General features: G+C 44.3%; 52 protein-coding genes and 1 tRNA gene (2 of these 53 only partly in view). 41 read left to right on the top strand and 12 right to left on the bottom strand.

Going from position 1 to position 57671, the window contains the following annotated elements; genetic code table 11:
* From VFA52_02360 to VFA52_02335, 6 genes are all read left to right on the top strand, one after another.
* A protein-coding gene (locus VFA52_02360) for a tail fiber domain-containing protein (GenBank protein HZS43041.1) crosses the window boundary here: on the top strand, nt 1–3952 show its 3' portion. Its footprint begins 1856 nt before the window's first position; 3952 of the gene's 5808 nt are visible here — the last part of the coding sequence; the start codon falls outside the window, past its left edge; the stop codon is at nt 3950–3952.
* 79 nt (nt 3953–4031) lie between these two features.
* Nucleotides 4032–5057, top strand: coding sequence for a glyceraldehyde 3-phosphate dehydrogenase NAD-binding domain-containing protein (locus VFA52_02355; protein ID HZS43040.1), 1026 nt, complete (start codon nt 4032–4034; stop codon nt 5055–5057).
* A gap of 6 nt (nt 5058–5063) precedes the next feature.
* Complete coding sequence (locus VFA52_02350) at nt 5064–5582, top strand: RpiB/LacA/LacB family sugar-phosphate isomerase (GenBank protein ID HZS43039.1); 519 nt, start codon at nt 5064–5066, stop codon at nt 5580–5582.
* The gene (locus VFA52_02345; GenBank protein HZS43038.1) at nt 5582–6256 is read left to right on the top strand and encodes a hypothetical protein; all 675 of its coding nucleotides are present in this window, start codon (nt 5582–5584) and stop codon (nt 6254–6256) included. Before VFA52_02350 ends, VFA52_02345 begins: the two co-directional genes overlap by 1 nt.
* Before the next feature lie 20 nt (nt 6257–6276).
* A complete protein-coding gene (locus tag VFA52_02340) occupies nt 6277–7140 on the top strand; it encodes a transketolase (protein ID HZS43037.1) in 864 nt (287 codons plus the stop codon).
* Entirely contained in the window at nt 7112–8107 is a 996-nt protein-coding gene (locus tag VFA52_02335) for a transketolase C-terminal domain-containing protein (protein HZS43036.1), read from the top strand. Before VFA52_02340 ends, VFA52_02335 begins: the two co-directional genes overlap by 29 nt.
* Here the strand turns inward: VFA52_02335 and VFA52_02330 are convergent.
* Nucleotides 8104–8475 (bottom strand): hypothetical protein, encoded by a 372-nt coding sequence (locus tag VFA52_02330; protein HZS43035.1) that lies wholly within the window; start codon nt 8473–8475, stop codon nt 8104–8106. The two genes, VFA52_02335 and VFA52_02330, sit on opposite strands and share 4 nt — an antisense overlap.
* Entirely contained in the window at nt 8472–9470 is a 999-nt protein-coding gene (locus VFA52_02325) for a carbohydrate kinase family protein (protein HZS43034.1), read from the bottom strand. Before VFA52_02325 ends, VFA52_02330 begins: the two co-directional genes overlap by 4 nt.
* A gap of 222 nt (nt 9471–9692) precedes the next feature.
* Here VFA52_02325 and VFA52_02320 point away from each other — a divergent pair, with 222 nt between their 5' ends.
* The 10 genes from VFA52_02320 to VFA52_02275 all read left to right on the top strand — a co-directional run bounded on the left by VFA52_02320 (nt 9693) and on the right by VFA52_02275 (nt 17324).
* Nucleotides 9693–10556, top strand: a complete 864-nt coding sequence (locus tag VFA52_02320; protein ID HZS43033.1) for a class II fructose-bisphosphate aldolase — start codon at nt 9693–9695, stop codon at nt 10554–10556.
* A gap of 6 nt (nt 10557–10562) precedes the next feature.
* Nucleotides 10563–12203: an FAD-binding oxidoreductase gene (locus tag VFA52_02315; GenBank protein ID HZS43032.1), complete on the top strand. Its 1641-nt coding sequence runs from the start codon at nt 10563–10565 to the stop codon at nt 12201–12203.
* A 47-nt stretch (nt 12204–12250) separates the two neighbouring features.
* A complete protein-coding gene (locus VFA52_02310; GenBank protein HZS43031.1) occupies nt 12251–12481 on the top strand; it encodes a hypothetical protein in 231 nt (76 codons plus the stop codon).
* Nucleotides 12465–12983: a type II secretion system protein gene (locus VFA52_02305; GenBank protein ID HZS43030.1), complete on the top strand. Its 519-nt coding sequence runs from the start codon at nt 12465–12467 to the stop codon at nt 12981–12983. The genes VFA52_02310 and VFA52_02305 overlap by 17 nt, the downstream gene beginning before the upstream one ends.
* Before the next feature lie 40 nt (nt 12984–13023).
* A complete protein-coding gene (locus tag VFA52_02300; protein HZS43029.1) occupies nt 13024–13305 on the top strand; it encodes a hypothetical protein in 282 nt (93 codons plus the stop codon).
* 7 nt (nt 13306–13312) lie between these two features.
* The gene (locus tag VFA52_02295) at nt 13313–13795 is read left to right on the top strand and encodes a type II secretion system protein (GenBank protein ID HZS43028.1); all 483 of its coding nucleotides are present in this window, start codon (nt 13313–13315) and stop codon (nt 13793–13795) included.
* A gap of 38 nt (nt 13796–13833) precedes the next feature.
* Nucleotides 13834–14505 (top strand): 50S ribosomal protein L25, encoded by a 672-nt coding sequence (locus tag VFA52_02290; GenBank protein HZS43027.1) that lies wholly within the window; start codon nt 13834–13836, stop codon nt 14503–14505.
* A gap of 34 nt (nt 14506–14539) precedes the next feature.
* Nucleotides 14540–15916, top strand: a complete 1377-nt coding sequence (locus VFA52_02285; GenBank protein HZS43026.1) for a lytic murein transglycosylase — start codon at nt 14540–14542, stop codon at nt 15914–15916.
* Between the two features lie 45 nt (nt 15917–15961).
* A complete protein-coding gene (rpmE, locus tag VFA52_02280) occupies nt 15962–16216 on the top strand; it encodes a 50S ribosomal protein L31 (protein HZS43025.1) in 255 nt (84 codons plus the stop codon).
* A 76-nt stretch (nt 16217–16292) separates the two neighbouring features.
* On the top strand, nt 16293–17324 hold the full coding sequence (locus VFA52_02275; GenBank protein HZS43024.1) for a PCRF domain-containing protein: 1032 nt from the start codon (nt 16293–16295) through the stop codon (nt 17322–17324).
* Here VFA52_02275 and VFA52_02270 read toward each other — a convergent pair.
* Nucleotides 17321–17518: a hypothetical protein gene (locus tag VFA52_02270; GenBank protein ID HZS43023.1), complete on the bottom strand. Its 198-nt coding sequence runs from the start codon at nt 17516–17518 to the stop codon at nt 17321–17323. The two genes, VFA52_02275 and VFA52_02270, sit on opposite strands and share 4 nt — an antisense overlap.
* A gap of 104 nt (nt 17519–17622) precedes the next feature.
* Here VFA52_02270 and rpsB point away from each other — a divergent pair, with 104 nt between their 5' ends.
* The 4 genes from rpsB (at nt 17623) to VFA52_02250 (ending at nt 19447) form a co-directional block, all read left to right on the top strand.
* Nucleotides 17623–18333, top strand: a complete 711-nt coding sequence (gene rpsB / locus VFA52_02265) for a 30S ribosomal protein S2 (protein HZS43022.1) — start codon at nt 17623–17625, stop codon at nt 18331–18333.
* 61 nt (nt 18334–18394) lie between these two features.
* Nucleotides 18395–18985 (top strand): elongation factor Ts, encoded by a 591-nt coding sequence (gene tsf / locus VFA52_02260; protein HZS43021.1) that lies wholly within the window; start codon nt 18395–18397, stop codon nt 18983–18985.
* Nucleotides 18986–18988: 3 nt separating this feature from the next.
* A complete protein-coding gene (locus VFA52_02255) occupies nt 18989–19384 on the top strand; it encodes a hypothetical protein (protein HZS43020.1) in 396 nt (131 codons plus the stop codon).
* Nucleotides 19375–19447, top strand: a tRNA-Thr gene (locus VFA52_02250). The genes VFA52_02255 and VFA52_02250 overlap by 10 nt, the downstream gene beginning before the upstream one ends.
* Nucleotides 19448–19598: 151 nt before the next feature.
* Here VFA52_02250 and VFA52_02245 read toward each other — a convergent pair.
* From VFA52_02245 to VFA52_02235, 3 genes are read right to left on the bottom strand one after another with little or no spacing between them, the layout of a single operon-like run.
* On the bottom strand, nt 19599–21029 hold the full coding sequence (locus tag VFA52_02245; GenBank protein ID HZS43019.1) for a glycosyltransferase family 39 protein: 1431 nt from the start codon (nt 21027–21029) through the stop codon (nt 19599–19601).
* Entirely contained in the window at nt 21029–21718 is a 690-nt protein-coding gene (locus tag VFA52_02240; protein HZS43018.1) for a hypothetical protein, read from the bottom strand. The genes VFA52_02245 and VFA52_02240 overlap by 1 nt, the downstream gene beginning before the upstream one ends.
* A gap of 50 nt (nt 21719–21768) precedes the next feature.
* Nucleotides 21769–23016, bottom strand: coding sequence for a glycosyltransferase (locus VFA52_02235; GenBank protein ID HZS43017.1), 1248 nt, complete (start codon nt 23014–23016; stop codon nt 21769–21771).
* A 52-nt stretch (nt 23017–23068) separates the two neighbouring features.
* Between VFA52_02235 and VFA52_02230 the strand changes: the two genes are divergently transcribed.
* The 3 genes from VFA52_02230 to VFA52_02220 all read left to right on the top strand — a co-directional run bounded on the left by VFA52_02230 (nt 23069) and on the right by VFA52_02220 (nt 26713).
* A complete protein-coding gene (locus tag VFA52_02230; protein HZS43016.1) occupies nt 23069–24217 on the top strand; it encodes a hypothetical protein in 1149 nt (382 codons plus the stop codon).
* Nucleotides 24218–24224: 7 nt separating this feature from the next.
* Nucleotides 24225–24545, top strand: coding sequence for a hypothetical protein (locus VFA52_02225; protein HZS43015.1), 321 nt, complete (start codon nt 24225–24227; stop codon nt 24543–24545).
* A 62-nt stretch (nt 24546–24607) separates the two neighbouring features.
* Nucleotides 24608–26713, top strand: coding sequence for a DNA topoisomerase subunit B (locus tag VFA52_02220; protein ID HZS43014.1), 2106 nt, complete (start codon nt 24608–24610; stop codon nt 26711–26713).
* A gap of 93 nt (nt 26714–26806) precedes the next feature.
* Here VFA52_02220 and VFA52_02215 read toward each other — a convergent pair whose 3' ends face one another.
* Complete coding sequence (locus tag VFA52_02215; protein ID HZS43013.1) at nt 26807–28063, bottom strand: hypothetical protein; 1257 nt, start codon at nt 28061–28063, stop codon at nt 26807–26809.
* 56 nt (nt 28064–28119) lie between these two features.
* On the opposite strand from VFA52_02215, the gene VFA52_02210 reads away from it, so the two are divergent.
* The 6 genes from VFA52_02210 to VFA52_02185 all read left to right on the top strand — a co-directional run bounded on the left by VFA52_02210 (nt 28120) and on the right by VFA52_02185 (nt 34406).
* Nucleotides 28120–28782 carry a class E sortase gene (locus tag VFA52_02210; protein HZS43012.1) on the top strand — a complete coding sequence of 221 codons (663 nt, stop codon included), beginning with the start codon at nt 28120–28122 and terminating at the stop codon, nt 28780–28782.
* 105 nt (nt 28783–28887) lie between these two features.
* A complete protein-coding gene (locus tag VFA52_02205) occupies nt 28888–29571 on the top strand; it encodes a hypothetical protein (GenBank protein ID HZS43011.1) in 684 nt (227 codons plus the stop codon).
* 156 nt (nt 29572–29727) lie between these two features.
* Nucleotides 29728–30138, top strand: a complete 411-nt coding sequence (locus tag VFA52_02200) for a polymer-forming cytoskeletal protein (GenBank protein ID HZS43010.1) — start codon at nt 29728–29730, stop codon at nt 30136–30138.
* A gap of 97 nt (nt 30139–30235) precedes the next feature.
* Nucleotides 30236–31897: a hypothetical protein gene (locus VFA52_02195; protein HZS43009.1), complete on the top strand. Its 1662-nt coding sequence runs from the start codon at nt 30236–30238 to the stop codon at nt 31895–31897.
* Nucleotides 31898–32019: 122 nt separating this feature from the next.
* The gene (locus tag VFA52_02190) at nt 32020–32913 is read left to right on the top strand and encodes a hypothetical protein (protein HZS43008.1); all 894 of its coding nucleotides are present in this window, start codon (nt 32020–32022) and stop codon (nt 32911–32913) included.
* Nucleotides 32914–33044: 131 nt separating this feature from the next.
* Nucleotides 33045–34406, top strand: coding sequence for a PKD domain-containing protein (locus VFA52_02185; GenBank protein HZS43007.1), 1362 nt, complete (start codon nt 33045–33047; stop codon nt 34404–34406).
* Nucleotides 34407–34463: 57 nt separating this feature from the next.
* On the opposite strand, the gene thrS is transcribed toward VFA52_02185, so the two are convergent.
* Nucleotides 34464–36212 carry a threonine--tRNA ligase gene (thrS, locus tag VFA52_02180; GenBank protein HZS43006.1) on the bottom strand — a complete coding sequence of 583 codons (1749 nt, stop codon included), beginning with the start codon at nt 36210–36212 and terminating at the stop codon, nt 34464–34466.
* A gap of 72 nt (nt 36213–36284) precedes the next feature.
* Here thrS and VFA52_02175 point away from each other — a divergent pair, with 72 nt between their 5' ends.
* On the top strand, nt 36285–36680 hold the full coding sequence (locus VFA52_02175) for a hypothetical protein (GenBank protein HZS43005.1): 396 nt from the start codon (nt 36285–36287) through the stop codon (nt 36678–36680).
* A 30-nt stretch (nt 36681–36710) separates the two neighbouring features.
* Here the strand turns inward: VFA52_02175 and dnaE are convergent, their stop codons facing one another.
* A complete protein-coding gene (gene dnaE, locus VFA52_02170; GenBank protein ID HZS43004.1) occupies nt 36711–39917 on the bottom strand; it encodes a DNA polymerase III subunit alpha in 3207 nt (1068 codons plus the stop codon).
* A gap of 290 nt (nt 39918–40207) precedes the next feature.
* Between dnaE and VFA52_02165 the strand changes: the two genes are divergently transcribed.
* The 5 genes from VFA52_02165 to VFA52_02145 all read left to right on the top strand — a co-directional run bounded on the left by VFA52_02165 (nt 40208) and on the right by VFA52_02145 (nt 45185).
* Nucleotides 40208–40822: a ribonuclease HII gene (locus VFA52_02165; protein ID HZS43003.1), complete on the top strand. Its 615-nt coding sequence runs from the start codon at nt 40208–40210 to the stop codon at nt 40820–40822.
* A 78-nt stretch (nt 40823–40900) separates the two neighbouring features.
* Nucleotides 40901–41113 (top strand): 50S ribosomal protein L32, encoded by a 213-nt coding sequence (rpmF, locus tag VFA52_02160; protein HZS43002.1) that lies wholly within the window; start codon nt 40901–40903, stop codon nt 41111–41113.
* A gap of 78 nt (nt 41114–41191) precedes the next feature.
* Nucleotides 41192–42121, top strand: coding sequence for a transcription antitermination factor NusB (nusB, locus tag VFA52_02155; protein HZS43001.1), 930 nt, complete (start codon nt 41192–41194; stop codon nt 42119–42121).
* Between the two features lie 92 nt (nt 42122–42213).
* Nucleotides 42214–42900 carry a ribonuclease III gene (rnc, locus tag VFA52_02150; GenBank protein ID HZS43000.1) on the top strand — a complete coding sequence of 229 codons (687 nt, stop codon included), beginning with the start codon at nt 42214–42216 and terminating at the stop codon, nt 42898–42900.
* 17 nt (nt 42901–42917) lie between these two features.
* Nucleotides 42918–45185 (top strand): AAA family ATPase, encoded by a 2268-nt coding sequence (locus tag VFA52_02145; protein ID HZS42999.1) that lies wholly within the window; start codon nt 42918–42920, stop codon nt 45183–45185.
* Between the two features lie 17 nt (nt 45186–45202).
* Here VFA52_02145 and VFA52_02140 read toward each other — a convergent pair whose 3' ends face one another.
* Nucleotides 45203–45565, bottom strand: coding sequence for a hypothetical protein (locus VFA52_02140; GenBank protein HZS42998.1), 363 nt, complete (start codon nt 45563–45565; stop codon nt 45203–45205).
* 62 nt (nt 45566–45627) lie between these two features.
* Nucleotides 45628–47649, bottom strand: coding sequence for a ribonuclease R (rnr, locus tag VFA52_02135; protein ID HZS42997.1), 2022 nt, complete (start codon nt 47647–47649; stop codon nt 45628–45630).
* A 7-nt stretch (nt 47650–47656) separates the two neighbouring features.
* On the opposite strand from rnr, the gene rpsP reads away from it, so the two are divergent.
* The 3 genes from rpsP (at nt 47657) to trmD (ending at nt 49292) form a co-directional block, all read left to right on the top strand.
* Nucleotides 47657–48139, top strand: a complete 483-nt coding sequence (rpsP, locus tag VFA52_02130; protein ID HZS42996.1) for a 30S ribosomal protein S16 — start codon at nt 47657–47659, stop codon at nt 48137–48139.
* A 104-nt stretch (nt 48140–48243) separates the two neighbouring features.
* Nucleotides 48244–48558, top strand: coding sequence for a KH domain-containing protein (locus VFA52_02125; protein HZS42995.1), 315 nt, complete (start codon nt 48244–48246; stop codon nt 48556–48558).
* Nucleotides 48559–48626: 68 nt separating this feature from the next.
* The gene (gene trmD, locus VFA52_02120) at nt 48627–49292 is read left to right on the top strand and encodes a tRNA (guanosine(37)-N1)-methyltransferase TrmD (protein ID HZS42994.1); all 666 of its coding nucleotides are present in this window, start codon (nt 48627–48629) and stop codon (nt 49290–49292) included.
* A gap of 35 nt (nt 49293–49327) precedes the next feature.
* Here the strand turns inward: trmD and VFA52_02115 are convergent, their stop codons facing one another.
* Entirely contained in the window at nt 49328–50008 is a 681-nt protein-coding gene (locus VFA52_02115; protein HZS42993.1) for a MaoC/PaaZ C-terminal domain-containing protein, read from the bottom strand.
* A gap of 360 nt (nt 50009–50368) precedes the next feature.
* Here VFA52_02115 and VFA52_02110 point away from each other — a divergent pair, with 360 nt between their 5' ends.
* The 3 genes in view from VFA52_02110 to dnaG are tightly spaced (at most 48 nt apart) and all read left to right on the top strand, a layout consistent with a single transcriptional unit that may run on beyond the window.
* Entirely contained in the window at nt 50369–53542 is a 3174-nt protein-coding gene (locus VFA52_02110) for a DNA-directed RNA polymerase subunit beta (GenBank protein HZS42992.1), read from the top strand.
* Nucleotides 53543–53590: 48 nt separating this feature from the next.
* Entirely contained in the window at nt 53591–57280 is a 3690-nt protein-coding gene (rpoC, locus tag VFA52_02105) for a DNA-directed RNA polymerase subunit beta' (GenBank protein ID HZS42991.1), read from the top strand.
* A 14-nt stretch (nt 57281–57294) separates the two neighbouring features.
* Nucleotides 57295–57671, top strand: the start of a protein-coding gene (gene dnaG / locus VFA52_02100) for a DNA primase (protein HZS42990.1). Its footprint extends 1411 nt past the window's final position; only the first 377 of its 1788 coding nucleotides appear in the window; the start codon lies at nt 57295–57297; the stop codon falls past the right edge of the window.

Raw genomic sequence — 57671 nt, 5'->3', positions numbered from 1 at the left:
CGAGACAGCCGGGAACTTTGTGGCGACGAATGCTTCCGCCACTTCCACTTTTGCCGGATCAATAGTGGCGAGCAATGGGCAGATTACAGGAGGAGCAGGCGGCTTGACCATGTATGCTGGAGGAACGAATCAGAATATCACTTTAGCTCCAAGCGGGAGTGGAGTGGTGACCCTCTTTCCAATAAATGGAGGACATTATTTCAAGAATCAGGGCACTCACGAATTAGATATCGGGATAGGAGGGAATGACGTCCTTCTCTTAAAGGATGCCGGTAACAACTCAACTCTAGTCTCCGCAGGTTTAGGTCTTGGTAGCAATAATTTTAACAACACCCCATCTCGCTGGACTACGGCGGGAATAGTTTTTGGTACTGGCTCAACACCTGATATCGGTTTAACCAGAAATGCTGCCGGGATTTTTGAAATCAACAACGGCTCTGCCGGCACTTTCCGCGACTTAATTGTCCGCAATCTCTCTCTTGGCACTACTTCTCAATCCTCAACACTGACTCTCCAAGCAGTGGCGGGGAAGGACGCAGTTGAGATTGCCTCCTCGACGGGTACGTCATTATTTCACATTACTCAAGCGGGAAATGTCGGGATTGGAACAACAAACACTTCAAAAAAACTTACAGTAACAGGCACAACCCGATTAAACTGGCCAGACGGGTTCGGCAACCCCGCCTTCGATAACGGAGGTGTACAAATTATGATTAATGGTTCTAATCAAGGCACAACTTACTATACGACCGACCCTACTTATACGGTCAACTTTGCTGATCTTCTAACATCAACTGGCCGATTAGCATCTATATCCTTCAATCAACAAGCTGGTAATTTCTTAGAGATTAATAATGCAACGTCTGGACCAATTAGGCTGCTTACAAACGGATCGGAAAGAATGAGAATTGATTCATCGGGCAATGTCGGCATTGGGACAAGCACGCCTTTAGCTAAACTCGCTGTTGCAGGAGGAGTTCATATTGGAGGGGTCAGTGATCCTGGAACAAATAATTTACTTGTTGATGGAACTATTGAAACATTAAATGGTGGAGCCATTCGGAGCGGCAATGGTGGACTGAGCGGTATGATTCAAATTAACGGTGCTACAAGAATAATTTCTTCAGATAGTGGAAACATTTTATTTAGTGCCAATATATTAACTCCGTCTGGAGGTCAAGACCTCGGCGCTGCAGGAAGTCAGGGATGGCGAGATCTTTACTTACTTCGCAATGCCACTATAGGAGGTACGATTGCAGTTACAGGCACGAGCACATTTACAGGCAACGTCGGGATTGGGACGAGTAGTCCAACTGCAAATCTCCATGTAGCAGGTGTTGGAGGAGGTGCCATTTCCAATGGCTCAAATCCACTTTTATATGTTCAATCAACAAGTTCGTACGGCGGAATGAGTTTTGGAGCTCCTACTGGCCAAAATGTTTTTCTTGAGCTTTTACAAGGTACAACCAAGTACGGCTTGCTGCACATGAATGCAGGCGCTGGGCGTATTGAATTGGGCTCAATGCAGAATTATCCTCTAACACTTGGCGCATCTTCTAATAATACATTCAATCAACAAGTCACTATTTTGCCGAGTGGCAACGTCGGGATTGGAACGACGAATCCTCAGTATAAACTTGATGTAAATGGGGGTGCCAATTTTAATACAATAGCTAACTTCAATAATGAAGGCGGCTCTTTCATTGGACGAGCTAACTCCATTATGGAATTAGGATCTATTAGTGATATTGGATTTATTCCAAATAATGGAGGACAGAATGGCACTCAAGCATTGATTATAAAATCTTCAGGGAATGTGGGAATTGGAACAACGACGCCTGGTTCCAAACTCGACGTCTGGGGGAACTTGAATGTAGCGACGGGAACCACACCGGCCCTATTTGTGAATACGGCGACGGGGAATGTGGGAATAGGTACAAATAGTCCTCAGAACTTCTTAAATATTGGTGGGTCAGTACCAAATGGTTACTGGTACGGAAGTAATATAGGGGCCCCGGTGACAGGAATATTTCAATCAGATAGCAACACTACTCTGGCCAACAACATACCAGCACTAACTCTATATAATTTTGATGAGACAGCAAACAATTTTAACCAAATAGTTTTTGCTTCTCGCGACCTCCCCGGAAACGCTGTAGGAATCGCTTCTATTGCGGCTCAAGCTGGAACAAGAAATGGCAATTGGGGAACTGGCCAACTCATTTTTTCAACTTCCCGAACGGGTGTAGGCAATACTGAAGCGATGAGAATTGATGGAAATGGCAATGTCGGGATTGGAACAACAACCCCCTCTACACCTCTAAGTGTTGCGTATTCAGATAATAATTTTGTAAACGGTCTTACTATTCGAAATGCTAATACTGGATCCAGTGCCTTTTCAGGAGTACAAGTTGTCCGCGCCGATGGGACGAACGGAGGTTTCGGTCTAGTTAATAGTAATTGGGCATTTTCTTTTCCAAATACCGCCCAATTTTATTCTAATGTCGGTTTAGCTTTTACTTCGGACAATACTAGTGGTAATTCCCCAACAAATAGTATAAGTTTTGCTACCGGAGCCTTAACACGAATGACCATTCTCGCTTCAGGCAACGTCGGGATTGGAACCTCCTCTCCTTCTCAAAAACTGGATGTCTGGGGCAACTTAAATGTAGCCACTGGAACGACGCCGGCCTTGTTTGTGAATACCGCGACAGGGAACGTAGGCATCGGTACTACAAACCCCGGATCACCGTTATCGGTTGAGCCAACTTCTAGACCAACAAATGGTTGGATTACCAAGATGCTTTATTCCGGACTGACTACAGCAGGAGGTTCAAATACGGTCGGTTATGTATTAGGAAGAGATGCCTCAAACTATAATCTTGCGTCAATTGATTTTAATTATGTAGGAACAAATTCAACATCAAACTATACATCGTTTGGTATGTATGGACTTGCTACTCCCGCTATTGTGTACAATGGTGCTGGTAACGTCGGCATTGGGACGAGCACTCCAACGTATCCTTTAACTGTTTCTGCTGCAGGAACAGATGTGGCGCGATTTTATGGTAGCGCCGGCACTGCTCAGTGTACGGTAGTGGCAGGAACAGGATGGTCATGTTCTTCAGATGAGCGATTGAAGCAGAATATTAATCCGCTATCAGATTCTCTGAATAAAGTTCTAGCTTTGCAGGGAGTGACCTATAACTGGAGACAAGGAGATACGACCACTACGCAAGTTGGCTTTATCGCTCAGGATGTGGAGAAGACCATTCCGGAGTTGGTACGAACCGATGCCAATGGCTATAAATCCCTTCTCTATGCCCAGGTAGGGCCATACTTAGTAGAAGCCATAAAAGGACTAAATCAGAAAGTGGATGATAAGAATGCGTCGACTACGGCGGCATTCGCTTCGCTCGACTTGCGAGTGAAGAGTTTGGAGAGTCTGAATATTGGGGGAGGGGCCGCCGCCGGAGGCGGCGGCCCAGGTCTCGGAGCCGATCTTCTTTCGGCGCTCCAATCCTTTGGTGCTGAAATGCTAAACGGTATTGCTTATGTCTCGCATCTGTTTACCAAGCAGCTTACAGTGGGTGCGCCTTCTCATCCAAACGGCATCACTCTTTACGATCAGGTAACCGGTGATCCATATTGCGTCGTTATTCGAAATGGTGCGATGGTAAACGTAGCGGGGGAATGTCAGGACGTTACGGCTACTTCAACCACTCAAGGAAGCGGCACCGTCATTACTGTTGATTCCAACAACAATACCGTAGTAGTGCCAGACAACACTTCTGGAAGCTCTAATGGGTCAACCATAAGCTCTACTTCTACTGATTCCATCGCCTCAACTTCTCCTAATTCAACTATCTCCGGAACAAGCACTGATCCCGCTCCAGAGCCGCTTCCATCAGAACCAGCGCCTCCAACGGATTCAGGGAGCTCCACTTCATAAGAATTGAGGAAGAGGGCGGCCGCGAAGCGGCCGCCCTCTTTCAATTGGGAGGGAAGCTCTGAAATGCTATAATTTTTGTATGAAAAAAATTCGTGTAGCTATTAATGGTGCCGGCCGTATTGGCCGAGCATTCTATAAAGTAGCCAGTAAAAGACCGGAGATTGAAATTGTCGCTCTCAATGATCTCGGTGATATTGAAAACATTGCCTATCTATTAAAATACGACACTGTTTATGGCCGGAGTGGCTTGCAGATTGAAATTGCTCCTGACAGACAGAGCCTGACTATTGATGGAAAAAATGTTAAATTTCTGAGCCAAAAAGACCCCGCTCAACTTCCTTGGAAAGATTTAGATATCGATGTAGTAGTGGAGTCAACGGGCTTCTTTACGAGTTTTGAAAAATCCAAACCTCATCTTGATGCCGGCGCTAAACGAGTAGTAATCAGCGCTCCAGTAAAAGAAGATGCTTCTGCCGGCGCTCCGACTGTGCTGATGGGAGTGAATGAAGCGGCCCTGAAAGGCGTTCAAATTAGTTCAAATGCTTCCTGCACCACTAATTCGGCTAGCCCGATTCTAGCCATTCTTGACGAAACCATTGGAATCGAAAAAGCCATTCTCACCACCGTTCACGGATACACTGCCAGCCAATCAATTGTGGACGGACCGAACAAGAAAGACTGGAAAGAGGGCCGCGCAGCGGCCCAAAATATCGTACCGACTTCTACCGGCTCCGCCATCGCCACCGCCAAAGCCCTGACTCAATTCGAAGGGAAGTTTGATGGCATTTCTATGCGAGTACCCGTGCCGGCCGGTTCAATTGCTGACATCACTTTTATTTCCAAACGACCTACTTCAGTTGAGGAAGTTAATTCTATTTTAACTAAAGCGGCTACTGACCCGCGCTGGCAGAAAGTATTTACGGTGGTGACTGATCAAATTGTTTCCAGCGACATCCTCGGCGAATCTCATGCCGCCATTGCCGATCTCGGACTGACCCGCGTTATTGATGGTAATTTAGTGAAGGTTCTCTCATGGTATGACAACGAAATGGGGTACACACACTCCCTTGTTGAACATGTTATCGAAGCTGGCAAGTTAATCTAAAATTAAATGAAGATTTTTATAGCTTCAGACCACGCTGGATTTAAATTAAAGGATGTTCTGATTCCGTTTTTGAAACAGGAAGGGCATGAGGTGGTAGATATGGGCGCTTTTGTTTATAAGATGGGCGACGATTATCCTGATTTTATTAAATTAGCGGCAGAAAAAGTCTCGGAAGATCCGGAAAATACTCGCGGAATTATTCTGGGTGCTTCGGGGCAAGGGGAGGCAATTGTGGCTAATAAATTCCCTGGCGTTCGAGCAGTTGTCTATTATGGGGGCAATCGGGAGATTATTAAGCTCTCTCGCAATCATAATGATGCCAATATCCTCTCCCTCGGTGCCAGATTTCTAAATGAAAAGGAAGCTAAGGAAATGGTAAGGCTTTGGCTTGGGGCGAAATTCTTGGTAGATGAAGAGCGGCACCCAAGGCGAATTGAGAAAATCAAAGAAATTGAATCAGTGACTATGAAAAGTCAGAAAACTATTTTCAGAAGATTGTTACATAAGGTAACCCGAAAAAAATAATGGCAGAAATCATTCCCGCCATAATGCCGGAAAGTTATGAAGACTTGCGAGAAAAACTGGCGCAAGTCTCGACGACCGTACCAGTAGTTCAAATTGACGTAATGGATGGACGGTTTGTGAGCTCCAAGAGCTGGCCGTACAATTTGCATGCTGATCCTGATTTTGAAAAAGTCCTGCATGAAGAAGAGGGGTTACCATTTTGGGATCGATTAGACTTTGAAATAGATTTGATGGTAGATAACCCAGAACACGAAGCCAGCAAGTGGATAACCGCCGGAGCCAGCAGAGTAGCGGTTCATTTGGAGAGCGTTAAAGGTGATTTGAGAGAGGTTTTAGAAGACCTTAAAAACGATGGAGTGGAAGTGGGACTTGGCTTGGATTTGGAAACGCCGATTGAAGAAGCTTTGTCATTTTTAGATTATGTAGACTTTGTTCAATTAATGGGGATTGCCCAGATTGGCTACCAAGGGCAGCCATTTGATGAGAGAGTGGTGGAGAGGGTGAGGGAATTGAAGGAGAGATCGCCGTCGACTGTTATTAGTGTCGACGGCGGAGTGAATTCTGAGTCGGCGCCGGCTTTAATCGCCGCCGGCGCCGACCGTCTAGTCATCGGTTCCGCTATCTTTGAAAGTGGAGATATTGAGGGAGCTATTACCGATTTTCAAAATCTTTAAATGTTATAATTTCACTCATGATGCTCTCTGACCAAACAATCTGGGGACTGGAAACGAAAGCGAATGAAATTCGCCAGTCAATTATTGAAATGCTTCTTGAGGCCGGTTCCGGCCATACTGCTGGCCCGCTCGGAATGGCCGACATTTTTACCGCTTTGTATTTTAAAATCCTCAAGCACGATCCCAAAAATCCCAAATGGGAGGAGAGAGATCGGCTAGTTCTCTCAAACGGACACATCTGTCCCGTGCTCTATGCCACCATGGCTCACGCCGGTTATTTCCCAATTGAGGAGTTGAAGACCTTACGGAAGTTCGGCTCACGTTTGCAAGGGCATCCTCATCGGGAGTTTTTGCCGTACTTGGAAAATAGCTCGGGTCCCTTGGGCTCCGGCCTCTCACAAGCGGTCGGCATGGCTCTCGGCGATCGGATTGATCGCGGCCCATCATCTGATCGATATATTTATTGCCTCATGAGCGATGGGGAACTGGACGCTGGAAATAGCTGGGAAGGAGCCATGCTGGCTGGCAAAGAAAAATTACGAAACCTGATTGCCATCATTGATCGCAACAATATTCAGATTGACGGTTTCACTGAAGACATTATGCCGCTCGAGAACCTGCGTGCTCGTTGGGAAGCTTGGAATTGGCATGTTCAGGAAATTGACGGGCATAATTTTAGTGAAATTGTATCGGCAATCGATCAAGCCAAAGCCATTTTTGAAAAACCATCAGTCATCATTGCCCACACCATTCCGGGAAAGGGAGTGAAAGAATTTGAACGCGATTTCCATTGGCATGGCAAAGCACCAAATAAAGAAGAAGCGAAAATGGCTCTCAATGAGTTACGAACGTTAAGTGGAAAAATTAGAAGCGAGCATGAATAATTTAAATCCAAAAATCTTTGATAAAGATGTAGAGCAAGTACCAATTCGAAAAGGATTTGGACAAGGGTTGGTACTGGCCGCAGAAAAAGATGAAAACATTGTCGGTCTTTGCGCTGACCTGACTGAATCAACGCAAATGCTCTCCTTTAAAGAAAAATTTCCGGAGCGATTCGTGGAAATTGGCGTGGCCGAACAGAACTTAGCAACCGTTGCCTCTGGCATGGCCGCTATGGGGAAAATTCCGTTTTTATCTTCTTACGCCACTTTCAGTCCAGGCCGAAATTGGGAGCAGATCCGCACCACTGTTTGTTATAACAATGCCAACGTTAAAGTTGTCGGCTCTCACGCTGGAGTCTCGGTGGGACCTGATGGCGGTAGCCATCAGGCCTTGGAAGATCTAGCTATTATGCGAGTTCTACCCAATATGACTGTCATTTCTCCTTGTGATGCTATTGAGGCGAGAAAAGCCACCTTGGCTGCCGCTGGAATGATTGGGCCGGTTTACCTGCGACTTGCCCGCGAGCCATCACCAATCATTACTACCGAAGAGACACCATTTGAAGTCGGCAAAGCCCAAGTTTTTTACCAGCCTAACGAGAAAGCGCGAGTAGGAATTATTGCCACAGGCGCATTGGTCTATCAAGTTCTACTGGCCGCCAATCAATTAGAAACTGAAGGATTGGCAGCCAAAGTTTTGAATATTTCTACTATCAAACCACTAGACGAGGAGGCCATAATTAATTTAGCTAAAGAGACAGAAGCAATTGTAACTGTTGAAGAACATCAGACTACCGGCGGGCTCGGTTCGACCGTAGCCGAATGCCTGGCTAAGAATCAGCCGACCAAGATAGTTTTCATTGGAGTTCACGATAAATTCGGTCAATCCGGCAAACCGGCAGAATTGATTGAACACTATGGAATGGATGCAAATTCAATTAAAACAGCAGTCCGTAGACTTTTGAATTAATTCTTGGAGATATCTTCCCTACTCGGGAAATATAGTCGTCTCAATCTATCCAATTCTTCTTTTGCCGCTTTAATCTCCCCGCGGTAAGTTTCACCCTCCTTATCAACTCTTTTTACTAAATCCGAAAGGACCGGTTGAATTTTTCTTAACTCTTCTCCAAGTTTAAGATCTTGATAATCGTAATATTGCATTAAAAGTTCGTTGTAATAATCCAGTAATGGCCGGAGAGGAGCATATAATTTTTCATATCCAGTCTCAAAACGCTCTAGAGCCTCTTTAAGAGGCTCGGTTACTCCGCCGTATTTCCCGGCTATTATCTCTGCAAAGATTTCTTCTTGTTTTTGATCTTCTGGATTCTCGAATGTCATATTTTTTCCGCTTGCCAGCCCCCTGGTTTCTTGTCCAGCCACTCTTTAATCTTAGCTTCGGAAAGCAATCCACGTTGAGCGCCAATATCTTGAACCACAGACATGGAATTAACGGCACCCCATTCCAAGGCTTCGGATAGACTTTTACCCAAAATTAGGGCACTAGTTACGGTGGAAGAGAAAGCATCGCCCGCCCCAGTCCGCTCATAAGGAGGCTTTGGATCAGGGTAGGGCTTCATAAACCAAAAATTTTGGCCATCGTAGGCATACGCTCCTTTCGGACCGTCAGTTATTACGACTGTTTTCGGCCCAAACTCCCGCATCGTCTGCATCAATTTCTTAATATCGGTTTCAGTAGTTTTTAATATTCTTTGAGCCTCGCCAACATTGCAGAAGAAAAGATCGGAGCGCACATAAATTCGTTTCAGAGCATCAGTACCAAATTTCATCTGATAGGTTCCCGGCTGAAAACATAATTTAATATCGGGATGATTTTCCAGATAATCGGCGATTTTAGTATGAAACTCCAAGGAGCTTGCGCCTAAAGAGCTAAGGTAAAGCCACTTAGGATTACCCACATTCGGCATCTCATACGGATACTCAAAATGTTTAATTAAAATCGTGCGCTCATCGTGAAACCAGAGGACGTAATGATGATTGGTCTTCATTTCCTGATTGACCTTGATGAAGCTTGTATCAACAACGTTTTGATGCAAGCTCTCTAAGCAATCCTTACCTATTTGATCATCACCAATATTTGAAATTAAAGCTGATTTAAGGCCTAAGCGGGAAGCGGAAACGGCCGCATTCGCACTATTACCCACGGCATAAATAGTTTCAGCAAACTCATATGGCACCTTATCGGCAAAAGAAAGGCAAAGTTTCTCCGTAGTGTGATTGGCGTCCCAGACTTCCTCCCCCTCGCTTAAGCGGATAAAAGTATCGGCGACAGCGTCCCCTATAGCTATTAGATCGAGATTTACATTCTCCTGCATTTAAAAATTATAACACGGAAAAACGAAAAAGGTCGGTCGCGCCATGAGTTAAGCGCGACCGACCTTTTGTAAACTGAGTTAGGCTAGAGCCGGTGAGGTCGATTGGCGATAACTTTCCGATGATATTGCTCGGCAACAACGGTTGCCACCAGACCAAGAGCGGCGATGCTCACAAGGGCGATGAACTTCATTCAGTGAAAATATATATGATAAAATGAAACAATGCAATCTCTTAGAGAATGTTTAAACCGGGTTGTAAAAGAAAAAAAAGCCATCGGCCATTTTAATATTTCTAATATCGAAGGCTTATGGGCCGTCTTTAAGGCCGCCCGAAAACTGGATGTGCCGGTAATAATCGGCACTTCCGAAGGGGAGCGGGATTTTTTGGGAGTAAAACAAGCCGTTTTGTTGGTAAAGAGCTTGCGAGAAGAATTTGATTATCCGATTTTCATCAATGCTGATCATACCTATTCACTTGAACGAGTAAAAGAAGCGATCGATGCCGGTTATGATGCGGTTATCTATGACGGAGCCGAGCAGCCGTTTGAAGAAAATATTAAGATTACTAAACAATGTGTCGAATATGCTAGAAGTAAAAATCCGGAGATCTTAATTGAAGGGGAGCTCGGCTACAAAGGAACTGCTTCGGAGATTTTAGATGAAATTCCAAAAGGAGTAGAGCTTGGAGCGGAATATCTAACTAAGCCTGATGAAGCGGAACGCTTTGTTAAAGAAACGGGCGTCGATTTGCTGGCGCCGGCCGTCGGTAATTTTCACGGAATGTTAAAGAGGGGCGATCCCGCTCTGAATATCAAAGTAGTGAAGGAAGTTAGCCAAGCTGCCAAAGTACCTTTAGTTCTGCACGGCGCTTCCGGAAATTCAGCCGAAGATATTAAAGCGGCAATTGAGAACGGCGTTTCGATTGTGCACGTCAGTACAGAACTGCGTGCCGCGTACACTGAAGCTTTACGAAAATCTTTGACCGATTATCCAAAAGAAGTAGCGCCTTACAAAATTAGCAAACCGGCAATTGAAGCAATGCAAAAGGTGGCGGAAGAAAAATTAAGAATCTTCAACAATCTATAATTCGGAATGAAAGAAGAAATTCAAAAGTTGATTAAAGGGGAGGCTCTCGATGATCCAGAAACCCTAACAAAATATAGTCGCGACGCCAGTCTTTTTGAAGTGAGGCCGGAATTAGTGGTATTTCCGAAAGACACCGAAGATGTCAAGAGTTTAGTCAAGTACGTAGAGGAGAAGAAGGCCGATCGGCCCGGACTATCTTTGACGGGCCGATCGGCCGGTACAGATATGGGTGGCGGAGCTATTAACGATTCCATTATTCTTGATTTCACTAAATACTTTAAAAAAGAGGAAGTTGATGTAGAGAAGCTTAGGGCTGATGTAGGCCCCGGCGTCTTCTATCGCGATTTTGAAACAGAAACTTTACCTAAACATATCTCTCTGCCAGTTTATCCAGCCTCCAAACAGCTGGCGGCGCTCGGCGGCATGGTGATGAATAATGCCGCCGGTGAGAAGACTTTGAAGTACGGCCAGATTCGAGATTTTGTGGAGGAAGTTAAAATGGTTCTCTATGATGGGAATGAGTATTCTTTTGGCAAGCTTGGTGAAGGTGAACTAAAAGAAAAGCTCGCCCTCACCAATTTTGAGGGCGAGCTTTATCGAAAAGTTTTTGAACTGGTGACTAAAAATCAAGATTTAATTGAAAAAGCCCGACCAAAAACTTCGAAAAATTCTTCCGGCTATGCTCTCTGGAGAGTTTACGATGCCGACAAAAAGTTGTTTGATATGTCCCAACTTTTTGTCGGCTCCCAAGGCACTCTCGGACTTTTAACCGAAGCGAAAATGCGACTGATTAAAGAGCCAACTAATCGCAAACTAATCGCCCTCTTTTTTAAATCATGGGACGATTTACCAAAGGTGGTAAATCAAATTTTACCGTTTGCTCCGGAAAGTCTGGAAGCATTTGATGACGCCACCTTGAAACTGGCGCTTCACTTCATGCCGGAGATTGCCAAGAAAGCTCACGAGCACTTATGGAAATTCGCCCTGAACTTCTTGCCGGAAGCTTTCATCGGATTGGAAATGGGCGGTCTACCGAAGTTAATTCTTTTAATTGAGCTCGCCGAAGAAAGTAAGGAAACAGTTGATCAAAAAACAGAAGAGATTACAAACATCCTAAAAAATTTTCCAATTCATGTGCGTGTTCTTGAAGAGGGGCCGGATTCAGAAAAATACTGGGTAATGCGTCGGGAAAGTTTCAATCTGCTTCGTCAGCATGTTCATGGAAAGAAGACTGCCCCTTTTATCGACGACTTTGCCGTTGATCCGGCCAAAATGCCTGAATTTTTACCTAAATTACTAAAGATTCTTAAAGATAATAATATTGAGGCCAATATTGCCGGTCACGCTGGAAATGGCAATTATCACATTATTCCTTTAATGGATTTAACCAAAGAAAGCGAACGAGCTAAAATCGTGCCGGTAGCTAAAGAAGTATATGATTTAATCGTTCAATATGGCGGCAGCATTACTGCGGAGCACAATGACGGTATTATGCGCACACCTTTCGTGGAGGAGATGTTCGGGCCTCAAATGTACGGTCTTTTTAAGGAAGTAAAAAATATCTTTGACCCGCACAATATCTTCAATCCGGGTAAAAAAGTAGGAGGTAGCCTGACTTTTTTGGAAAATCACATTAGTAAGGGCTAGGGGATAGCCAGCTTTTTGAGATAAGAATAGCTTGATATAATTCAAATATGTCTGATGTGGAATTTGATGAAGTTCGGTCAACAAATTTTTCCAGTGAAAGAAATCAACCAAAGAATTTTCTAATTTCTGCCGGTTTTGTAAAAAGCCAGAGAGGAGCCAACCTACTTTATTTAATTATTCTAGTATTGATTATTGCCGGTCTAATCTTAAGTATCAGTCATTTAACTAATCCTAATAATAGTTTCCCTTTGCCCACCACGTATGCTCCGACTAAATAAATTTAAAAAAGGTTTTACCTTAATTGAATTGCTGGTAGTGATCGCCATTATTGGTCTTCTGAGCACCATTGTTCTGTCAAATATTGCCACCGCTCGGGCCAAGGCTCGAGATACTCAGCGAATCTCGGATATTCGCCAATTAAGAACTGCCCTACAGCTCTATTACGAGAGTAATAATCAGTCCTATCCATTAACCCTATCGAGCCTAGCACCAACCTATATTGGGTCTATTCCCAAAGATCCTTCAAATCAAACTTTTGGGACAGGTTGCGGAGGGGCCGGTTGGTACTGCTATGCGGTTTTGCCATCAAGCGCACCCGTGACCTTCTATCATTTAGGTGCTCTGTTAGAAGCCCCAAATGCGGTATTGAATTCTGATAAAGATTGTAGAAGTGACAGCTCCGCTCCGGTTTGTGCAGCGGGTACATTTGGTAACGGCACCTTTAACGGAGCTTCAAACGGACCTGGGGGCACAGACAACGTCTACGATTTGACCAGTTAATATTGATTCTAGGTTGTGGCCGACCGGTATAATCAGAAATATGAACGAAGAGGTTGAATTTGAAGAATCAAGCACTAATCGGCCGGTTTTCAATCGTTCTTATCTACCAAGAAAAAAATCCTTCATGGTTGATTGGCTCATTAGCAAGAGATGGGTTCAGACCGAAGCTGGCGCGAATCATTTTATTTTGAGTATAGCTGGGATCCTCTTTTTATTAACCGTTTATTTAGTAATTCATTCAACAACCTCCCATAAGACTTCCGGTCGGCCGTTGACTCCTCAGGAAATACAAACATTACCGCCGGAGTTAAGAGGCCCATAATATCTAGATGAAAAACCGTGACCAGAAAAGAGGCTTTACCCTAATTGAACTAATGGTAGTACTTTCGATCATTGGTCTTTTGGTAACGGTAATTCTCACTAATATTGTAACGGCCCGAGCCAAGACTAGCGATTCGCAAGTATTGCAGAACTTGGTTCAATTGAGAAATGCTGTTGAACAATATTATTCAGATAACGGAACCTATCCCACAGTAAGTACGAGCAATATTGATAGTGTTAGTTTGCCTAACTTTGTACCCGCTTACATATCTAGCGTGCCCACTTCCCCCTTATATAGAATGATAATCCCTACTTATTCTGGTTATTTGTCTTTTAAATATAGTTGTGGTAGCCAAGCTGTTAATAATTCTGACCTAGCTCCCTATATAGTTTATGCTTTATATACGCCCTATCAGTTGAATCCAGCCAATACTCAATATAGAGGAGCTTCGCCTTACTCTACTATCGTTTGCCTTTCAGCTCCTAAATAAAATTGATTTTTCAAATTTAGCAGCTATAATGAATTTCCATGCTGACTTTAAATGTGGAAAAAAGGGAAAAGAAGGCGAAACTGGCTGAAATTCGCCAAAACGGCAAGATTCCAGCCGTTTTTTATGGCCGTAAGTCTGAATCAACCCCAATTGTCGTCAAAGAAGCGGACTTTCTGAAGGCTTGGAAAGAGGCTGGGGAATCATCCGTTTTGGTTCTAAAAGGGGCGGGAGACGAACATGAAGCTCTAATTCACGACATTGATCTGGATCCGGTAACCGGCCGAGTCCGACATGCTGATTTTTATATTTTGGAAAAGGGGAAGAAAGTAAAAGTGGGCGTACCGATTGAATTTAATGGCTTGCCTCCGGCGGTTAAGGAACTCGGGGGAACGCTGGTGAAAGTTTTGCACGAATTGGAAATTGAGGCGATGCCGAAAGATCTACCGCACCAAATTGAAGTAGATGTTACGGGATTGGTTAATTTCGAATCGAGAGTTCTGGCTAAAGATGTGAAATTGCCGCAAGGAGTGGAATTAGTTACGGATGCGGAAGAAGTAGTAGCCTTGGTTTCGGAAGTGAAGGAAGAAATAGAAGAAGTGGTCGCTCCAATTGATCTTGAATCTATTGAAGTGGAACAGAAAGGTAAGAAAGAAGAAGAAGGGGAAGAGGGCGCCGGCGACGCCGGCGCCGGAAGCGAGCCGGCCAAATAATGGCCGGCTCGTTAATCCTCGCTCGATCATTCTCATGTTAAAAATTTTTAAAAGTTTTTTCCAAATTTTAATTGCTTTAGTCCTTCTCTTAGCCGTTTCCTTTTCTCCTTTTTATTGGCAAGTCTCTGCCCAAAGCGATTCAGGGCAGGCCGTTAACCCTAATTTAACACCGGAGCAGCGAGCGGCTCTGGAAGCCCAGCTTGCTCAAATTGAATCTGAAATTGCCGCCCAGCAAAAGATTTTAGACCAAACTAAAGCCCAAGGTCGCAGTATCTCAAGCGACATCGCCTCTTTAAATGCCCAAATCAAACAGGCTCAATTAAAAATTCAGGCTCACACCATTGCCATTAATCAACTCGGTCACGATATCACTATCAAGACGCAGGTGATTGATAATTTAAATCAGCACATCAGCGCCGAGCAGCAGTCTTTAGCTAATGTTATTCGTCAGCTTAATCAGCTCGATTCATATTCGCTGGCCGAAGCCATGTTAAGTCGTCAGGATCTTTCCAGTTTCCTTCTAGATATGGACACTCTTTCAACTCTCAATTCTGCTTTGAAACAACACGTTGATCAAGTAGAAGCGGACAAAAATCAAAACGAACAACAACAGCAGGTCCTTAGCCAGAAGAAGGATCAAGAAGTAGACACCCGCGCCGATATTCAAGCCGAGCAGAATAAGATCAAAGTAGCAGAGACCCAAAAACAGCAATTGCTTAATTTAAATAAGTCAGAGCAGCAAAATTATCAAAGTGTTCTTACGGCCAAACAGGCTCAAGCGGCCAAAATCAGAAACCAGCTCTTTGTCCTGCGAGACGTACCGGCTATTAAATTCGGTGACGCTTTAATTTATGCTCAAGCAGCTCAAAAAGCTACCGGAGTCGATCCAGCATTTCTTTTAGCCATAATCACTCAAGAAAGTAACCTCGGAGCAAATGTCGGTGCCTGTTATTTGCTTAATTCAACGGGACAGGGAACAAAGATTTCTACGGGAGCTACAGTCAGCAATTTAATGAAACCTGATCGAGATGTGGCGCCATTTTTGGAAATTACAGCAGCCGTAGGGAGGGATCCTTATCACACGAAAGTTTCCTGCCCAATCGGCAACTCCGGCTATGGCGGAGCTATGGGGCCGGCTCAATTTATCGCTTCAACTTGGAAATTAAATCAGGCTAGGATCGCAGCGGCCGTCGGCAAGAATGTGGCGGATCCTTGGAATCCTCAAGATGCTTTTATGGCTTCTGCCCTTTATTTGTCGGATCTCGGAGCGGTTGGCGGAAGTTATAGCGCCGAAATTCGGGCAGCCTGTAAATATTATGGCAGCGGCGGCTCCTCCTGCTCTTACGGGACACAAGTAATGGCCAAAGTTCAGAGTATTCAGTCAAATATAGATATTTTAGCCAGCAGCTAATTTCATTTTTGACTTTCGAGGGATTTCCGTTATAATTCGAAAATCATGAAAGCTGACATTCACCCACAATATTTTCCGAACGCCACTATTACCTGCGCCTGCGGGGTGGTTTATACTCTTGGATCAACTAAAGAGAAAATGGAAGTGGAGATCTGTGCCGCTTGTCATCCGCTTTATACCGGCAACGAGAAAGTTCTTGACTCAGCCGGCCGCGTGGAAAGATTCAAGGCCCGACAGAGCGGAGCTAAGACCAAGACGGATTCCAAAAAGACTGCCAAGGCAACTAAAAGCAAGAAATAACTAAGCCTGTCATTCCCGTAAGGACGGGAAAAACAGGTATCGTTAACAGCAAGCGCTCAAGCGTTGTCCAGGATCAATGACTGGATCCCCGCATTGCGAGGATGACAAAAGTGACGCGCTTGGCGCGTCACTTTTGTTAAACAATATGGAAAGAGAAAAACTGGAGGAATTGAAAAAGAACCATAAAACCGGCTTTTTAGCCGGTGAATTTGAGCGTCTGGAAAAGGAGGAAGGGGAAATTAAGAAAATGGCCGAAGGAGATGCCGGCATGGCTCAATTGGCCAAAGAAGAACTAAAAAATCTGGAGATTCAGAAGAAGGCCGTTCTAGATCAAATTGAAAATATTATGAAAGCGGAAGAAGCGGAAGAAGAATTCCCAAACGAGATTATCTTAGAAGTACGCGCTGGCGCCGGTGGGGAAGAAGCGGCTCTTTTTGCGGAGGAGCTCGCGGAGATGTATCAGAAATATGCCGCCGCCTCGGGCTGGTCGAGTCGTATGATCAGCGAGTCGACGGCCGCCCTCGGCGGCTTCAAAGAAGCAGCCTTTGAAATTCGTGGCCAAGACGTTTACAAGAAACTTCGTTATGAGACTGGAGTCCATCGCATTCAACGCGTACCGGAGACGGAAAAGATGGGACGAGTTCATACCTCAACCGCTTCAGTGGCCATTCTACCGATGCGCAAAAAAACTAAGATCGTCATTAACCCGACCGACATTGAAATGGAATTCTCACGCGCTGGTGGCAAAGGCGGACAGAATGTTAACAAAGTGGAAACGGCGGTCAGACTTATTCACAAACCAACCGGCATTGATGTAAAAGCGACGGCCGAGCGCAGCCAGCAGGCTAATCGAGAAAAAGCTATGCAGATTCTCACCGCTAAGCTCGAGCAGATGAAGGAAGAGGAAGAGTTTAAAAAATTTGCCAAAGAACGTTCAGATCAGATCGGTACGGCTGATCGGTCTGAAAAAATCCGCACCTATAATATCTTGCAGGATCGCGTCACCGACCATCGCATTAAAGAAAACTGGCACAATATTGAAAAAATTTTTGCCGGAGGTCTGGATCCGATCGTGGAAGCCTTGAGTAAAGGTAAGTCAGTTTCTTAACTGCCAAATATTAGCGGAGAGAGATCGAGAGAATGCCAGTAATTCGGTATTTGCTTTATTTCTTTCCAAAAATGGCCACTAACTCCACCCGGCTGATCGTGATAAAGGTTGAATTCCAAGCTGCCAAAAATAATTAAAGTGACGATCAAAGTCATCAAAAGGCCAACCAAACCACCTTTCCGAGAAGTTTTCATTTTTTAATTGTAACACTTAAAGGTTAGTCCTTGAGGAAAGTCCAAAAACCCTTTAAATAAGCCATCTTGCACCAATAGGGCTTATCTGCTACACTAATGAACCTATGGCAGAAAAAACCGAACAAAATAGCCAGTTAATTGAGAAAATGTTCTCCGTTGGAGCGCATTTCGGCTATTCTCGTTCTCGTCGCCACCCGACGACCAGCTCTTATATTTTTGGGGCTAAAAATAAGGTGGAAATAATCAATCTGGAAAAAACCGAAGAACTCTTAAATAGCGCCTTGGAATTTGTGAAGAAACTGGCCTCCGAAGGAAAAGTCATTTTATTTGTTTCGGGTAAAAATGAGGCCAAGGAAGCAGTTGAAAAAGGAGCTAACTCCATTGAAATGCCTTATGTGGCCGGCCGCTGGGTAGGTGGAACCTTTACCAATTTTGACAATATTAAGAAGCGGGTAGAGAAAATGCAGGACCTTATCAGTCAGCGAGAAAAGGGAGAGTTGGGGAAATACACTAAAAAGGAACGTTTATTGATTGATCGCCAGATTGATAATCTTCAAGAACTTTTTTCCGGCTTAGTTCTTTTAAAACAGTTACCGACCGCTCTCTTTGTAGTTGATTCCCGACGGGAGAAAATTGCCGTCGAGGAAGCCAAGAAATTAAATATTCCAGTAATTGCTCTTTGCGGCTCTGATTGTAATTTGAAGGAGGTGGATTATCCGATTGTGGCTAATGACTCTTCCATCACCAGCATTAAATTTTTTGTTGAGAAGGTAGTGGAAGCCTACAAGCAAGGGAAACAGATTAAGAGTTCATAAAGGTACAAGTTGTAAAGTTTGTAAGGCAAACGCTTAAACTTTATAAACTTTTAAAATTATTATGACCATTTCAACTGATCAAGTAAAAGAATTACGAGAGAAAACCGGTATTTCGGTGATGCAGTGTCGCAAGGCCTTGGAAGAGGCAGATGGCGATATGGAAAAAGCTCTAATCATCCTTCGAAAAAAGGGCGCCGAGATTTCGGCCAAGAAAGCCAGCCGAAATCTCGGCGCAGGTACAGTGGCCGCCTATATTCATTCCAACGGCAACGTGGGAGCCATGGTGGAACTCTCTTCGGAAACGGATTTCGTCTCCAAGAACGAGGAGTTTAAAGCCCTGGCCTATGATATTGCCATGCATATTGCGGCCCTAAATCCGGAATTTATTCATAAGGATGAAATTACTCAAGATAGCCGAGACAAAGCAGCCGAAGTTTTCCAGAAAGAATTAGAAGGCAAACCAAAAGAAATGCACCAGAAAATTATGGAAGGCAAACTCAATTCTTATTTCGCCGACCGCATTTTACTTGAACAAGCCTTCATTAAAGACGGAGAGAAAACTATCGGAGAGCTAATTGAAGCCGGTATTCAAAAATTCGGGGAGAAAATCGAAGTGGCTCGCTTCGCTCGTTTTTCTGTCTTGGACAAATAATTCATGATATTTTTAATCTCTATCTTCTCATTGTCCTTTTTAGTGTTGGTGGCCATGATTGGCTTTAAAGTAGTAGAGATTCAGACCGGCAAGAAATATCTTTTCTTTAGTCAAAGAGGCGATCAATTGGTTAGGGAGGGGCATCATAGCCTACGTAATTTTTTTCGTTACTGGAATCTTCGAGCCCTTAGGATGATTTATCATTTCGTCTTGGAAAAGCTCGAGGAATTTTTTCTGGGGCTTTATCGTCGTCTTCGCGGTAAGTTGACCAAACCGGTGAAGATGGTAAAAGGAGAAGGCAGTTTGCCGGAAGATAAATCATCAACCTCGTTTTATCTTAAGAATATTCAGGAACACAAGGAAAATAACCGTCCAGAGGATATCAATTTGCCGGAGTAGCTCAGTTGGTAGAGCAATAGTTTTGTAAACTATAGGTCGCCAGTTCGATCCTGGCCTCCGGCTCAAAGTAAACAGCGGGTAATGTCTCAGCGAGTTTTGCGATCAATAAAGTCGCCAGTAATTCTATGGTAAGAAGCCTCGAAACTCGAACGTTCGGACAATGTGAAGTGTTTTTCGATCCTGGCCTGCGGCTCAAAGTAAACCGCAGGTAATTTTATTGATTCATTTGATAGATTAAGAGATGGCAGGAATTCTCGGTAGCATCGTAAAGTTTCAATGAGCTTCGATCTACTTCAGTCAGAAATTCTTTTTCTTCATCTTGGCAAACCCGATCTTCCGGTCGACAAATTAAATCGCAACTGTTAATCAGCAGGTAATTTCCGGTGCCTTTTTGGTTGAGGTAAACTTTCGCCGCTTGAGGCCAGGTTTCAAAAATCTTATTTATTTTTATATCGGAATAGGCTAAAGGGAAGGGAGAGGAAGAGTTGATTGTTTTGCGGTCTTTAAAATGATCGTACAGATTATAGGTTGCTGAATCTTTGGCTAAACCGGATTTCATATACGGCGAAGTTGAAATGTCTAGACGCAAGATGAACATAATTAAAATCAAACCTATAATGATCATTATTGGTTTTGCCGATTGAAGCTTCTCAAAAATCCATTCAATACTATAGGCGGCAAAAATAGCGAGATAGGGTAGAAAAGCTATCGCATAACGGAGATCTTTTATCGGAGCAATGAAAAAGTAGTATCCGCCAATGATCACTAGAATTAGTATATTTAAAAGAAAGATACGATTATCCGAGATTTCTCGACGCTTCGAAAATACCAAAAAGAGAGTGACAAGGGCAAAAAGCAAAAGCGGATTTTCAAGCGGGATTTTTAGTAAGTAAAAGAGTGGATTAAGAGGATAAATAAAGAGATATTCATGGAAGGCGGCGTTGGCTCGTAAGAGAGGCAGAAAAGCTTCCTTATAGAGAAGGTAATTTAATAGAAAGTAGGGAATGACTAAAAGGAGGAAGCCGTTGAGGAAGTAAAGAAACTTGTGAAAGACGGGTGCTCGGCTTGGCATATTTCCTCGATAAATTTCGAGGAAATATGCCAAGCCGAGCGGCACCACAATTAAGCCTTCCGGAAAACGAGTCAGGAAGGCTAGGGCGGCCGAAAGACCGGCTAAATATGGTCTTTCGGCCGCTACTAAATAAACGGCTAGCAAAGCCAGAAAAAGGGACGGAATATCTGTTAAGCCCACTGCCGATAGATAAAAATAAAAAGGTGTAAAACCAAATAAGATGGCCGCAATTAAGCCGACATTTTTCTTGATTTTCTCTCCAATTAGATAAACGAGCCAGACCGAAGCACTGCTAAAGATCACTTCCAGAAACTTTCCCCAGAAAATATTATCCAAACCCGCCTTCCAAATTATTCCTTGAAGAATTGGCCAAAGAGGTCCACGAAAATTTTCCCAGTAGCCGATCCGGCCGCCGGAGAATAAATATTTTCCCATGCCAATATAAATGGCTTGATCCCACCAGAGGTGATTTGATTTCAAAATTAGCAGAAATCGCAGAAAGAAAGAAAAGAATAATACTAGATAAATAGCCATCAACCGTTTTTCTTTCAACTTTCCCCAAAAACTATCCATTATTTTTTCTTTGAGCTAGTGGCGGTAGAAGTGGCGCTAGTTGAAGAGGAACTTAGAGTCTTGAGAATCGGCATGTATCTTTGTATATCTTCAATACTGTTAAAACCATAATAAACCTTATCGTCAATGACTAAAGCCGGCAGAGTACCACTTAGTTTATTAATAGTAATGAGGGTTTTTATAGCAGATAGATCTAAATTGTAATCAAAAGAATAAATACGCAAGGCTGGATACTGCTGTTTCAACGTATCTAAAACATATCCCTGACGGGTACAGTCATCGCACTGATTGTTGGAATAGAAATAAAGGATGAAAGCGCTTGGAATTTTGCAACGTTGATCAATCTGCTTCATTAGGAGGTAATCCTTAATTTCTAGAAGCGAATAATCCCTTTTTAACTGGATGATATTGCTGTCAGTATTACCGATATTTTGCTCGCCATACTGAATGCGAGAAGCCAGATTATTTAACTCCGGAGAGAGAATGGAGTCATTCACGCTTTTGCAGGAAAGATCTCCGAGAAGGGTATACTGAACCTCCGAAGAAGCGATGTCGGTGGCAATGGAATTTTGAATAGCCTGAATATTCTCCAGTCGTTTGTTATTGAAATAATTATTTAGATAAATTGCCGTTAGAAAGATGACAGCGGTAATTCCCAGTGTAATTAAATACTTTTTCCAGTCAGCCATAATCAATCAGGATAGCAAAATCGTTGCGATTTTGCTAACTTAGAGCGAAACTATCTCCACGGAGTTCTCCTTGAGAAAAGACTGTTATAAAAAGCTTTAGTGAGCCATAGCGGCGCGATAAACGAATATAAAAAGAAAGAATAAACCAGATCCATCACTCGTCGGTCCTTCACTCCGGCTAGTCGCTTGCCGGCGAAAATAATTATCAAAGTTAAAAAAGCGATCAGGACATTAATAATTGAGAGAGTAGCTGTGTTAACAAAAAACCAACTGAAATGAAGGCTCTGCCAGGCTGGATGAAAGCCGACCGTCTGAATCTGGATGACATCTTTGATAATAATCCGCACCAAGCCGTAATAAGAAACTAAGACTAGATACAGAGTAGCAAAGAAAGAGACAAAAGCTAGAGGCAGAATTAAAAGACCGAGATTGCCGTATTTTGGATTGAGAATTAAATGACGGTAATCCTTAATGTTTTCTAGGAAGCCGTGGGTCCAACGAACGCGCTGTTTATAAAGCTTTGGCAGGGTCTTTGGGCCCACAGTGTAAACCACCGCTTTATGGGCGTTTACAATCCGATAATGATGGCTTTGCATGCGCAAAGCCATCTCCATATCCTCGGTATTGTGAGCATGGTGATACCTTCCAAGGTCCCGATAAACCTGCATGCGGAAAATAGAAAACGGGCCGGGAGTAACGTAAATAGCATTTAAAAGACTGGAAATCTTTCGGACAAAAATTCCAAGATTGTATTCCACGTTCTGTATCATCCGGATAACGCTGCTATTCGGATTGTAAATTTTTAGAGAAGGAGTGACAGCCATAGTCTTCGGGTCCGTAAAATAAGGCATTAGATTTTTCAGGGCATCCGGATGAACAAAAGAATCGGCGTCGAGGCAACCGACAAATTCTGTTCTGGTCAGATCCAAACCAAAATTGAGGGCAGTGAACTTACCGCCATTTTCTTTGTGGTAAACGCGAACATTAGATTCAATCTCAAATTTTTTTGCCACTGACAATGTCTGATCAGTACTGCCATCATCTATAATTAAAATCTCCAATTTATCTTTTGGATAATTTAGGGATAGAAGCGACTCTATCGTGCTGGATATCGTACTCTCTTCGTTGAAACACGGAACCAACACTGTCACAGCCGGAAAATCACTTAATATCATAGACTCCTCTTTTTGAATTTGTCCCTTCTTTTCTAAAAAAGTCATCAATAAAAAGACTTCCCAATAAAGGGTGAGAAAAAGGAGGATATAAGTAATAGTTTCGGAAAAAACGGCCAAATGCATAGTTATTTCATGATATAATCAACGTCGCCGAAAGTCAAAAACCCCCCCCAACATGAAGAACACTTTCCAAGTATCTAAAAAAGAACAGGACAAAATCATCGCATCTCTCGATGGACGAAATGATCCTGAAAGCCAAAGAATAAAACGCTATTTAAATATGCCCGATCTTTCCCGAAAGATCGGAAGCCCGATCGCCGAAATGGTAGAGAGGATTTTGGCTCGGCCGGAGTTCAAGGATTTTGATGTTATTGAAACGCCTGAAGTGGTACCGCAGAGCATCAGCTTTGACCTTTTTGATTTTCCCAAAGATCATCCGGCCCGTAGCAAATCCGACACATATTACTTGAACGAAGAAAATATTTTGAGAACTCACACTACAGTGATGTGGTATTACTATTTGAACGAGAAAGATGTGAAGGAAAGGATGAGCAAGGGTGAAGCAGTCGGTTGTTTTTCCTTCGGCAAGGTTTACCGCAAGGATGAAATTGATCGTAACCACATGAATGTTTTTCATCAGCTTGACGGTTGGTACTTGGCTCCAAAAGCAAAAGAGAATATCGGGGTGGAAGAATTAAAAAAAGTTTTAAATGCCATTGCCGACGCCATTTTTGGAACGCAGATGGAGCGAAGATTTAATCCGGATGATTTTCCTTACACTGATCCATCAATTGAAATGGAAATCAAACCGGCCGACAAATGGATAGAAGTGCTTGGAAGTGGTGTGGTTAAAGGAAGCGTCTTAGATAAGCTCGGAGTTGATTCAACTAAATGGAATGGTTGGGCTTTTGGCTTCGGTCTGGAGCGCTTGGCCATTGTCTCCATGGAATTGCCGGATATTAGATTGCTGTGGTCAGAAGATGAGAGAGTCAGAAAGCAACTTAAACTCGGTACTAAATTCAAGGAGGTCAGCAAGTTTCCGCCGGTACTCCGTGACATCTCTTTCGTCGCTTCAAAAAATTTGGTTTTAAATACTTACTTTGACCGCATTCGCGACATTGTGGGAGATCAAATTGAGGAGATGAAGCTGACCGATAAATATGAAAACGACAATAAGTTCGGAACCGATCGCCAGAGCTACACTTGGCGCTTAACTTATCGTGATCTCAATCGCACTTTAACTAACGAAGAGGTGAACGCTCTTCATGTTCGTGTTGAGGAGATGACGGAAGAAGAATTTGGAGGAGAAATTAGAAGACAATAATTAAACAATGGAGAATAAAATTCGGGTAATCCTTTCAGATTTTGGTTTCGTCGAATCTGAAAGTGGAGATAAGATTTTTCACATTAAGGATGGGATTTTGACTGTTTCTATTTTCAAACCAAATTCAGCCGGTTCTGTTAATGAAGAAATTCGTCAAACTCGCGAAAAGCTTCTCGAAAATCTCGAAACTAAGATTTTAACTGTCTGCACCCTTGACGATACGGGCGGAATTTTAATGCTCGGAAAAGAAAAAGTGGGGGAAATTAACCGACTTGATGGCGTAATGGAATTAGACCTCAAAAAATTACCAAATAATGGCTCAAATTAAGGCTAATTATGGCCGATTTGAGCTTGGCAGAAGAGGCTAAAAATGCTAAAATATGGCTATAAATGGCCAAAAAATCAGCTGAAAAAGAAGAGAAAAAAGGCGGCTCCTACGGAGCCGCCGACATTACTGTCCTAGAAGGCCTTGAGCCTGTTCGAAAGCGTCCGGGAATGTACATTGGTACTACCGGTCCTGACGGCCTCCACCATCTAATTACGGAAATCTTTGACAATGCTCGAGACGAAGCTATGGGTGGTTTTGCCAATGACATTGAAGTGGCTCTGCTCCCAGGAAATCGAGTGAGAGTGGCGGACAATGGCCGAGGTATTCCGGTGGACATGCACAAACAAACTAAAGTTTCGGCACTGGAGACCATCATGACCACTTTGCACGCCGGCGGAAAATTTGGTGGTGAAAATAGTAGCTACAAAGTTTCAGGTGGTTTACACGGAGTCGGCGCTTCAGTAGTAAACGCTCTTTCAGTCTTCACCGAGGTAATTGTTCACAAAGAGGGGGGAATTTACGTTCAGCAATATTCCAAAGGCAAACGAAAGGCGGCCGTCAAAAAAATTGGCAGCACTAAACAATCGGGAACTATTGTAACTTTTGAACCCGATCCGGAAATCTTCAAGGAAATCAATTTTGATTTCTCCCGTGTCGTTTCTCATATGCGGCAACAAGCCTATTTGGTAAAAGGTCTGCGCATTTCCATGATTGATGCTAGAGAGGTTAAAGAGAAGATAGACACCGATAAAGTCTTTTATTTCAGAGAACTGGAGATCGAGGCTCCATCACAAACTTTTTACTTTGAAGGAGGATTACTCTCTCTCATTAAATTCTACAATCAGCTCCAAAAGCCAATTCACAAGAACATTTTTTATGTGGAGAAAAAAGCTGAAGGAGTGGAATCGGTGGAGGTGGCTCTCCAGTATGTTGATGACATATCTTCACGAGTAGTAAGTTTTGCCAACAACATCAGTACTCCCGAAGGAGGAACGCACCTAACTGGATTTAAAACCGCTCTGACTCGAACTATAAACACTTACGGGCGCAAAGCTAATATCATTAAGGAATCAGAGGACAATTTTACCGGTGATGATGTTTTGGAGGGATTAACGGCTGTCGTCTCTGTAAAATTGCGGGAGATTCAATTCGAAGGTCAGACTAAGGCCAAACTCGGAAGTGTGGAAGCTCAATCGGCTGTCACTACGGTTTTCGGGGAGGCTTTTTCCGCCTTCTTGGAAGAGAATCCCGATGATGCCAGATCTATTGTTAACAAGTCTTTATTGGCTTTAAAGGCTCGCAAAGCCGCCAAAGCCGCCAAAGATTCAATTCTACGCAAAGGTGCCCTTGAGGGTATGACTTTGCCGGGAAAGCTAGCCGACTGTCAGTCCAAAGAAGCCAGCGAGTCAGAACTCTTTATCGTGGAAGGAGATTCGGCCGGTGGCACGGCCAAGATGGGACGCGATCGCCGAACGCAGGCCATCTTGCCGCTTCGCGGCAAGATCCTAAATATTGAACGCGCTCGCCTCGATAAGATGCTGGCTTCAGAACAAATTAAAAATCTGGTGATTGCCATCGGCACTGCCATCGGGGACACCTTCGATATTTCCAAGCTGCGCTATCACAAAATTATTATTGCCACTGATGCCGACGTTGACGGAGCCCACATCCGGACTCTTATTTTGACTCTTTTCTATCGTTACTTCCGGCCATTGATTGAAAATGGATTTGTTTACATTGCCCAGCCGCCACTTTATAAAGTGAAATATGGAAAAGAATTACTTTATTTTTATACCGAAGAAGAAAAAGATAAGTTCTTGACTCGGGAGAAAGTGGAAGTGGCCGAACCAGTGGAAGGAGCCAGTGAAGAAGGGGAAGAGGAAGCTGAAAGCGAGCAGCCAGAAGAGGAAGGAACAAAAAATAAGAAAGAAAAAGGCGCAGAGAAGAAGAAAAAGATCGCCATTCAGCGCTACAAAGGTCTTGGAGAGATGAATGCAGAAGAGCTCGGCGAGACTACCATGGATCCAAACAATCGAGTTTTGAAGCAGGTAAATATCGAAGATGCGGAAGCGGCCGATAAAGTAATTGAGATTTTAATGGGTACGGATGTACCAAGCCGCAAGTCGTTTATACAATCAAACGCCAAGTTGGCTAATATTGATATATAGTCGCTTCACTAGATTTGGTTTTCGCTTAGGGGTCAAGAAAAAAGGCCGGCCGCGAAGCGGCCGGCCTTTTTTCTTGAAATGATTAATTAAAGATTAATACGAATTTACGTACAAATTCGCGCTAGCATAATTATTTCCTCGATTCACATCCGGCAGCTGATTATACGGGTCAACATTGATATTAACAGTATTGTTTGTGCCGTACTGCACTCCGTCAAAGCCGACAATTAGGATCACGCTTTGGCCGGGAGCCAATGAACCTTCATTTTGAGTCAGGTTATTATTGCCGTTATTGTAATTATTGTTGTTGCACTGATAGACGCCGTAATTGTAATAGCAGTTGTTATTGTTGTTATAACTATTCGGCAGAGTGGCGCTGAAAGTCCAGTTACCGCTTGCAATCGATCCCTGATTAGTTACTCGAAATCGAACAGCTGCTCGATTAGAAGCATTAATGTAAGAAGAAGGATTGTACTGACCGCTGTAGCGATCAACTGTGCCAGTATCCATAATCTGAACTGCCAAATCTAGGCCATTAGTAACTACGCCCCCGCCATAATATTCACCATTATTTCCCGTAGAATTAATAGTCACTTGGGCGCTGTTGTTATTGGTGCGAAGTTCAGAACGACTGTCGCTGATGGAAATTTGAACTACCCGATTCTGACCGGTCTGAACATAATCAAAGTAAAGTTCTCCGCTGACAGCCATGCCAGCCGGAATAGAAATCTGGTTGGAAAGATTTTTAGTCTGATCTGCGGGATTAACTGCCGGTAGGGCAGCTGAAAGATTCCAAGCTCCTGATGGACCTTCTCCGACATTTTCTACCTGAAACTTAACAGCCACTCGATCATTGGTGTTTACGTTAGTGGTTGGAACAAAAGCTCCACTGTTGCGATCGAGTACTCCGATTGAGCTGATAGTCAATTGAAGGTCGGGATTACCATTTTGATTAAATGAGGCTCCACCATTATTTCCGGAATTAGAATTGCCACCGGTATCTCCATTATTGACTGGGTATGGAGCGGAAGTAGTGGCGCTCTGATTGCTTGAAGTAGAAGCAGGAGTAACAACCGGTCGATTTTGATTAGTGCTTGAAGCGTTTTTGCTAGGAGTAAAGAGGGAAGAGATAGAGACGTTTACCGAAGCCAAAGAAGAAAGGGCTCGCGGCACCAATTTGATAATGCCAATACTTAGAATAATTAAAACGACTAAAACAACCCCCAAAATCAAAACTCGCCAGACGATTCGGGCAGGGTTTTTATTCTCCTCCTCGATTGGGAGATTGATAGGGGCACTTTCCTTAATTTGCCGAGGGCTTTTATTATCAGGGTTTTTATCTTTTTCCATAATGCCGAATTATACTCCATATTTGATTTTTTGTCAAATACCCTTATAATACTCTTATGAAATGGTATAAACGTCCGGAAGCCACCTTCTCTTTTTTATTTTTGGGAATTTTTTTGGTTACTTTTGTCGTTCTCTATGCTTTTGGTCTAATTCCAACCGAATTAAAAGAACAAACAGGTACACCCAATATCTTAAACCAGCTTTCCGAGAATTCCATTGAAAGCATCACCGGTGAAAATAATCCTCAGAATCCAAATCCCTTGCCGCCCACTGATCAAGTGCCGCTTCGCATTCAATCTGACGTCATCGGTCTAAATTATCAAGTTATTAATCCCTCGAGCACTGGTAATACCACGCTTGATAACGCACTCACGGAAGGAGCGGTGCATTATCCCGGATCAGGATTGCCAGGCTATGGCAACATGTTCATCTTCGGCCACTCCACCGGTTTCAAAGTGGTGAACAACAAGGCTTATCAAGTTTTCAACAACATTCACAATTTAAAAGAAGGAGATCAGATTAAAGTTCTTACTAAAGACAGAGTTTATTTTTACACCGTCGCCTCAGTGAAATTGGAAAAAGATACTAACGCTTACGTCAGCTTCTCAACCAAACAAAACATTTTGACTCTCTCAACCTGTAACAGTTTCGGCGCTAAGGAAGATCGCTACGTCGTCGTCGCCACCTACGCCGGCACCGCCCCGATCGGGAAGAGCTGATCCCTCCAGAGACTTGACTTTTTAAATAAGTTGTGATAGTTACCGAAATGGGATAACTAGTTTCGGAAGTTCCGGAACACCCAAAATTGAAATCAGGAGGTATTAATGAAACGCAAGTTCTTTAGCAATTTACTTTTTCTCATCATCTGTGCTCTTCCACTTGTGGCGGTGGCAGATCAGAAACCGAGTCACAAATCCGCCACTTCGTCTCGAACGGCGACAGCCGATGCTTCAGCCACAAGTCCACCCGCCACTCCCACCGGTTCAAAGACACCTCCGGTCGTTCAGCAATTGGACCCGGATCTTGTAAAAAAGGATAAAGACATTGAGAAGGCTTTACCTACCGAAAAACAGAAATTGGTTCAGGAGATTGGAACAAATACTCCGCCGCCGGAAGACTCGGAAAAAACCAACAATATCGCCGAGACTCCAAAGGGTCAAGTTGACGCCGCCTTCCAAAGAGTGATGCAAGACTGGAAGGATCAAAAAGAGCGGGCGGAACGCGATAAAGCTCAGGCTGAAAGCGACAGAGACAAAGCGGAAGGTGATCTGGCGCAAGAAAAAAAAGATTCTGCCGCCAAAGATCGGGAAATATTGCGTTTGAGAGGGAAAGCCTCAAACGCTTCCGATGCCGAAAACCGAGCAAAATATTGGGCGGAACAATCGGCTTTCTGGGAGAACAAAGCTAAACAAGCCAATGCCAATACCACCGGCTGGAGGAAGTACGCCGAAGGCTTGAAAGCGAAGGTGGATGAATACCAGAGAAATCTAACAACGCCGACTCCATAGTCGAAAAGCGTTGATCTCACTGGCCAATTAGCTCTAGCTAATTGGCCATTTTTATTTTAGACGGGATTATATATTTGACTTTTCTAAATCTTGTGATAATAAGGACTTGGAAGTTCTATACAGGCTTTCCAATCAAAATCAAACCAAAGGAAACATATGAATGGAAATACGAATGGTGACAATGTCATCCAAAAAGGCACGGAAATCAAAGGAATCATCACCTTTTCTAAAAAATTGATCTTCGCAGGCATCTTGGAAGGCCAGCTCATAAGTAAAAACGGCTGTCAGCTCGAGATTACCAAAGATGCCCACGTCAAAGGCGAAATTATCGCCCCGGACGTTCAGATTGACGGTGAAGTTAATGCCGTCGTCACCGCCAAGACAGTCGGCTTCGGTCCAAATGCCAGGGTTACTGGAGACGTTAATTACGAAAGAATCATCGCGACGTCTCCCACGGCTCAACTTACTGGCAAGCTTATCCAGGCGAGTCAAAAGCCAGAGGGACCAAAACCTGGGGCCAGTACTGCTCAGTCTTCGAGTGCCCCAGCCTCCGCGGCAACTCCCTAGCTCCCAATTTCAAGATTCTCGTTTTAAAACGAGAATCTTTTTATTTTGATTGACATTTTAATAAAAAGTGATAAAAAGCGATTAGAAAAGGAATCGAATGAACATAGACAAAATAACTACTTTAGCCAATCTTACCTACACCGAATTAAAGACCGCAACCTGGAATGGCAAAGCAGTGCCAATGCCAGTTAACGGAAAAGGCACCATGCTTCGGCAGACATTCCGTTCTGTAATGGTGAAATGGTCGGAGGCGAACGAGATGCCACTTCAAATGGCATTAAGTCATCCATTCATCACCAAAACTGCAATTGAATGGGCTTCTTACACCGCTTCCAGCGATCAGGGAAACGGTCATGCCCCAAACATTGCCGCTCCGCCGCTTGAGGCACCGAAGGATCAAGCCCCAACTCCAGTAATTGAGGTCGACACTCACAGTCAGTACTACAGCAACCGCCACAGTGTTGATCGAATCAGGGATACGGCAAAGCGTGCCTTTGAGGAAGCAAACCCTCAAACAGGAGCGCATACAAAATTGACCGGCTATGGCCTTCGTCAAGTTTCGTTTGTTAATCCCATGGTTGAGGGCGATACGGCTACTAATACGGGCCGGATCCCTTCAGATCTTCTTCTCAACATTACAGCCACTTCCGGTCATCTGGTATTGCACGGGCAGGTTTACTTCACGGGTCCAACCGACGGCATCCGCAGGGGATCCACTGTTACAGGCATTACCGGCTCGACCGCGGGGTTAGCGGCCGATGCCGATGGGAATGGCATTGATACCAGCTCCCTCGGGTGTATACCTGAAATTGAGGAACTGACGAAGCCGATGATCGAAACCTATATTCGGGGCATTGAAATGCTTCGAACAGGTGACGAGGCTACTGGTCAAGCTCACCTTGCCGAAGCGGAAAGGACACTTGAACGGCTAAAACCGGAGATTCGGAAATTCCAAGTGGATGTTTCCGGTCTGTTTGCCGCCCCGGCCAATCCGTCAGCGGAATGGCAGGAAAAATTAAAGCAACGGCAGATCAACCTCGGGCGATGTCCTTGGGTTTTAGTAAATACTGAGACACGGGGAATTCGGTTGAGAACTACCGTTCCAGCCGCTCTGACCTTTTCGGAATTTCGCAACTTGGTGGGTCGAGTCCTCGACCACATTGTTGAAGAAGAACTTGCGAAGACAGTTGTCCGAAGGGAAAGAGTTCTATCCTATGATGAGCGCCAAGCTCTTCGGGAAGAATTGAAACATTCATTCCGAAAAGGGGCGAAAAAAGTTCTGGAGAGATATCCTGACCGACTAACCATTTCGGAAGTCTTGGTCGAGGTCTTTTATCCGAACATTTCCCCAACCAAGATCTTGGACGCCCAATTTGTCCAGCATCGCCCCGAACCTCCAAAAGTTCGAGAGGATGAGGTGGGGCGAATCTTTGTTGGAAACAAGCTAGTCTTTGATCCAATTGCCGAAGTGCCGTCACCTTTATCAACCACCAAGACTTATGTGGTTGAAAAAAATCACCACGGTTTTGTGGTCGATATCAAGGAAGAATCGGTCGAAAGCCCACCGATTACCTACGGTAGGCGCAAAAAACGCCAAAAACCTACGGTTAATCCACCGGCTCTCAAGCCACCTGAACATCAAATCGAAATTGCTGAAGAGCCCGAAGAATCAAAAGGGGAAAGAAGGGACAGCTCTCAAAGAGCTCAACCTCCAAATCGGCTCAGAAAAATAAAGGATTTTTTGGGGGCTCGAAACTAGCTCATTCATGACCTGTGCTAAAACACAGGTCATTTTTATTATCCTTGACTTTTAAGATAAATTATGCTAATATTTACCGCAGTTAGCTCTCAACAACACCAAACCTAGAAGGGGAAAGTTTTATGAATTCAATTTTGCAAGGCCCTCAACCGATCAAAGAAAATCGGTTTCAACGATTCTTCGATGCTCTCAGGATGAAGGGAAGTCCGCGATGGATCAGATGGGTAACCCGGCTGGTAATCGTGGTGGCAATACTATTTTGCTTCACCCGACTTCGCTCTTCCTCCTCTGTCCAAATAGCGGGCGTTCCTAACGCCGAGGATCAAAAGTTACTTCAGGCAACACCAACTCCTAAAGTGGCTTCAACCCCAGTCGCGGCGGTGACTCCAAATAATCCGGCGCAGACAAGCGGAGAAAACTCATCGAATCCTGCGTTGGCGAATGATATCGACAACAACGCTCCACCTCCAGAAGGGATTACTTCGGAAGAAGACCCCGAAGGGGAACAAGTGGTGCAGGACGCTCTCACGGACCGTCAGAAAGAAACGGCTAGGCTCCAAAAGGAGCTCGACGAAAAGGATCGGCAGTTAGCCGAAAAAAATCGGCAGCTGGCGGAAGTGAACAAACCAGGCGTTCAGGGGAAAATATCTCCGACACCCGCAAGTTCGCCCACGAATACCATCAAGATGACAAAGTCGGCTCTCTTTTCCCGCAAGGGAAAACCGCCGGCCTACAGTAACGATGGGGAGCCGCCCAGAGAAAATAAGGCCCTCCATCATGAATGGGTTACCTCCAAAGAACTGGAGACAAAAGCGGTGGTGGATTGGTACATTGCCAAGTACGGCAAGCTGATCCCCGACGCTATTACTCTCGATCTGATGGCTCATGGTCGAATCAAACAAAGTCCCGACGGGCGCTTTTACGGGTTGCCTTTCTTAAAGAGGGATCAATTGATTCCTACCGAGGAAGTCGAAGAATACGCGGCCGACAACGACATTCACTTCAAGCAATTGTAGGGAAAGTCGAAAAATTAATAGCGGACAACCCTTGGGTTGTCCGCTATCTTCTTTATAATAAAACAGACTTGACAAATTGTACAGCTTGGTGTATACTTATGGAAATTATTAACAATTAGTTATAAAAAATTATGAATAAATTAATTAAATTAAGCAAGAAAACCAAGGCTATTTTGGCCATTTTGGTTATTGTCGGAGGACTCTTTATGGTCGGTTTCTTAGGCATGGCTCATAAGGTTTCGGCTCAAGAATGGAATGACTCAGGCTGGGCTTTTGACGGTGGAGACAATTTTAGTGGTGATATGGGATGGGTAGACTCCGGCTGGGGCTCTGCTGATAACACTGGTTATGTCGATGCATATGATCCTTGTTCCTACGGCGGATGCGACACTCTAGATGTATATCAAGACTGTAGCTATAACTGTGGATATGATACTTATGATGTTTACAACCCATGTGATTATAGCTGTGGTAGTTATGGAAATTACGGCGGTTCCAGTTATGGATCATACGGCTGTGGAAGCTGTTACTCATATCCAAACTATTCTTACCCAACTTACACCCCAACCCAGACATATCATCCGCCTTCTAGCACCCCGGTTACTAACGTAAACACAAACGCTAATAATAATTTCTCCAACTCAAATTCTACCTCTAGTTCAAGTGCCACTGCCACTGCAGTGAACAACAATACGAACACTATTATTATTAACACTCCAGCGGGCAACAATAATCAGAACCAGAATTTAACTGCTTATTGTACGGCTAACCCTTCCAACCCATTAGTTGGAAACACGGTAACTTGGCAAGCGATTGCTTCAGGTGGAAATGGCAACTACTCATATTCTTGGAGCGGAGATGTCTACGGCAGCGGCCCAAGCGTTTCAAATACCTACTACAACACTGGTACTCGAAATGCAAACGTAACCGTAACTTCAGATGGCCGACAGGTGACTGCCAATTGTTCAGTCAATGTTCAGCCAAACGGTAATCAGGCAGCTTTCACTACGGTCTATCAGCAGCCGATTACTGGTACGCCTAGCGCCGGTGTCTTCCTTAGTCAAATTCCAGCTACCGGCATCAGCATGAATCTTAAGATGGCTCTCTTCTTCCTCGGACTCTTCATGTGGAGCGCCTTCGGTGCCTACATGATCATTCAGAAGCGAAAAGTTGGAGCTTTAGCAGCCGTCGGAATCAGTACTTCAGAAATGGGTCTCGATTCTGATACGGAAGTGGAAACTCCGGAGGCGGAAATTGATACTCCAGTTCAGGAAGAGGTGACCGCCGAAGAGTTTGAAAACAGTCTTTCCTTCATGGCTCGAGAAAACAATGTCCTTATCTCTCGCGATGGTTTGACCAATATTATGGCTCGAACCGGAACTGATAAGAGCGCCGCTGAATCAATGCTTAACACCTTGATCAGTAAAGTTTCTCGAAATGATGGCAATTACGCCACTCTTAACTCAGAGAAAATTGAAAAATTACTAGCTTAAGAAAACGATTACAAGATAAAAAGAAAAAGGCTCGCTTTGCGAGCCTTTTTCTTTTGGCTATTTTCTTGTCTTAATCTCTTCTTCTAATCTCTTCAGGAGATCGGCTAACGATACTGATCCCTGATTGCCATTGTCGCGGCTTTCTAAAGTCACCGTCTGCGATTCCACTTCCTTATCACCAATAACTAAAAAGTATGGAACTTTCTCAACTTTAGTTTGTCTAATCTTTTTGCCCAGACTTTCATTACTTTCATCCGTTTGGGCTCGAATACCAGCCTGATGCAATTCTTTAAAAAGTTCTTTTGAGTAACCAAGATGATCCTCGCCAATAGGTAGAATTTTCACTTGGATTGGAGAAAGCCAAAGTGGAAAGGCGCCGGCGTAATGTTCTATCAGAAAGCCGATGAATCTCTCGTGCGTGCCGAGAGGGGCTCGATGAATGCAGAGAGGAGTTTCTTCCTTGCCGTTCTTATTAACGTAAGTTAGATCAAACCGTCGAGGCTGGGCAAAATCCACCTGATTGGTAGCCAAAGTAAACTCGCGGCCAATGGCGCTCCAAACCTGCACATCAATTTTGGGTCCGTAAAATGCTGCTTCGTTCGGGACTTCCACAAAGGGAATCTTCGATTCCACCAAAACATCTCGCACCATTTTTTCCGTTTCTTCCCAGAGCTCCGGTTCATCTACAAATTTCTGTCCCAACTTTTCCGGATCGTGAGTAGATAATCGCATTTGGTATTTATCCACCCCAAAAATCTTAAAATATTTCAAATAAATATCATTAACTCGACGAAACTCATCAGCGAATTGCTCTTTAGTGCAATAAATGTGAGCATCATTCATTTGGAGCGACCTTACCCGCATTAAACCAAAAAGCTCGCCGGATTTTTCATGGCGATAGCAAGTGCCATATTCAGCCAATCGAAGCGGTAAATCACGATAGCTGGGGCGAAGAGCGGCATAAATCTTGTGATGATGCGGACAATTCATAGCTTTCAAATAATAATTGCCGCCCTCATATTCCATTGGCGGGAACATACTTTCTTCGTAATAGGGAAGATGACCGCTCTTTAAATAGATTGACTCTTTGGCAATGTGAGGGGAGCGAACTCGGCTGTAGCCTTCCTGAAATTCAGTCTCCTTAGCGAGTTTCTCAAGTTCTTCAATCATCACGGCGCCGTTCGGCAGCCAGAGGGGCAGACCTGGACCCACATCTTCATCAAAAGTGAAAATCTTTAATTCCTTGCCTAGTTTTCGGTGATCACGTTTTTCCGCTTCTTCCTGTTGCTTTTTGTAGTTATCGAGTTCGTCTTTGTTATTGAAAGCCAGACCATAAATTCGCGTCAGCATTTTGTTTTTCTCATCACCTCGCCAGTAAGCGCCGGCCAAATGGGAAAGCTCGAATCCATTCGGATTAATATCTTGTATATCTTCCACGTGTCCGCCGCGACAGAGATCAGTGAAATTTCCGGAAGTATAGAGAGTGATTTTCTCGCCTTTCTTTTCGATCTCATCTATTAATTCCAACTTGTAGGGGTTGTCGGCAAAGAGAGCGCGGGCTTCGCCCGCGCCAACTTCCTTGTGAGAGAAATTTTTCCAAGTCGGAAAAATTTCTCTCATCTTCTTCTCAATCTTTTTCAAATCCGCCTCCAAAATAGAGGAGACAAAATCAAAATCATAATAGAAACCATTCTCAATGGCCGGTCCAATAGTATTCAGGGTGTCAGGGTGCAATTCTAAAACCGCCGCCGCCAGAAGATGGGCTAGTGAATGCCTGATTTTAGACAATTGCTCATTATTTTCCATACGCAAATCTTATCATGTTCATACTTTATTAAAAATTGCTTTCCCAAAAGGACCGTGCTAATTTCAATTTAGATGAAAACTACTGTCTTTGCGGGCGCCGTAAAACGTCACGATATACTTGAAAAACTTCATGATGGAAAAGATTGCCTCTTCCTCGATCAAGGTGGAAATCCAGAATTACTGATTCTGCAAGATATCCATATTTTTCGACGCAGTCATCACTCTAAATATGTTCTTATCGATTTACGCGGGAATACGGTGTACTCTTTTTCAAGAAGAGTGAGCGAAAGCAGAACGCTCTCTTGGGATAAGTATCGAAATCCGGGAGAAGTGCTTAAACCAATGGTTGAGTATCTTGACACCGAACGACTGGAGAAGAAGGTTGCTTTATTAAAAATTCCGTTTCCTCGTCATAAAGGAAGACGTCGAAAGAATTTTCGTCGCCACGTTTACATGCCATATATGTAATTGGAATGAGCCGCTAAAACGGCTTTTTATTTAAATTTCCTTAATTGCTTCTGCCACCATACTAGTCTCACCGTTGCGGCCGGAGAGACGCCCTTTAACAGCTAAACATTTTTCCGGAGCGATGATGGAGCTGTATTTTTCAGTTACTTTTGGAAAGACTACCACTTCCATGTTGCCGCTATAATCCGCAATCTTCAAAAAATACATTGGCGAACCATTCTTAGTGCGGATCTGTTTAGCTTCTTCTACGATTCCCTCAATGACAGCCAGCATTCCTTCTTTTAGTTCAGCCTTAACCTTAGTGATATTGGTTTGTTTCTTCTCCAAGCGCTCGCGATGTTTGTCTAAAGGATGCCCGCTTACATATAGCCCGAGAAGCTCCTTTTCCCAGAGGAGCTTCTCGGCCGGCGTGGCTGGAGGCGCTTCGCGCAAGCGAAGCGCCGGCAGAGCCACCGTTTCAGCAAAGGATCCGAACAAGGAATCCTGGCCGGCCGGTGCCCGATTCTTTTCTTTGTTGTACTCTAAAATATCTTCAATGTTTGCCAGCAAACATCCGCGATCGCCAAACTGATCCATCGCTCCGGCTTTGATCAAAGCTTCCAGCGACTTCTTATTTAGATTGCGATCAACGATTCGATTCAGAAAATCTTCCAATGATTTAAACTTACCGTTTTCTTTTCTCTCTTTAATAATGGTGGCAGCGATTCCGGCTCCAAAATTTTTAATACAGGTCAATCCGAAACGAATTTTGTCACACTCGGCCCCGTCAGTGCCTTTCTTAACCACCGTGAAATCTTCAAAGCTTTCGTTAATATCCGGCGGCAGCACTGGAATGCCCATACGTTTGCATTCATTGATAATTTCCGCAATTTTCTCTACGTCGCCGGATTCAGCCGTTAGTACCGCTGCCATATAAATACACGGGAAGTTAGCCTTCATGTAGGCAGTCTGGTAAGCCACTTTGCCGTAGCTTGCGGCATGAGCCTTGTTAAAGCCATAAGCTTGAAACGGTTCAAAAAGCTTCCATAATTTCTCGGCGAATTCCTTTGTCTGACCATTCTTAATAATACCTTCAATCAGCTTTTCTTTCTGGGCAGCCATTTCCTTCGGAATCTTTTTACCTACCGCTTTACGAAATTTGTCGGCCTCGAGCCACGAGTAGCCGGCGAGCTCGATGGCGCTAAAGAGAAGGTCGTCCTGATAAACAATTAATCCATAAGATTCTTCCAGATATTTTTTCATGCGTGGATCGGGATAGGAAATCAGGCGAGGACTATTCTTGCGGCGAATATATTCGGGAATTACTTCCATCGGTCCAGGGCGATATAAAGCCACCATGGCATTGATGTCGTGAATAGTGGAAGGTTTCAACTCTTTTAAGTAACGAGTCATGCCAGCTCCATTTAATTGAAAGAGTCCAACCGTCTCTCCCTTAGCCAAAAGTTCAAAAGTTTTTTTATCGTCCAGAGTGACGTTTTCAATATCAACTTCGATTCCTTCAATAGCTTTAACCAGTCTCACGGCGTCGGCGAGAATTGCCAAGTTCCGAATCCCTAGAAAATCAAACTTCAAAAGGCCGGCATTATTCTCGTCCACTGAGTGCATGTCATATTGAGTAATGATCTTGCTGGTCTCATTTTCGCCGGTGCTTTTTGGGTCATATTGAAGTGGCACAATTTCCGTTAAAGGAATAGGGGAGATCACCACGCCGGCGGCATGGACGCTAATATGTCGCGCCAAGCCTTCAATCTTCTTGGCCATATCAATAATAGTACGAACATTCTCTTCGGTTTTGTACAATTTAGTTAGCTCCGGCACTTCTTCCATGGCTCGATCAATAGTCATCGGAAATCCTTGCGCGCCAAGTGGAATAAGCTTGGCAATTTTATCGCCAACATCATAGGGGAAGCCCAAAGCTCTGGCCACATCCCGAACCGCTCCTCGTGCCATCATCGTTCCGAACGTTCCGATTTGGGCCACCTTGTCTTTGCCGTATTTCCCGCGGGCGTAAGCAATCACTTCGTCTCGTCGATTGTCGGCAAAATCCATATCGATATCGGGCGCCGACGGTCTTTCCGGATTAAGGAAACGCTCAAAAGGCAGTTTGTATTCGATTGGATCAACGTTAGTGATGCCAGCTAGGTAAGTGACCATGGAGCCGGCGACGGAACCTCTAATAGTAGTCAGGATTTTGTTTTCGTGAGCGAACCGGATTAGATCCGCCACCACCAGGAAGTAGGGGGCATAACCTTTATTCTTAATGATCTCAAGTTCATATTCGGCTCGTTCTTTCACTTTACCCGAGTAAGCAACGTCGCGTTTCTTGGCCCCATTCTCCACTAATTCTCGTAATTCGTCATCGGCTGTTTTGCCGGGAGCCACTTTGTAATCGGGGAAGAGCCACTTACCCAAAGGAAGTTCCAGATTGCATTTACTACTGATAACCTGGCAATTTTCTAGGGCTTCCGGCAGATCCTTGAAATATTTTTCAGCAGTTTCTGGCGAGATGAAGGAAAAATCACGACCATCTTCTACCACCGTTCTTTCGCTAAACTCGTTTTGAATAAAGACTAAAGTATTGCGAGCTTTCTGGTCGGCTGGGTCTAAATAATATGAATCGTGGGCGGCTACAATCGGCACAGAATTTTTCTTGGCAAATTCCACCAACTTTTTCATGTTCTTGTCGTGGCCCTCGATTTCCGGATGATGTGTGATTTCAATATAAAAGTCGTCGCCGAAAAGTTTATTGTAAAATTTCAGAAGTTCCAAAGCCGCTTCTTCATTTTCATTTCGCAGGTTAACGGCAATGTCTCCACTGAATGATGGGGAAATCATCAGTAAGTCATCTTTGTGCTTTTCTAAGAGTTCCTTATCGAGCCGAGGCTTGTAATAGAAACCTTCCAGAAAAGAGGCGGTGACCAATTTAATCAGATTTTTATAACCGTTTTCGTTTTTGGCCAGTAGCAGCAGCCTGGTACGTTTATTGTCAATCCGTGCTTCGCGATCGTGTCGTGTGCGATTGGCTAAATAAAAATCCACGCCGAGAATGGGCTTAACGCCCTGTTCTTTGCATTCTTTATAAAATTCGATAGCACCGTAGAGATTACCGCTGTCGGTTAAAGCTAGGGCCGGCATGCCGTACTCTTTAGCTTTGGAGACGAGTTCGGGAATTTTGGGCAGAGCCTGAAGCAGACTGTAGTGAGAGTGGGCATGTAAGTGGATGAACTTAGAAGACATAGCCTTGTTCTTCATAGTATATAGCAATCCGTCCGATCGGAAATATTGAAGAGTGCGGCTAAATATTGCCGAATAAATAAAAAGCTAGCCTAAGCTAGCCCCAAAGAATAGGATTCCAACACCCACAAGGGTCTGGAGTACCGGGTGGTATTGCATCACTTTTTCCAGCGAATTCCTCCAGTGGCAAAATATCCAAAGGTGGTAATTTAGGAGAAACGTCGGGTTTGGTTTCCGCAGAATATTTGGCTTTTTGCATGACTCTATTAATATAGTAACTATAATTTTGATAAATGAAAGAGGGCATTAAATATATTGTTGGTATTGATGAGGTTGGTCGCGGGCCATTGGCCGGGCCGCTGGCGGTCGGCGCCTTTTTGGCGCCGACCGATTTTGATCTCAATGTTTTTGCCGAGGCTCGCGACTCCAAAAAGATGACGGCCCAGAAAAGGGAAGAATGCTTTAAATTGATTAAAGCGCAATTCGGCCAAATCCCAGGGGCCGAATTGCGCTTCACCGTCTCTTTCATTAGCCCGCAACGAATTGATAAAGTCGGCCTAACTAAATCGACCCGCACGGCCATCAACAATTGTTTGCGCAAATTTAAATTAAATCCCGAGGAATGCCTGGTTCTTTTGGACGGGGGATTAAAAGCTCCCAAAAAATATTTAAATCAAAAAACCATTATTAAAGGTGATGACAAGCAAAAAATTATCTCCCTCGCCTCCATCGTGGCCAAAGTCACCCGCGATCGTCGCATGACTCGTATTTCCAAAAAACATCCAAGATACAATTTTCATAAGCACAAGGGTTATGGTACTCGAGAACATCGAGCCTTAATCAAACAATTTGGTACATCCCCAATCCATCGTCTTAGCTTTCTGAAGAAAATCACAGCCAGCCCTTAACCCCGACACTGCACGGAAATCGGCAAATAAAATTGCCAAAATACGAAATTCTGTTATATTTAGGCCATGGTTATCAGAATGCGACATACTCGGGCTCATACGGCCAATCGGCGAGCCCATCACGCTTTGAAGGCCGCCGGCACGGTTCTTTGTGCTGAATGCGGGCATCCAAAGCTGAAGCATTTGGCCTGCCCAAACTGCGGCAAGTACAATAAGCGAGTAGTTGTAGACGTGGTAGCCCGCGCTGAAAGAAAAGAAAAGCGACGAAAAGAAAGAGAAGCAGTAAAATAGTTCGTAAAGTTGAAAGTTCATAAAGTTCTTAAAGTTTCTCAACTTTAAAACCTTCATGAACTTTAGAAACTTCCTTAAATGGCAAACCGGCACCTTTCCAGATCAATAGCTCTGCAGGCCCTCTTCGAGTGGGATTTTGCTAATAGAACCGATTCCGAAATTGACGGGATTATTGAACGCATTGTTCCTGAATTTGCGGCAGGCATGGGAGACATGACTTTTGTCCGTGCTCTTACTTCCAATATTTTAAAAAAGCGCCCCGACTTAGACACCATCATAGAAAAGGCCGCTCCTGACTGGCCAATTCAAAAGATCAGCATAGTGGACCGCAATATTCTGCGGCTTGGTCTTTATGAGTTGCTTTTTGCTGACCGAAAAGAGGTGCCGGCCAAAGTGGCAATCAATGAAGCTATTGAGCTGGCCAAAACTTTTGGAGGCGAAACCAGCGGTAAGTTTGTTAATGGAGTACTCGGAGCTGTTTACAAAGAAATGGGTGAGCCAGGCAAAGACGAGCAGTCTAGCAAGAAGCATCGAAACTTTAAAAACGTGCCGTATGAACAAATGCCAATTGAGACTCTTGGTGGAGCGGTCGTTTATGCTCACGATAAAGGAGAAGTTTACTTAGCTTTAGTGCACGATGTTTTTGGTCACTGGACTCTTTCCAAGGGGGGGCTTGAAGCCGGCGTGGATGTTAAAGAGGGCACGAAAAAAGAAATTAAGGAAGAGATTGGTCTCGATATTGAGATTAAAGATGAATTGGCTAAGAACGAATACATTGCTACTCATCCTGAGAAAGGCAAGATTCGCAAACAAGTTATTTATTTTTTGGCCGAATCAAGTTATCAGGATCTTCAATTAAAGAAGAGCGGGGGATTGGATGATGCGCGCTGGTTCAAATTGAAAGATATTCTGGATCTCAACTTTTACAACGATATTCTGCCGATCATTACTAAAGCCATTAACTTGCTTTTAGCCAAAAGTGAAATTAAAACCTCCGGCAAACGATAAGGTTTAAACAGTTTAGAAACAAATTATTATTTAATCAGATTTCTTTCGACATTTCGTAAAGATTGTGAAATGTCGAAAGAAATTCCAATATCATGGATTTCTCTCAATTTGAAAAAAATACCGGCTTGGCTTTTAAAGATAAAGCTCTGTTAAAGCAGGCCTTTACTCATCGATCATATCTTAACGAAAATCGAAATCTAAAGATCGAGCACAATGAACGATTGGAGTTTTTAGGCGATGCCGTCTTGGAACTTGTCGTTACCGACTATCTCTTTAAGAAATTTTCGGAAAAGCCAGAAGGAGAATTAACCTCCTATCGCTCTTCTCTAGTTAACTACAATATTCTCTCCGAAGTGGCTAAAGAGCTTAAAATGAACGATTTCCTACTTCTCTCTCGCGGAGAAGCTAAAGACACGGGACGAGCTCGCACTATTATTTTAGCCAATGCTTATGAGGCTTTAGTTGGCGCCATTTATTTGGATCAGGGATACGAGGCCGCCCGCCTTTTCATCGCGGGCGGCCTTTTCCACCTCATCGACGATATCGTCCGAAAAGGCTCATTTATTGACTCTAAAAGCCTTTTCCAAGAGAAAGCTCAAGAGAAGGTTGGAATTACACCCGCATATAAAACTGTCCGAGAAGAAGGACCCGATCACGACAAGCACTTCACAGTCGGAGTTTTTCTAGACAAGGATCTGGTAGTAGAAGGCACTGGCAAATCTAAACAAGAAGCCGAACAGGAAGCCGCCCGCAAAGCTCTGGAGAAAAAAGGTTGGTAATTTGCTAAAATATACTCATGTATCTTAAGTCTCTGGAACTTTCCGGCTTCAAATCATTCGCTAAAAAGAGCACTCTGGAATTTAACACTCCTATTACGGCCATTGTTGGCCCCAACGGCTCCGGCAAGTCAAACGTGGCCGAGTCTTTTCGATTTGTCTTGGGCGAGCAGTCATTTAAATCGATGCGAGGAAAGAAAGGGGAAGATCTCATCTTCAATGGCGGTAAAGACTCTCCTCGAGCCAATCGAGCGAGTGTTAAGGTCATTTTTGACAATACGGACCACGCTTTAAATGTGGATTTTGATGAAGTTAGTATTGAGCGCGTGGTACATCGAGACGGTATCAACCAATATCTGATTAACGGCTCGGAAGTGCGCCTGCGCGACATTATTGAACTTTTGGCCGGAGCGCATATCGGCGCTTCCGGACACCACATTATCTCGCAAGGAGAGGCGGATAAAATTTTGAATGCCAATTTGCGCGAGCGCCGAGCCATGATTGAAGATGCTTTAGGCTTGAAAATCTATCAATACAAAAAAGAAGAAAGTGAAAGAAAACTGGAAAAGACTGAAGAGAATATTAAACAAGTGGAATCGTTGCGTCGTGAAATCGCGCCGCATCTGAAATTTTTGAAAAAGCAGGTGGAGAAACTTGAGAAGGCGCGGGAGATGAAGGTTGAACTCGGTGAACTGTACAAAGAATATTTCAAGCGGGAAGAAATGTATTTGAGTGCCGCCAAGGCGGCTATGAGCGAGCAGAGGAGAGGGCCGCAAGCGGAGCTTGCGGCCCTGGAAAAAGAGCTCCAAAATGCTAAGGGCATTTTGGAGCGCACCAAAGAAAAGGATTCGCGCGGTCAGGAGATTATAAATGTTGAGGGAAGGCTGAAAATCACTCGCTCCGAGAAGGATGTCTTAACGCGCGAAGCCGGCCGAATTGAAGGAGAGATTGCTTATCTTGAACGAACTATTAAAAAACAGAAGGAAAGCAAGAATCAGGCGGAGCAAAAAACAGTTTACCTAAGAGAAGTCGAAAGCTTAAAGTCTCAAGTAGAAAGCTTAATTAAAGAAGCGGAAGGATCATCAGAAGTTGGAGCCATCAAAAGTTTACTCTCTAAAATCCGAAATCTTTTCAGCAGTTTCGTTGAAAGCAATCGTACTAAACGCGAAGAAGCCAATGTAGCCGATCTTGAGACCGAACTTTCCGGTTTGAATAAGGAAAAAGTTCAGATTACGGAAAAACTTCAGAAACAAACAGCTGAAGAAAATAAACTGAATCAAGAATACTTGAGATTAAAAGAGGAAGTAGAAAAAGGTAAAGACTCCAGCATGGAAGCTGAACGCAAAATGCTCCAGATTATGGCGCGCCAGACAGAGCTTCACGCCGCCTTGAATGCTCTGAAATCTACTGAAGAAAGGCTAAATCTCGAAGAAGCTGACTTTAAAAGAGAGTTGGGCGAAGCCGGCGCCTTATTGGGAAAAGAAGCTAGTAATTATCAGAATTTTAATTTACCCGAGAAACTGGAGAATCGAAACGACCAGTTAGAGCGCCGTCGCTATATTGAAAAGATTAAGATTCGCCTAGAAGAAGCCGGAGCCGGCGGGGGAGAAGATATTATGAAGGAGTACAAAGAAGCGGAAGAGCGCGATGCTTTTCTCGGACGAGAATTGGAAGATTTGGATAAATCGGCAGCCTCACTAAAAGAATTAATTGCTGACTTGGAAAATCGTTTGGATATTGAATTCAAAGAAGGCGTACGGAAAATCAACGAGCAATTTAATAAATTCTTTGGCCTGATGTTCGGACACGGCGGGCGCGCCTCCCTCGAGGTGGTCCGAGAGAAGGTCCGCGCCCGCCGCCGCCCAACCGACGAAGACCTCGAAGATATGGATCTAGCTGACATGCCGCCTGAAGACGACGAAGCCGAAGCTCCTGAAGGTATCGACATCTCCGTCTCTCTTCCTCACAAGAAAATCAAAGGTTTGGTAATGCTCTCCGGTGGTGAACGAGCCCTCACTTCCATCGCTCTTCTCTTCGCCATCTCTCAAGTCAATCCGCCGCCATTCATTATTCTCGACGAAACCGATGCTGCCCTTGATGAAGCCAACTCCCGCAAATATGGCGACATGATCGAAAATCTTTCTAAATATTCTCAACTCATCCTCATCACCCACAATCGCGAAACAATGTCACGCGCTGGTATCATATACGGAGTCACCATGGGCGGAGACGGTCTCTCAAAACTACTCTCTATTCAATTTGAGGAGGCGGTAGCGGTGGCGAAATAAAAACACCCTGGGGGGTGTTAACTACTTCTATTTTTCATTTTCTCTAATCCAGGCAACTCTGTCTCAGACTCTAAGTAAGCCGAATTTAGAAGAGTAGCATAGTTTGAATTCGGAGGAGCATGAGTTTCTAAAGCAGATTCAACAAGGAATTTCTGATTTTTAAGATTATCTTCCCACCAGCAAATAATATGTCGTTTAGAGCGTTGAGCTGAACGAGGGAGTTTTTGAATTAATTGCCAAGGGCAAGTCTCTATATAGAGAATCTTATCTCCTACGGATTTAACTGACAATCGCATCAGAAATCCCGGCATTAATTCACACTCATGAAATCCTAATCGGGTTGCCTTAAGCATAGCCCCGAAAGAAGGTTGGCTATTCATATAAAGTCCTATACTATAATTTAGATTAAACCAAAACTATTTCCAGTCAATATACGAAATGTTTAGAAATTTACAAACTGGTAATCCAAAGTTTTCTTTTCTAGATCGGCGGCTTTTACTTTGATTTTTACCTTGTCACCTAACGTGTATTTCTTCTTAGTTTTCTCACCGACGATGGCGTAATTTTTTTGATCAAAGATGTAGTAATCGTCGGTCAGGTCACGCAGTCGGACCATGCCTTCGGATTTAGTGGTGACTTCTTCCACATAGATACCCCAGTCAGTGACGCCGGAAATAATGCCGTCGTAGATCTCGCCAACGTGCTCGCTCATATATTCCACCTGTTTGTATTTAATAGAGGAACGCTCGGCATCGGCTGCTGCAATCTCGCGGCGAGTAGATTCCTCGGAGACCTTGTAGTAATAAGCCATCTGATCGGGGCTGATTTTCTTGCCGTGTAAAATGTCGTTGAGAATTCGATGTACCAAGAGATCGGGATAGCGGCGAATTGGGGAAGTGAAGTGGGTGTAGTAGTCAAAAGCCAGACCGAAGTGGCCAATATTTTTAGTGCTGTAAATTGCCTTAGCCATCGAGCGAATGGTAGCCGTTTTAATCAACGATTCTTCGGCTTTTCCTTCCACTTGATTGAGGAGAGCTTGAATATCCTTCGGGGAAATCTTTTTATCGTGAATCGGCAATTCGTAGCCGAGCGCCTTTAGGAAAATGGAGAGCTCGGCGATTTTTTCTTTATCGGGTACGTCGTGGATTCGATAAATGGAAATATCTTTATTTTGATATTTCTCTCTGGCCGATTGATAAATAAAGTGAGCTACTTCACGGTTGGCCAAAAGCATGAACTCTTCAATTAGCTTATGGGTGTCAAGTCTTGACTTCTTTACCACCTCGATTGGCTTCCCTCGTTCGTCGAGCTTGAATTTCACTTCATCGGTTTCAAAGTCGATGGCTCCCATCGTAGTTTTTTTCTTTCTGAATATCTTGGAAAGCTCGTTCAAAGTATTTAACTCGTTGAAGTATTCTCCCGATTTTTTATTCAAGATTTCCTGTGCTTCTTCGTAAGCAAATCTTTTATCGGAATGAATAATCGTTCTGCCGAACCAGCGATTTTTTACTTCGGCATTTGGGGTTATTTCAAAAACGGCTGAAAAAGTTAATTTGTCTTCCTGTGGGTTCAGGCTGCAGATGTCGTTTGAAAGAGCGTGGGGGAGCATCGGAATAGTTCGATCTACTAAATAAACGGAGAAGCCGCGCTTGCGGGCCTCTTTATCGAGCTCGCTATTCGGGCGGACATAATAGGAGACGTCGGCAATATGGACACCGACTTCGTAGTTGCCGTTTGGCAATTTCTGGAAGGAGAGAGCATCGTCAAAATCCTTGGCGTCGACTGGGTCGATGGTGCAGGTGAAGATGGATCCCGCTTCGCCGGACGCTGAGCGAGGCGATCGGAAATCGCGGCGGCTACTGATCTCCGCCGCCGCGATTTCTTTCTCTTCTCTTTCAATCCGCTCAGCCTCAAGGATTGCCGATTCCGGAAAAGTAGTGTCAAAACCCTTCTCCAAAACAATCGATTCCATTTCCACGTTATGATCTCCCTTTTGTCCCAGCACTTTCAAAACTCTGCCCTCCGGACTTTTCTTTCGATCCTTCCACGAAACTATTTCTGTCAGCACTTTTTCACCCGCTTTAGCATTCAGGGCTCTTTCCTTTGAAATAAAAATATCGATATACATTTTCCGATCGTCTGGCACCAAGAAAAAATTTGAACCAACGGCCTCCAGCACGCCCACAAACTGAGTCTTGGCTCGTTGAAGAATTTCAACCACTTCTCCCTGAAGTCGGCGACCTTTCTTCTTGGGGTGGGGAACTGCCACCACTAAATCTCCGTTTAAGGCAGTGTTTAAAAAGGCATTTTCAATTTCTAAATCTTCGGCTTTTGGATCAGCCGGATTAGCCACGTAACCAACTCCTCGGGAATTTATGCTGATTGTTCCCTGAAGTCGCACTTTTTCATTTTCATTCTTATTTTTAGGCTTTTTCTTTGACATTTTGTAAGATGATGATACCATATTGCACATGTTAAAAATCAGATTACAGCGCACCGGACGAATCCATGAGCCGACTTTTCGGCTAATTTTAACTGACTCAAAGAACAGTACTAAAAGCGGCCGGGCCATTGAAGTGCTTGGCTCACACGATTTCCGCAAAACTAATACAGAGATTAATGCTGAAAGAGTGAAATACTGGATGAGTCAGGGAGCTAAACCAACCGATACCGTTCACAATCTCTTAATTTCAGAAAAAGTAATTGAGGGCAAAAAAATAAATGTCTTACCTAAGAAGACAGTAGAAAAGAAGGAAGAGCCGACAATCGAAGCTGCTCCAGCCGCCGAGCCAACTACAGCAGAAGCTCCAACTGAAACTTCGGCAGAGGCAACACAACCTCCTGAAAAACCTACGGCGGCTCCAGAACCAACACCTGAACCGGCAGCCGCTCCAGCCGCAGAACCAGCTCCTGCCGAGGCTCCTCCAGCGCCTCCTACTAAAGACCCTGCCTAAGGCAGACACTTGATACCAAGTCCTTAATCCCTGTATAATACCGGCATCAGTCGGGTAAAATCCGCATTGTCGGGTCGAATTTCGAAAGACATTTAAAATTCAATATGAACGAACAAGATACACAGTTTCTAGAGTTTGTGATCAAAGCTTTAGTAGACAATCAGAATGCCGTAAAGATCAACCGAACCGTTGATGAAATGGGAGTACTGATGACTCTTTCAGTCGATCCTGCCGACATGGGCAAGGTCATTGGCCGACAGGGCAATACTGCCAAAGCCATCCGCACTTTGCTCCGAGTCGTCGGGATGAAGAACAACGCCAGAGTCAATCTCAAGATTGAAGAGCCGGAAGGAGGAATGAAGAAAGAGCAGAGCGCTTCAAAGACCGTTGATGAAGTGATGGAAGATCTTAAGATCTAAATTTAAAACAAAAGCCGCCCCATTCGGGGCGGCTTTTGTTTTGGCTGACTTTGGCTTAAGCTATCTTCATGACGTTTCATATAATTACTCTCTTCCCAAACATCTTCGATTCCTACTTAAACGAATCAATTCTGAAACGCGCCCAGAAAAACCAGCTGATTAAATTCAGATTTTATAATCCGCGGGATTACGTCAAGCCAACCAAAGCTCAAAAAAGCAAAGAAAAACCTTACCTGCGAGTTGATGATAAACCATACGGTGGCGGGCCAGGAATGATTCTCCAAGCGCCGCCGCTGATTTCGGCTGTGGAGGCGGCGCGATCAAAAATAAAAAGTCAAAAGTTCAAAGTCATTTTCTTTTCTCCCCACGGCAAACAATTCAATACTAAATACGCTAAGATCGCGGCTAAAAAATATTCAGACATTATTTTAATCTGCGGTCGTTATGAAGGCATTGATGCCCGCGTGCGCAAGATTTTTAAAGCCGAAGAAGTTTCAGTCGGACCCTACACTTTAACCGGTGGGGAAGTCCCCGCTATGATTATGATCGATTCAATCTCCCGTCAGGTCAAAGGAGTTCTCGGCAACTTCCAATCTCTGGAAGAATCCCGAATTGCCGGCCGCGACGTCTACACGCGGCCGGCCTCTCTAAAATACAAAAGAAAAACTTACAGCGTTCCCAAAGTTCTCCTTTCCGGTCATCACAAAAATATTGATAAATGGCGAGCTAAATAAAAACGCTGGTTTTGTGAGTATAACCAGCGTTGGTCTTATGGAGTACCTGCATAGGTTATATCTACAGGAAAGGTGCCTGGCCTAATAATATTGATTAGACACATCATCGGACCCATGAAAATAATCAAAGCAGCGCCTAACGCGGCACCGATTATGATCAAGGACTTTACGGGCTCTATCACAAAGGACCGAAGAATGTTCCAACCGTAATGCTTCGGTTGCAACTCCTCCAGAAGTTCTTCGGGGAGTTCGTGCTTAACCAAGGCAGGAATCCAGTGCCATGTTGCAATCACTTGTTGTTCCGAACCGATGCTCCGGCAAGTGACTTGGCAATCCATCTTCCAAAATTTCTGGCTCTTTCGGACATTTGAGATCTCGAACACATACTCATAAATGTCCCCGCAACGAAGCGGTTTTAAGTAAGATAGATTCTTAATCCCAAGTGCGATCCACTCCCCAGCCTTGTCAAACTGAAGAAGTTGAAGAAACTCTGCTTCGGCTCTCGCTACTATTCCAATTCCGTGAGAAACCACAGAATGGAAAATAGAATGAGGAGCGAAACTCGATAAGCAATGTGCTGGGTTAAAATCCCGGCTGGCCAATGAGTGAAGCAAAATACGAAGCCGCGAAAGTCGTCGAGGTTTTGAAACCAAGACGAGCTTGTGGTTATCCTGTAACCAATGGAACATCTGGTCAATCGTTTTAAATCGATTCATCTCACCTCTTTCTAAGCCAATTAAGGCCCTTGATTGTTGAGAACTAATTTTTATAATTATGTCATATCTGATCCATAAAGTCAATGGAATGGCTTAAATAAAGGTTTATTGCTTGACACCAACAAGCAAAACGGCTATAATCATAACCTACTTTACGATTGAGTTACGGGGGATACTCAACCACAATTTAATTCTAGTTTAAGCCAACGCACTCGAAAAATGGAGAGGGCGAGGGTTTCGTTTACGCTTGTATCTAAAATCAAGTGTCTGAAAACGAGAGGGCTTTCAAATCAAATTTAAGCCCGAATATTTATTAATATCAGGAGCGGCGGCGAAGCCGCCGCTCCCCAAATAAGCCAAATGCTTAAAGAAAAAAAATATTTTAATAATTTTAAAACCCCCTTCGCCGAAATGCCCAATCTGGTTGAGGCCCAGACTGTTTCATTTAAATGGTTGCTTGATCACGGTCTCTCCGAAATTTTTAAAGAATTTTCTTCGATTAAAGACTATTCAGAAAAAAAATTCGAACTGGATTTCACCGGCTTTGAAATCGACTCTCCTAAAAATAATGAATTTTACGCCAAGGAAAACCGCATCTCCTATGAAGCTCCTCTAAAGGTAAAAGTGCGATTAAAGAACAAAGTCCTCGGCACCACCAAAGAGCAGGAAATTTTCATGGCCGATTTCCCGATGATGACAGATCATGGCACCTTTATTATTAACGGCATTGAGCGTGTCATTGTTCCACAATTAGCCCGATCCTTCGGGGTATTTTTTACTTCAGAAGAGCTCAAAGGGCGCATTTATTTCGGGGCCAAGGTCATTCCTTCTCGCGGTGCTTGGATCGAAATCGAAAGTGATCCGGACGGAGCCATGTATGTTCGCATTGACCGCAAGCGAAAATTCCCGGTTACCTCCTTGCTACGAGTACTTGGGGCGCAAACCGACAGCGACATTCAAGCTTTATTCAAAGACAATCAATTTGCCCGACCTATCATTGAGGCCACTCTAGCCAAGGATCATGCTAAAGTCGCTGACGAATCTTTTATTGAGATTCACAAGCGACTGCGCGATGGCGATCTAGCCACGGTAGAAAATGCCAAGGAATTCATCAAGTCCATTTTTAGCGAAGAGCGTTACGACCTTCAGAAAGTTGGCCGTTTCCGCTTCAACAAGCGTTTTAATAAACCGATGACGGAAAAGGAACTGGATCGTCACACCATTAATCTGGATGATATTGCCACTACCGTTTCTCACATTATCTATTTAAATAACAATGCCGACGCTTCGGCTGACGACATTGATCATCTTGGTTCCCGCCGCGTGCGTTACGTGGGCGAACTTCTTCAGCAGAAGATTCGAGTCGGTATGTCTCAGATTAAACGAAATATTCAGAATCGAATGTCTACTATTGATACTGATGCCACTTTACCAGTTCAATTTATCTCGCCGCGACCACTCCAAGCTCGTATTAAGGAATTCTTTACTACTAACCAGCTCTCTCAATTTATGCAGCAGGAAAACGTTCTGACCGAGCTCGAACATCTTCGAACTATTTCCGCTCTTGGCCCAGGAGGACTGACTCGTGAGCGCGCCGGCTTTGAAGTGCGTGACGTGCATCCGTCTCACTACGGCCGCATCTGTCCGATCCACACTCCGGAAGGTCCAAACATTGGTTTGGTACTTCACCTTTCCGTTTACGCTCGTATCAACGATTTTGGCATGATTGAAACTCCATATATTCGAGTAAAGGACGGCAAGATCACCAAAGAAATTAATTATTTAAATGCTCTGGAAGAAGAAGGATTCATTATTGCCCACGCCGCCACGCCCTATGATAAAGAGGGCAACATCAGCGCTGAAATGGTGGAAGTGCGAATTAAGAGCCAGCCCGGAGAAGTTCATAAAAATGAGGTGCAATATATGGATGTAGCTTCAAATCAGGCCTTTTCCATTGCTACCAGTATGATTCCATTTCTAAATCACGATGACGCTAACCGAGCACTCATGGGTTCGAACATGCAGAAGCAGGCTACGCCCTGCATCATTCCGGAAGCGCCGCTGGTGGCCACCGGCATTGAAGAGACGGCTGCTCGAAACACCGGCCGCGTAGTGGTAGCGCCCGAGGACGGCACAATCTCGAGCGTCGATGCTGAACGGATTAAATTTAAACCAGCTAAAGGCGGCAAGGAAAAAGAATTCACTCTCATTCGTTTTAATCGAACTAATCAGTTTACCGCTTTTCATCAGCGACCAATTGTTTCAGTCGGGCAAAAAGTAAAGAAAGGCGACATTTTGGCCGACAGCTCTACTACTGACAATGGCCAGATCGCTTTGGGCCAAAATATTTTAGTGGCCTTCATGTCATGGTCCGGCGCCAATTACGAAGACGCCATTATTCTCTCCGAGCGACTAGTTAAGGAATCGAAATTCGCCAGCGTTCACATTGATGAATTCGTTATTAGCGTTCGGGATACCAAACTTGGTCCGGAAATTACCACTCACGATATTCCGAATGTCGGAGAAGCTCGTCTGCGCAATTTGGACGAAGATGGAATCATTCGCATTGGCGCCGAAGTGCGACCGGGCGATATTATCGTCGGTAAAATTACGCCAAAAGGAGAAACTCAATTGACTCCGGAGGAACGATTGCTACGCTCAATCTTCGGTGAAAAATCTCGTGATGTTAAAGATACTTCCAAGAGAATTGAAAACGGTAAACGAGGCCGCGTTATCAGCGTCAAAGTTTTCTCTCGCGAAAAAGGCGACAAACTGGAATCGGGCGTCATTAAAAAAATTCATATTGAAGTGGCACAACTTCGCAGCGTTTCTGTCGGTGACAAGCTGGCCGGACGCCACGGTAACAAAGGAGTAATCTCCCGCATTCTGCCGGAAGAAGATATGCCATACATGGCGGACGGTACTCCCGTTGACATAATCTTGACACCGCTTGGCGTGCCAAGCCGTATGAACTTGGGCCAGATTTTGGAACTCCACCTTGGACTAGCTGCCAACACTCTCAATTATCAGGCTATTGTGCCTCCTTTTGGAGGAGCCACTGACGTGGAAATTAAGGAGGAATTGGTCAAGGCGGGGCATCAGCCAAACGGCAAGATGAAACTTTACGACGGCCGCACCGGCGAATCATTTGATCAGGAAATTGCCGTCGGATATATGTATATTCTGAAACTTCATCACATGGTGGAAGACAAGATTCACATGCGCTCTATCGGACCCTACTCACTCATCACCCAACAGCCTCTTGGAGGAAAGGCCCAAGGTGGAGGCCAGCGATTTGGAGAAATGGAAGTCTGGGCTCTGCTTGGTCACGGCGCCTCGCACACTTTGCGGGAAGTTTTGACTATTAAATCCGACGATATTACCGGTCGATCAGCTGCCTTCGATTCCATTGTCAAAGGCCAGAAGATTGTTGCTCCGAACGTGCCGGCCTCCTTTAACGTGCTGCTTCACAACTTGCGCGGTCTTTCTCTGGATGTCGAGCTGGAGAGAAATAATGAAAAATCCGACGAATAACTGCCCATCGTTAATCTATAACTTTTAACCTTTTACTTTAAATAACATATGCAACGCCATACCCCAGTCAAATATAAACATCAAGACGCCAGCACCAACGATTTTGATATTGTTTCCATCAAAGTCGCTTCGCCGGAGAAAATTAAGGAATGGTCTTACGGAGAGGTGACTAAGCCGGAGACGATGAACTACCGAACCCAACGTTCCGAAAAGAACGGGCTCTTTGATGAGAAAATCTTTGGCCCAGACAAGGATTACGAGTGTTATTGCGGTAAATATCGCGGCATTCGATATAAAGGTATCATCTGTGAAAAGTGCGGAGTGGAAATTACTCGTTCAATTGTTCGCCGTGAGAGAATGGGTCACATTGAACTGGCTACGCCGGTGGCCCACATTTGGTTCCTGCGCAGTATGCCCTCCCGAATTGGCTTGATCCTCGGCATGAGCAATGTTGATCTAGAAAAAGTAGTTTACTTTGCCGGATATTTGATTACTAAAATTAATGAAGATCAGAAATCCAAACTTCTGAAAGATCTGGACGCCGAATATAAATCCAAAGTTAAAGGTCTGCAGGATGAAAAGTCCAAGCAAGCAGTTACCGATCTCTTACTGACCGCCAAAAAGGAGATTGAGAGTGTGGAGATAGGGCGAGTTTTGGATGAAGTTTCTTATCACAAGTTTTCTCTAAAATACGGACCGATTTTTGAAGCCGGCATCGGAGCCGAGGCCATCTTCAATATTCTGAAGGGAATCGATCTGAAAAAGCTCTATCATAATCTGGAGAAAGAACTGGAAAATGCCACCTCCGTGGAAAAGGACAAGCTTCTGCGTCGTCTTTCCTTGGTGCGATCCATGATGGGGGCCGGCGTTCGCCCGGAATGGATGTTCCTCTCCCGTATTCCGGTCATACCGGCCGCACTTCGTCCGATGGTTCCATTAGACGGAGGCCGTCATGCCACTTCCGATGTGAACGATCTTTACCGTCGAGTGATTAACCGAAACAATCGTCTGAAGAAATTAAAGGAAATCAATGCGCCGGATGTTATTTTGCGAAATGAGAAAAGAATTTTGCAGGAAGCAGTAGACTCTTTAATTGATAATTCCATTCGTCACGGCAACACTCTCTTTGCCGGTGTAAATCAGGCTCAACGCCGACCACTTAAATCTCTCTCAGACAATCTCAAAGGCAAGAGGGGACTCTTTCGCCAGAATCTTCTCGGAAAACGAGTGGATTATTCCGGCCGATCCGTTATTGTCGTTGGCCCCGAGCTGGCCCTTAATCAATGCGGTTTACCAAAGCACATGGCCTTGGAGCTCTTCCGGCCGTTTGTTATTTCGGAACTATTGGCCAAAGAGTTGGCCTACAATATTCGCGGCGCTTCGCGCCTGATTGACGACGGCATCCCGGAAGTCTGGGCTATCTTGGAAGATGTGATTAAGGACAAATACGTGCTTCTGAATCGCGCGCCGACTTTGCATCGTCTTGGTATTCAGGCTTTTAAACCCGTTCTTATTGAAGGTAATGCCATTCAAGTTCATCCGCTGGTATGTTCCGCCTTCAACGCCGACTTCGACGGAGACATGATGGCCGTTCACGTGCCGCTTGGAGAAGAAGCCCAATACGAAGCGCGTGAAATTATGGCTTCGGACAAAAATATTTTGAAACCGGGAAGCGGCGAGCCAACCGTTACGGCCAAATTACTCGATGTAGTACTCGGCTGTTACTGGATGACGAAGGTTATTGCGGGACAAAAAGGGGAGGGAATGATTTTTGAAAGTCCTTCTAGTGCTTTGGCCGCTCACGATTTTGAAAAAGTCTCGTATCGCGCTGCCATTAAAGTATTGCCTTCAGATGAAAAGAAATACAAAGAATTCAAGGGTCAGCTTTTTGAAACTTCCGTCGGGCGATTGCTTTTCAATTTGATCCTGCCCGAAGATTATCCTTACATTAATAAAGAAGTGGAAAAGAAAACCATGGCCGTTATCGTCAATGATCTGATCAGCAGATACGGCATTGATTCAGTCCCGCCGATTCTCGACAAGATCAAGGCTTTTGGCTTCAAATATGCCACGCACTCCGGAGTGACTTGGGGTATTGATGATATTAAAATTCCCGAGGGCAAGAAACCGATTATCGATGCAGCCAAAGTAAAGTCAGATGAAATTGTCAGCCAGTACAATGACGGACTTTTGTCTGAAGAGGAAAAAACTCGAAAAAATATTGAAATTTGGCAGGCAGCTAAGGATCAATTGGAAAAACTCATTCCATCCACTTTTGATGTGAATGGTTCCGTTCATGATCTGGTAAATTCCGGCGCTCGAGGATCTCTCGCCCAGATTACCCAAATGGCCGGTATGAAGGGTCTGATTCAGAACTCAGCCGGAGATATTATTGAATTTCCGATTCTTTCCTCCAGCAAAGAAGGTCTGACTCCGATTGAATACTTCATTACTACCCACGGCGCCCGCAAAGGTTTAACTGACACCGCCCTCAACACAGCCAGAGCCGGTTACCTTACCCGTCGTCTTTTCGTTGTCGGTCAAAACATTATCGTTACGGAAAATGATTGTAAAACAAAAGAAGGAATATATCTGCGCAAAGGCACCGCTTCCGGTATTGAAGTAGCCTTGGCTAAAAATATCGGCGGCCGAGTTTTGGCCAGTGACGTTACCACTAAACGCGGCAAGGTTCTCTTTGAACGAGGCCACTTACTTTCTAAAGAAGATGCGGAATCAATTGAAGCCGAAGGAATTGAAGAAGTTCATGTTCGCTCCCCACTTACCTGCAAAACTCTTCAGGGCCTCTGTTCTCAATGTTACGGACTGGACCTCGGCAAGAATAAAATAGTGGATCTTGGCGAGGCCGTCGGAACGGTAGCCGCCCAAGCCATTGGTGAGCCGGGCACCCAGCTTACTATGCGTACTTTCCACTCGGGAGGTACCGCTTCAGCCGGTGGAGACATCACTCAAGGTCTGCCTCGAGTGGAAGAAGTTTTTGAAAAGCGTAAGCCAAAAAATCCAGCCGTAGTCAGCCGAATTGATGGCACCATTTCTGAGATCCGCAACAACGGACAGGAAAAAGTGATTGTCGTTCTTCCCGATATTCACGATAAGGGCAAAGGAGCCAAAAAGAAAAGCGAAGTGGAATACACTATTAGTTATTTGCGTACGCCGACGGTCAAAGTGGGAGATATCGTCAATAAGGGCCAGCTGCTATCCGATGGATCAGCCGACATTGATGAACTCTTCAAATACGCCGGTAAGGAACGAGCCGAAGAGTACGTTATTTCCGAAGTGAAGAAACTTTACGAACTTCAGGGAGAAGCGGTTTCTCGCAAACACATTGAAGTAATCGTTCGTCAGATGTTCGCTCGAGTGAAAATCAAGGAAGCGGGCGACACTAACTTCTCCGTTGGAGATGTCGTGGAAAGTTATGAATTCATCCTGGAAAATCGACTGGCGAAGGATAAGGGTAAGGAAGAAGCCAAAGCCGATTCCATCGTCATGGGTATTACTGAAGTTTCCATCTCTCGCCGCAGCTTCCTTTCAGCCGCTTCTTTCCAGCACACCACGCGGGTTCTGATCAACGCCGCTGTTCGAGGAAGCAAGGACTATCTCTATGGATTGATGGAAAATGTCATTATCGGGCGCTTAATTCCGGCTGGTAGCGGCTTTAAAGGCAGTCCGAAGTATGATCAGGTGAAAGCCATCACGGCCGAAAGTGAAAGGAATTCCTAACTTTATAGACTATCTTGTCCACCGTTGAACAAATTAAAGACCGATTAAAAATCGAGGATGTAGTGTCCCGCTATTTGAAATTGGAAAGAGCCGGAGCATCTTTGAAAGCCAAATGCCCGTTTCATAACGAGAAAACTCCTTCATTTTTTGTTTCGCCTGATCGAGGTACTTATTATTGCTTCGGCTGCGGAGCCAAGGGAGACATCTTCACTTTTGTAGAAGAATTTGAAAGAGTAGATTTTCGTGGAGCTTTGAAAATTCTGGCCGAAATAGCCGGAGTGGAAATTGTGCCGGAAAGACCGGCCGATCGGCAGAACAAGAACGAAAAAGAACGGCTTTTTGCCGTCGTGGAAGAGGCCGCCAGATTCTATGAGAGGAATCTGGCGGGAGA

The sequence above is a fragment of the Candidatus Paceibacterota bacterium genome (genome assembly GCA_035652395.1).
Lineage (GTDB): Bacteria > Patescibacteriota > Minisyncoccia > Phycocordibacterales > CAJBRS01 > JADGRH01.
This window is presented reverse-complemented; position numbering and strand designations above follow the sequence as displayed.

Excerpts from the sequence above, each read along its gene's own strand:
- VFA52_02355 (HZS43040.1), top strand. The coding sequence starts at position 4,032 with ATGAAAAAAATTCGTGTAGCTATTAATGGTGCCGGCCGTATTGGCCGA.
- VFA52_02350 (HZS43039.1), top strand. The coding sequence starts at position 5,064 with ATGAAGATTTTTATAGCTTCAGACCACGCTGGATTTAAATTAAAGGAT.
- VFA52_02345 (HZS43038.1), top strand. The coding sequence starts at position 5,582 with ATGGCAGAAATCATTCCCGCCATAATGCCGGAAAGTTATGAAGACTTG.
- VFA52_02340 (HZS43037.1), top strand. The coding sequence starts at position 6,277 with ATGCTCTCTGACCAAACAATCTGGGGACTGGAAACGAAAGCGAATGAA.
- VFA52_02330 (HZS43035.1), bottom strand. The coding sequence starts at position 8,475 with ATGACATTCGAGAATCCAGAAGATCAAAAACAAGAAGAAATCTTTGCA.
- VFA52_02325 (HZS43034.1), bottom strand. The coding sequence starts at position 9,470 with ATGCAGGAGAATGTAAATCTCGATCTAATAGCTATAGGGGACGCTGTC.
- VFA52_02320 (HZS43033.1), top strand. The coding sequence starts at position 9,693 with ATGCAATCTCTTAGAGAATGTTTAAACCGGGTTGTAAAAGAAAAAAAA.
- VFA52_02315 (HZS43032.1), top strand. The coding sequence starts at position 10,563 with ATGAAAGAAGAAATTCAAAAGTTGATTAAAGGGGAGGCTCTCGATGAT.
- VFA52_02310 (HZS43031.1), top strand. The coding sequence starts at position 12,251 with ATGTCTGATGTGGAATTTGATGAAGTTCGGTCAACAAATTTTTCCAGT.
- VFA52_02305 (HZS43030.1), top strand. The coding sequence starts at position 12,465 with ATGCTCCGACTAAATAAATTTAAAAAAGGTTTTACCTTAATTGAATTG.
- VFA52_02300 (HZS43029.1), top strand. The coding sequence starts at position 13,024 with ATGAACGAAGAGGTTGAATTTGAAGAATCAAGCACTAATCGGCCGGTT.
- VFA52_02295 (HZS43028.1), top strand. The coding sequence starts at position 13,313 with ATGAAAAACCGTGACCAGAAAAGAGGCTTTACCCTAATTGAACTAATG.
- VFA52_02290 (HZS43027.1), top strand. The coding sequence starts at position 13,834 with ATGCTGACTTTAAATGTGGAAAAAAGGGAAAAGAAGGCGAAACTGGCT.
- VFA52_02285 (HZS43026.1), top strand. The coding sequence starts at position 14,540 with ATGTTAAAAATTTTTAAAAGTTTTTTCCAAATTTTAATTGCTTTAGTC.
- rpmE (HZS43025.1), top strand. The coding sequence starts at position 15,962 with ATGAAAGCTGACATTCACCCACAATATTTTCCGAACGCCACTATTACC.
- VFA52_02275 (HZS43024.1), top strand. The coding sequence starts at position 16,293 with ATGACTGGATCCCCGCATTGCGAGGATGACAAAAGTGACGCGCTTGGC.
- VFA52_02270 (HZS43023.1), bottom strand. The coding sequence starts at position 17,518 with ATGAAAACTTCTCGGAAAGGTGGTTTGGTTGGCCTTTTGATGACTTTG.
- rpsB (HZS43022.1), top strand. The coding sequence starts at position 17,623 with ATGGCAGAAAAAACCGAACAAAATAGCCAGTTAATTGAGAAAATGTTC.
- tsf (HZS43021.1), top strand. The coding sequence starts at position 18,395 with ATGACCATTTCAACTGATCAAGTAAAAGAATTACGAGAGAAAACCGGT.
- VFA52_02255 (HZS43020.1), top strand. The coding sequence starts at position 18,989 with ATGATATTTTTAATCTCTATCTTCTCATTGTCCTTTTTAGTGTTGGTG.
- VFA52_02245 (HZS43019.1), bottom strand. The coding sequence starts at position 21,029 with ATGGATAGTTTTTGGGGAAAGTTGAAAGAAAAACGGTTGATGGCTATT.
- VFA52_02240 (HZS43018.1), bottom strand. The coding sequence starts at position 21,718 with ATGGCTGACTGGAAAAAGTATTTAATTACACTGGGAATTACCGCTGTC.
- VFA52_02235 (HZS43017.1), bottom strand. The coding sequence starts at position 23,016 with ATGCATTTGGCCGTTTTTTCCGAAACTATTACTTATATCCTCCTTTTT.
- VFA52_02230 (HZS43016.1), top strand. The coding sequence starts at position 23,069 with ATGAAGAACACTTTCCAAGTATCTAAAAAAGAACAGGACAAAATCATC.
- VFA52_02225 (HZS43015.1), top strand. The coding sequence starts at position 24,225 with ATGGAGAATAAAATTCGGGTAATCCTTTCAGATTTTGGTTTCGTCGAA.
- VFA52_02220 (HZS43014.1), top strand. The coding sequence starts at position 24,608 with ATGGCCAAAAAATCAGCTGAAAAAGAAGAGAAAAAAGGCGGCTCCTAC.
- VFA52_02215 (HZS43013.1), bottom strand. The coding sequence starts at position 28,063 with ATGGAAAAAGATAAAAACCCTGATAATAAAAGCCCTCGGCAAATTAAG.
- VFA52_02210 (HZS43012.1), top strand. The coding sequence starts at position 28,120 with ATGAAATGGTATAAACGTCCGGAAGCCACCTTCTCTTTTTTATTTTTG.
- VFA52_02205 (HZS43011.1), top strand. The coding sequence starts at position 28,888 with ATGAAACGCAAGTTCTTTAGCAATTTACTTTTTCTCATCATCTGTGCT.
- VFA52_02200 (HZS43010.1), top strand. The coding sequence starts at position 29,728 with ATGAATGGAAATACGAATGGTGACAATGTCATCCAAAAAGGCACGGAA.
- VFA52_02195 (HZS43009.1), top strand. The coding sequence starts at position 30,236 with ATGAACATAGACAAAATAACTACTTTAGCCAATCTTACCTACACCGAA.
- VFA52_02190 (HZS43008.1), top strand. The coding sequence starts at position 32,020 with ATGAATTCAATTTTGCAAGGCCCTCAACCGATCAAAGAAAATCGGTTT.
- VFA52_02185 (HZS43007.1), top strand. The coding sequence starts at position 33,045 with ATGAATAAATTAATTAAATTAAGCAAGAAAACCAAGGCTATTTTGGCC.
- thrS (HZS43006.1), bottom strand. The coding sequence starts at position 36,212 with ATGGAAAATAATGAGCAATTGTCTAAAATCAGGCATTCACTAGCCCAT.
- VFA52_02175 (HZS43005.1), top strand. The coding sequence starts at position 36,285 with ATGAAAACTACTGTCTTTGCGGGCGCCGTAAAACGTCACGATATACTT.
- dnaE (HZS43004.1), bottom strand. The coding sequence starts at position 39,917 with ATGTCTTCTAAGTTCATCCACTTACATGCCCACTCTCACTACAGTCTG.
- VFA52_02165 (HZS43003.1), top strand. The coding sequence starts at position 40,208 with ATGAAAGAGGGCATTAAATATATTGTTGGTATTGATGAGGTTGGTCGC.
- rpmF (HZS43002.1), top strand. The coding sequence starts at position 40,901 with ATGCGACATACTCGGGCTCATACGGCCAATCGGCGAGCCCATCACGCT.
- nusB (HZS43001.1), top strand. The coding sequence starts at position 41,192 with ATGGCAAACCGGCACCTTTCCAGATCAATAGCTCTGCAGGCCCTCTTC.
- rnc (HZS43000.1), top strand. The coding sequence starts at position 42,214 with ATGGATTTCTCTCAATTTGAAAAAAATACCGGCTTGGCTTTTAAAGAT.
- VFA52_02145 (HZS42999.1), top strand. The coding sequence starts at position 42,918 with ATGTATCTTAAGTCTCTGGAACTTTCCGGCTTCAAATCATTCGCTAAA.
- VFA52_02140 (HZS42998.1), bottom strand. The coding sequence starts at position 45,565 with ATGAATAGCCAACCTTCTTTCGGGGCTATGCTTAAGGCAACCCGATTA.
- rnr (HZS42997.1), bottom strand. The coding sequence starts at position 47,649 with ATGGTATCATCATCTTACAAAATGTCAAAGAAAAAGCCTAAAAATAAG.
- rpsP (HZS42996.1), top strand. The coding sequence starts at position 47,657 with ATGTTAAAAATCAGATTACAGCGCACCGGACGAATCCATGAGCCGACT.
- VFA52_02125 (HZS42995.1), top strand. The coding sequence starts at position 48,244 with ATGAACGAACAAGATACACAGTTTCTAGAGTTTGTGATCAAAGCTTTA.
- trmD (HZS42994.1), top strand. The coding sequence starts at position 48,627 with ATGACGTTTCATATAATTACTCTCTTCCCAAACATCTTCGATTCCTAC.
- VFA52_02115 (HZS42993.1), bottom strand. The coding sequence starts at position 50,008 with ATGAATCGATTTAAAACGATTGACCAGATGTTCCATTGGTTACAGGAT.
- VFA52_02110 (HZS42992.1), top strand. The coding sequence starts at position 50,369 with ATGCTTAAAGAAAAAAAATATTTTAATAATTTTAAAACCCCCTTCGCC.
- rpoC (HZS42991.1), top strand. The coding sequence starts at position 53,591 with ATGCAACGCCATACCCCAGTCAAATATAAACATCAAGACGCCAGCACC.